Origin of the sequence: Stenotrophomonas sp. GD03877 (assembly GCF_029840555.1) — a bacterium.
Classification (GTDB): Bacteria; Pseudomonadota; Gammaproteobacteria; order Xanthomonadales; family Xanthomonadaceae; genus Stenotrophomonas; species Stenotrophomonas geniculata.
This window is the reverse complement of sequence record NZ_JAOCCT010000029.1, coordinates 1-56782: the sequence shown is the minus strand read 5'-3', so window position 1 is coordinate 56782 and position 56782 is coordinate 1. Positions and strand designations below refer to the sequence as shown.

The following is a 56782-nucleotide window of genomic DNA, read 5'->3' as shown; positions in this document are numbered from 1 at the left end:
ATCAGCCCCTTCCTGATGCTGCTGGTCTACACCCTGGCCTTCGGCTTCGTGATGAAAGGCCGCTGGCCGGGATCGACCGGATCGACCACCGACTTTGCACTGATCCTGTTCGCGGGCCTGACCGTGCACGGGTTCTTTGCTGAGTGCTTCACCCGCGCTCCGCAGTTGATCGTAGCCAACACCGGCTACGTGAAGCGTGTGGTGTTCCCGCTGGACATCCTGGTGTGGAGCATGACCTTCTCGGCGCTGTTCCACCTGTTGATGAACATGGTGGTGCTGCTGCTGCTGCAGCTGGCGATCAAGGGCAGTATCCCGGCTACGGCCATCCTGCTGCCGGTGGTAGTCATCCCGCTTGTGATCCTCACCGCTGGCGTGGGCTGGATCGTCTCGTCGCTGGGCGTATACCTGCGTGACATCGGCCAGTTCGCCGGGGTGATGGCGGCGGCGATGCTGTTCCTGTCTTCGGCCATCGTGCCGGTCGAATCGGTGCCGGAAAGCTATCGCATCGTGTTCGAGCTGAACCCGCTGACCTTCATCATCGACCAGGTACGCGAAGTGGTGATCTGGGGCCGCCTGCCCGACTGGGCCGGCCTCGGTGTCTACACCCTGATCGCCTGCGCGGTGGCTCTGCTGGGCCATCGCATGTTCAACAAGCTGCGCGTGGGGTTTGCCGATGTCCTCTGAGCTGACCGACGGCGACATCGTCATCGATGTGCAGGGCGTGGGCAAGGCGTACCACATGTACGAACGCCCCTCGCACCGCCTGTTGCAGGCCCTGGCCGGCAAGCGCAAATCCTTCTACAAGGATTTCTGGGCGCTGCGTGGCGTCAGTTTCTCGATCCGCCGCGGGCAGACGGTGGGTATTGTCGGCCGCAACGGCTCGGGCAAGTCCACCCTGCTGCAGATGATCGCCGGCACCCTCAACCCGACCGAAGGCCGCATCACAGTCAAAGGGCGGGTCGCGGCCCTGCTTGAGCTGGGTAGCGGCTTCAATCCCGAATTCACCGGGCGTGAGAATGTCTATCTCAACGCCACGATTCTCGGCCTGACCCGGCCGCAGATTGAAGCGCGCATGGACAGCATCCTGGCCTTCGCCGACATCGGTGAATTCATCGACCAGCCAGTGCGCAGCTATTCCAGCGGCATGTCGGTACGCCTGGCCTTTGCCGTGATTGCTCATGTCGATGCCGACATCCTGATCATCGACGAGGCGCTGGCCGTAGGTGACGCCTTCTTCTCGCAGAAATGCATGCGCTTCCTGCGCGAGTTCCAGAAGAACGGAACGCTGCTGTTCGTCAGCCATGACGCGGCCGCGGTAACCAACCTGTGCGAAAGCGCGGTGTGGCTGCAGCACGGCCAGATGCGCCTTTCGGGCACGTCGCAGGAAGTGATCGAAGCGTACATGACCGAGCAGCACGTGGTAGGCCGTCGCGAGGCGGGCGTGGACGACGTGGTGGTCGAAAAGAAACAAAAACGCCTGGCCACAGATGCGCCGGACTTCCGCCTGGAGGCGCTGCAGGCCGCTGGCGCCAGCAACCGCATCGCGTTGTTCCAGTTCGATCCGGACAATGTAGGGCAGGAATTTGGTGCCCAGGGTGCGCGCATCGTTGATGTGGCGCTGAACGATGAGGCGGGGGCGCCGCTGGGCATGGCCGAGGGCGGCGAGCTGGTCCGCCTGCGCATCCGTGTCGAGCTGATGCAGGCGCTGGACAGCGTGATCGTCGGCTTCTACGTCAAGGATCGCTTGGGGCAGCGCCTGTTCGGCGACAACAGCTACTTCGCCTGCAAGGACAGCCCCGTGGGCGGCCAGGCGGGTGAAAGCATCGTCGCCTCGTTCCTGTTCCGCATGCCGGTGATGCCATCCGGCTCCTACATGATCGATGCTGCGGTGGCCTCCGGCGACCAGCACGATCACACCCAGCAGCACTGGATCCACGACGCGCTGGAGTTCCGCGCGATCGACGAGACGATGCGCTTCGGCCTGGTGGGCCTGCCCATGCTGGCCATCGATATCACCAAGGAATCCTGATGATCGAGTTCACCGGCGAACGTTTCGTCCCCACCGAACAGGGTGTCATCCGCCAGGAGCACCTGCACCGATATGCGTGGTGCCTACCCCTGGTGGAAGGCAAGGACGTGCTGGATGTGGCCAGCGGTGAAGGCTATGGCAGCGCGATGCTGGCCAGCCGCGCGCGTTCGGTCAGGGGCGTGGACATTTCCCATGATGCCGTTGCACACGCTGCGGAGCGCTACGCCGACCGCACCAATCTGCAGTACCTGCAGGGGTCGGCTGCAGCGATTCCGCTGCCCGACGACAGTGTTGACGTCGTGATCTCGTTCGAGACGATCGAACACCTGTACGAGCAAGAAGAGATGATGTCCGAGATCCGCCGCGTGCTGCGGCCGGATGGCGTGATGATCATGTCCTCCCCGAACAAGGAGGTCTACTCCGACCGCGCTGGCTACCACAACGAGTACCACGTGAAAGAGCTGTACCTGGGCGAGTTCCAGGCATTGGTCTCGCGGCATTTCCCTGCTTCGCGCCTGTGCGGGCACCGCATGTCGGTCTGTTCGACCATCACCCTGCTCGATGATGGCCCGGCACAGCCGGTGTACCAGGCGTTGACCGATACCGGGGAAGGCGTGCAGGAGCGTGCTGCCGTCATTCCCGATGCGGTCTACTTCGTGGTTGTGGCGGCGGCCGATGCCTCGCTGTTGCCGCAGTTGCCCGCGTCCATCCTGTATACCGAAGCCGAAGACCTCTACGCCCATCATCATGAAGTCGCGCGCTGGGCGCAGGCACAGGATGCTGAAATCGGTGAGCTGCGCGGCCATGTGGTACGCGAGCAGGGCGTGGTGGCTCAACTGCATGGCCAGCTCGATGCGGCGCGCGAGCAGCAACAAGCGCAGCAGGATGCACTGGCTGCCGAGAAGGCCAGGGCCGACCGCCTGGAAAATGCGATGGTCAAAATCTGGGATGCACGCGCGCACCTGCAGCAGCAGATCAACGCCGTGTCCGGTCTGACCGATGCCGCCCGCGGCGCCCTGCAGCAGCATGCGCAGATCGAGCAGCTGATGCAGCGTTCCGGGGTCACCCAGCCGGCAGCGGCAGCGGCAGCGGTAGGGGGGCTGGCTGCGGGGGGAGAGCCGCAGGACGTCTCAGCGGTACTGGAGTCGTATCGAGCCGAGCTCGAGTCGCTGCAGGCCTTGACTGCCTCGCTGATCGCTTCCCGCTCCTGGCGCATCACCAAGCCGATCCGCTTCGCGGGCCGTGTGCTGCGAGGGGAGTGGCATGCAGTATTGCAGTCATTGCGCAACTCCGGGTTGGCTCGCCATCCCTTGATGAAGCCCTTCGTTCCAATGGCCAAACGCATGCTGCTGAGCCAGGGCGCAGCGCTTCCTGCGCCGCTGGATGGGCTGCTGCTGGAAGAAGTACGCCGCGACCCGCAGTCGGTGCAACAGAGCCTGCGTTTTGCCGATGTCGTTGATCCGGTCGTCAGCATCGTCATACCCACCTACGGCAACTACGAGCAGAGCCTGGCCTGCGTGGCCTCGATCGCACGCGTGGGTGCACGCGTATCGTTCGAGGTACTGGTACTGGAGGATGCTTCCGGTGATGCGCGGATCGATGCACTGGGCAGCATTCCGGGCCTGCGCTATCACGTCAATCCGGAGAACCTCGGTTTCCTGCGCTCCTGCAACCAGGCGTTGACGCTGGCCAAGGGCCGTTACGTCTACCTGCTCAACAACGACACCGAAGTGCGGCCGGGCTGGCTGGATGCTTTGGTGGATGTGTTCCAGTCGCATCCGGATGCCGGCCTGGTAGGCTCCAAACTGGTCTACCCGGATGGCCGCCTGCAGGAAGCCGGTGGCATCGTCTGGTCAGATGGCAGCGCGTGGAATTTCGGGCGCCTGCAGGATCCAACCCTGCCGGCTTATAGCTATCTGAAGGAAGCCGACTACATCTCCGGTGCCTCGATCATGCTGCCGCTGCAGCTGTTCCAGGAGCTCGGTGGCTTCGACGAGCATTTTGCGCCGGCCTACTACGAAGACACCGACATCGCCTTCCGTGTGCGCGAGCGTGGGTTGAAGGTCTACATGCAGCCGGCATCGGTCGTGGTGCATTACGAGGGCGTGTCCAGCGGCACCGATGAGAGCAGTGGAGTCAAGGCGTGGCAGGCGGTCAACCGCGACAAGTTCCTCGCGCGCTGGATGCCGATCCTGGAGCAGGGCCAGTTCGCCAATGGCGAACATGTGTTCCTGGCACGGGACCGTTCGCGCAACAAGCGCCACGTGCTGGTGGTGGACCACTATATTCCGCAGCCTGACCGTGATGCCGGCTCGCGCGCGACCTGCCAGGTGATGCATACCCTGCTGGAAGAGGGATGCCAGGTAACCTTCTGGCCCGCCAATGCCTACTACGATGACCAGTACGCGCCGCCATTGCAGCGCAAGGGCATCGAAGTGATGCATGGGGGCGGCTGTGTTGGCGCGGCTGGGTTCGAGGCCTGGATGGCCGCCAATGGCCAGTATCTGGACGTGGTGATTCTCAACCGGCCACATGTGTCGGCTGAGCTGGTAGCCGTCGTGCGCCGCCATAGCCGGGCCACTGTCATCTATTACGGGCACGACATCCATCACCTGCGCATGCAGCAGCAGTTGCAGCTGCAGCCGGACGACGATCTGGCACGTGAGGCCGCGCGCTTCCGTGATTTCGAGTACACCCTCTGGCAGCAGGCGGACGTGGTGCTGTATCCGTCCACGGACGAAACCACCCATGTACGTGCGTGGCTGGCCAGCCATGCGCCATCGGCCGGGACCCGCGCCGAGACCATTCCGCTGTACGCCTATGAGCCTGTTGCCGATGCTGATGTGCCGGGCCCTGAGCAGCGCCGCGACATCCTGTTCGTGGCCGGCTTCGCGCATGCGCCCAATGTGGACGCCGCTCAGTGGTTTGTCAGCGACGTGTTGCCCCGGGTACAGGCACAGGTACCGTCGGTCCGGTTGAGCCTGGTTGGCTCCAGCCCGCGTCCGGAAATCCAGGCGATGGCGTCTGAACGCATCGATGTGACCGGATACGTCAGTGACGAAGTCCTGGCCGGTTGGTACCGGCGCGCGCGCGTGGCGGTTGCACCGTTGCGTTTCGGCGGAGGGGTCAAGGGCAAGGTGCTGGAAAGCCTGCGCAATGGCCTGCCGTGCGTGACCACGCCGATTGGCATGCAGGGCCTGGGAGATGCAACGGCATTCATGCCCACCGCTGAGGACGCTGAAGGCATGGCCGCGCAGATTGTGTCGTTGCTCGGCGATGATGCGCGGTGGCAGCAGGTGTCTGATGGCGGCCGGGCATTTATTGCACAGCATTACTCCGATGACGCACTGCGGCGGATTCTGACCGCCGCTATTGCGGCACGCTGAGGCACCGTTCTGTCCCCGCCCGCATTGACGCTGGCGGGGACGTGGCCAATCGTCGGTCCTGCGGGGGGACGTGAACGCGGGCTTTACGCTGTGGTGCGCATGGGTAAGAATGCCTCGTTTCCGCCGCCCTCCGGTGGCGATCGGTAGGGAGCACTGCATGGGGATTCAATCGCGCGCGTTGCTGGCATGCGTGCTGGCGTTGGCCCTGACGGCCTGTTGTGACGAGGCTGGCCGCCGCCGCGCGGGAGCCGTCGGAACCACGTCCGAGGCGCCGGGCATGCAGGCTGCTGTCACCGACGCGTCCGTTGCCGGCATGAACCTGGTCCATGCCAGTGTTGCTGGCATGGTGGTCGAACCCAGGGTGCTCAAGCTGGATTGCAGCGGCGCGGCCGGAGCGTCCGCCGAAGTGCAGGTGGCGTGGAAGTCCGAGGTTCCGAATGCCGCCTTCGTGCAGATCACGGTTGGCAGCCTCACGCAGACACCCAAGGTCTGGGTGGAAGGTACGGCTGCGGGCACGGAGGCCACCGGACCATGGATCAATGACGGTTCGGTATTGACCTTCAGTGACGGCAACGGCAATACCCTTGCCACTGTTCGCGCGGTAGCCACCGCTTGCCCGTCCCGTTGATGGCATGCGGACCCTGCGTCCTCGTTTCCTGCCCATTGGAGCAGTTCCTTGAAAATGCCTGTGTTTGGATTCGGCGCAAGCCGGTTCGTGCTCGCGTCATTGGTCGCGGCGTCCCACTTGTGGTCGAACATGCCGCATGGATATGCAGCCTACGCGGTATGGGCATTCTTCGTGCTCAGCGGCTTCCTGATGACGCTGGTGTTGACCACCAAGTACGGCTTTGATCGCACCGGCCTGAAGGCGTATGCGTTCAACCGCTTCATGCGGATCTTCCCGCTGTATTGGCTGGCCGCGATCATGGGCCTGCTGACGCTCTGGTACTACGGCAGTGTCGGCATTGACCTGCGCCCGATCAATGGCGAGTTCCACATGCCTCGTGGCCTGCAGGACTGGGCCTACGTAGTCACGCTGTTCCCGGGCATTACCCGCGGAGGCCTGCCGGTTCCGGTGGCGAATGCGCTGGCCATTGAAGTGGGCTTCTATCTGTTGATGCCGATGATGGCAACCTCGCGTGGTGCAGCCGCACTTGGTGTGGTCATCGGCGCCCTTATCAATCTCAAGCTTGGCATCCATCAGGACAGCTTCGGTGAGCGTTACGCGACCTTCCTGCCTTGCCTGCTGCCGTTCGCGACCGGCGCCCTGGTCTGCCATTACCGTGAATCCCTGGCGCGAGTCCGCATGCCGGCCATCAGCTGCGCGGCCTGGTTGCTGCATGGAGCAGTCTGGTTCTTCGTGCCGAGCTGGCCGTGGGACTGGGGCCTGTATGCGTCCTTGTTGCTTTCGGCGTGGATGGTGGTGTCACTGCATCAGCAACGTGGCGGCAAGCTGGACAAGATGCTGGGCGATCTGAGCTATCCGATCTATCTGATCCACACCACGGTGGCAGCCTGGTTCGTCTGTGCCTGTGGATTTACCCGCCCGTTCACGACCTTCTTCCTGCCAGCGTTCGCGGCCACGGTCGCGCTGTCCTGGCTGATCGTCGTGTTGATCGATCGCCCCTTGTCGCGCCTGAAGCGCAAGCCGCCTGCGCACGTGGTTGAGGCGCGCTGAGAAAGGGCAGCGCCAGGAAGACTGAAGAAAGCCGGTGCGGTGAAGTCCGCACCGGCTTTTTTTCGGCCGGGGTTGTTGTGGCTCAGCGTCAGTGTGCCGTGGAGCTGCTTGTGCAAGAAGGCAGATCGAGCTGCTGCTGGGCCAGGACCCCTTGGCTGTCCGAGCGGACCAATGACAGTACCGAGTGATCGGGGAGCGCATGCTCCACGGTCAGCGCTGGCTCCGCCGGAGCGGTGCTGGCCAGCAGCGTGCGTTGTGCACCGATCGAATCGACCCACAACTGGGCGCCGAACGGTGCCAGGTCATGGGTTTCAAAATGGATGCGAACCGGTTGCGCTGCGGAGGTGCCACCGGCGCAGCTTCCGGAAAGCGGCTCTGCCAGCAGCGAGGCATTGACCGGCGCACCAGCGATTCGATGATCGAAGCGCTGCTCCTGTACTGCCCCAGGGCCAAAACCCGGCACCGTTGCCAGTGACGGATACAGGCGGTTCCGGATCTGGAAGCGGTTGGAGAAGATGTTCAGCTGCTTGTCCACCAGCAGCGAAATCAACTTGACCCGCTCTTCCTCGGGGTAACCGCACACCGTCATGATGTCGGGGCAGGCGGTTGGCGGCGTGCGCGGATCGGTGGCCAGGCGCTGCATGGCCAGGGCGGTGTTCTGCCAGTAGGGGATCAGGTAATGCGGCAGTTTCCAGTTGTAGCGCGATGCCTGCCACTGCACGGCCAGCAGGCCGGCGATCAGCAGCAGGATGGCGCCCTGCTCGACGAACCGGGCCTTGGGTGATGTGTGCGCCGAAGCCGGCGCGGACGCGGATGTACCGGAACGGGTCAGCCGGTAGTGGAACATCACCGCGATGGCGACCAGATTGATCTGGTAGGACATCACATAACGGGGCTGATGCAGGTAGTTCCAATCGAATGCCGGCACGCGGCTGAGGATGATGCCGGCGGTCAGTGCATACGCGACCAGCATCAGGAATGTGGCCATCGCCAGTGTCCGGTTGTAGGTACGTCTCCGCCAGGCGCCGAATACGGTCACCCAGAAGAACACCTGCAGGGCCAGAACGGCTCCGGCGCAGACCAGGACCGCTGTCTGCGTGGCCTTGGGGAATCGAGCCGACAACAGTTCCAGATGGATCAGGCCGTCCGAGAACGGAATCAGCAATCCTTTCAGCGCATCGGCGGTCAACAGTGATTCGGCAAGGCCACGGCTGGGCAGCATGGTGGCGCCCGTGCCTGCCCGCATGGCAACCCACCACAGGAAACCCCGGACCAGGATCAGGGCGACCACCGCAGCAACGAGGGCGATTGCCTTGTCACGCCGTGAGGCGATCAGCAGGGGCACGCAGGCGAGCGCGGTTGCGATCACCAGGACCAGCGCGATCTCGTCGGTACACAGCCCCAGCAGCAGTGTGGCAGCAAACACGAGCCACGGGCGGGCCTGCTGCAGCTGGGTCATCACCAGCGAGAAATACAACGCGCCCAGCAGCAGTGGGATGTATCCAAGCGTTGCCAGCGGCCAGGTGAAGATATTGGAGCTGTTGAGCGACAGGCCCAGCGCGAAGACCAGGCCGATGCACAACCAGGCGTAGGCATTGCGCATCGGGCTGGCCAGTGCGTGGCGTGGCATTTCACGTGCCACGGCACAGCACCAGGCGATACCGATGAGGATGCCGATCAGGCCTTCAACACGGAAGTCCATGTCGAAGTACTTGGTGTGAAACAGCAGTACCAGTTTCTGCAGCGGTTGTGCATGGTCGCCCACGCCGCGCTGCATGAACAGGTCCAGGAAAGTCAGCGAGCCGTCGAAGTAGCGCGGCAGGAAACTTTCCAGGAAATACCAGGCATCGGACTGCACCAGCGGTGTAGCAACAGCATCACTGAACAACAGCGCGTTGCAGGAGGCGGCGATTGCAAGCAGCACGCCGAACGCGCGCAGCATGAACGCGAGCGACCCGATGCCAGGCCGGGTCAGCGGCCTGGCGGGTGCCTTGTGGGCCTCACTCATGCGTACTGCCTCAGTGCCGCGTCGGCTGCCTCCATGACCGCGTCCAGTTGCGGTTCCACGCCAATCCATAGCGGCATGCGCACCAGCCGCTGGCTGATGTCATCGGTCACGGTCATCGGCGAGCCGGTGCGACCGTAGGTCGTGCCCGCCGGCGAGGAGTGCAGGGGGATGTAGTGGAATACGGTCTGCACGCCCCGCGCCTTCATCTCCTGGATGAACTGGCTGCGAGCTTCCAATGACGGCAGCAGCATGTAGTACATGTGCGCATTGTGGCTGCAGTGCGCCGGAATCGTCGGACGGGTCAGGCGCCCTTCTGCTTCGTGCGCGGCCGCCCACTGGTGGTAGCGCTCCCAGATAGCAAGGCGGCGCTGGGTGATGTCCTCGGCCGAGTCCATCTGCGCAGCCAGGAATGCAGCGGTGATCTCACCGGGCAGGAAGGAAGAACCCACATCCACCCAGGTGTACTTGTCGACCTGCCCACGGAAGAAGCGGCTGCGGTTGGTGCCCTTCTCGCGGATGATCTCGGCGCGCTCGGCATGCTGGCGGTCGCGGCACAGCAGCGCGCCACCTTCGCCGGAAATGATGTTCTTGGTCTCGTGGAAGCTCAGTGCGCCGAGATCGCCGATGGTGCCCAGCGGGCGCCCCTTGTAGGTGGACATGATGCCTTGCGCGGCGTCTTCCACCACTGCCAGGCCGTGCCGTGCCGCAATGTCCAGGATTGCATCCATTTCGCATGAGACGCCGGCGTAGTGCACTACGCAGATGGCCTTGGTGCGAGGCGTGATTGCCGCTTCGATCAGGGTCTTGTCGATGTTCAGCGTGTCGGCGCGGATGTCCACGAACACCGGCACCGCGCCACGAAGCACGAATGCGTTGGAGGTGGAAACGAACGTGTAGGACGGCATGATCACTTCGTCGCCCGGAACCAGGTCCAGCAGCAGGGCCGCCATTTCCAGCGCAGCAGTGCACGAGTGCGTCAGCAGCGAAGCCTGAGCGCCGGTACGCTCGTTCAACCAGGCGTGGCACTGCTTGGTGAACGGGCCGTCGCCACTGAGATGACCATTGGCATGGGCGTGGGTGATGTTGACCAGCTCCTGGCCGGTCATGTACGGCTTGTTGAACGGAATCACTGCTGCTCCTGAACGTGACTGGGCCGCAGCTCAGCGCACGCATTCCATGATGTAGTGGGTGTAGGGTACGTAAAGCATATCGCCCCTGACCCGGCCCGATACCGCCGAGAATTCGGCTTCGGCCAAGGCCCGATAGGCGTCGGGGGTGCGGATGCTCTGCCCGCGGTCACGGGCGATCAACGCGTGCGCGATGGCTGATTGGCCTTCGACATAGGCACCGTCAAGGGAGATGAAGCGGCCGCCTGGCTTGAGCGCCGCGCGCGCGGTACGCATCAGCGCACGGGCGCGGTCGTCGTCGAGGTGGTGGAGGATGCCGATGGCCAGTACCAGATCGGCCTGCTGCTGCTCGCCCCCGGCCAGCTGGTAGTCAGCCACGTCCATGCACTCAAAGCGTGCACGTCCATCAAAGCGCCGGCGGGCTGCCTGGATGTAGGCTTCGGAGAGATCGAAGCCGACGTAGTGCAGGCCATCGGGCATCTGGCTGAAAAGCTCACCCGTGCCGCAGCCGATGTCCAGGATCCGGTCACCGGCACGGGGCCGTATGTGATCGCGGATCAGCCGGGCGCGGGAGCGGCGGGCCCCCAGCAGGTTCTGCAGCAGGTCGTAGACCGCTGGGTGTGATAGCACTGCGTGCAACCCATCGGTCTTCTGCGACATGGTTCAGGCTCCGGAGCGAGACAGGACGATGACGCCCAGGATGATCAAGGCGGTGCCGGCGATCTTATGCGAGTCGAAGGACTCGCGGAAGAGCCATACCGCAAGGGTTGCCACCAGTGGGAAACTCAATGCGGTGAAGGGATAGGCCTTGCTCAGCGGCATCCGGCCGATGGCCGCCATCCAGCACAGTGAAGCGCCGAAAGCCGCCGCGAACGCACTGATCACCCAGGGATTGAGCAGCAGGGTGATGACCGCGCGCGGGTTCAGGCCGTCGATGGTCGCCCCGGGATTGAGGCTGACCTGCCACTTCAGCATGAGCTGGCCGTAGACGGTCAGCAGGATGGTCAGGGCAATGAAAACGTAGCTCATCGGATCAGGTCGCAGGCAGGGTGATCTTGCGGGTAAGGACATCGAGCAGGTCGGTGCCGTCCCAGACCGGATGGAAGTCCAGGGCGCGGCCGAAGGGTACGACGCGGTCGATGGCACGATTGCGGAGGCCGCACAGGAAGCCGCGCAGGTCCGACGCCGTGAAGCCATGCTGGACAAGCGTCTGGTCGCGGTCGTCGAGCTGTGGCGCCAACGCATCCAGCGTAGGCAGCTCGATCTCCACCACCAGGCCGTGGCCAGACTGGATCTCGCGGATCCCGCCATCGGCACGCGAGGCCTCCAGGCGCAGCGGATACAGGCCGATGGCATCGGCGGAGTGCACGCCATGCCCGGTGGCCGCCAGCAGGTTGGCATCGGTCACCCGGGCCATCAGCGCTGCGGGTTCGTCGTCCAGGCTGGCGGCCTGGGTGCGTACCGCCGGCCAGAAACGTGCCTTGGCCGCTGCGGTCTCTGCCTCGTCACCAACCCAGTACAGGGTGCGCGGCGAAGAGCAGGCCTGCTGGCCGAACCAGAGCACGTCGTTGCAGAAGCGATGGGCGAGTTCCTGCAGATCGGCATCGTTGGCTTCGACCAGCGTGCCTGCGCGCATGACCGCCACGCCGAACCGGTCCGGGAAGGCCAGCTCGAGAGCCAGTGGCGCGATCGGCAATGAACGGATCTTGGCGACCGTGGCGTCGCCGCCCCAGATGATGCGCGCATGGCAGTGACGGGAGATCGCCGTGGTGATCGCATCGTCATGCGGATACGTCAACAGTACCGCACGTTCCAGCACCTGCGGATGCAGGCCTTCATGCTGCATGTCATGCAGGATCGAGACCAGCGCATCGCGCTGGGTGCTCTGCTTCTGCGACAGGCGGGCCACATTGGTGTTGCCTGACAGCACCGACATCAGCCAGGCGTACGCGAACAGGACGTCCACGTTGGCCGGAGCAAGATGGAAGACCAGTCCGCGGGCCAGATCCAGCTCGGTCGGGCGCGTTCCGATGCGCTGCGAAAGCTGGTTGACCGCGGCGCCGCGGAACCAGTGGGCAAGGGTGGCCAGCTCGGGATGCTGGCGCAGCTGCGGCAGCGTGAATACGCGGCGGGAGAAATCTGCAACGAACTCGCGCAGTGGCGCGCTGAACGGCAGCAGCGGTGGCAGTGCCGACAGGCGCGCCAGTTCCGCATCCAGCGTGGCGTCCGGGTGGATCGAGAAGAGCAGTCTGGTCATGCGTTGGGTACCGTGCGGGTATCGCTGCAGCCGCGGATTTCCACGTTCTTGATGCGGCCCAGCACGGCGAAGTGCTTGCCGGGGCGGCCGCAGGCGCAGTCGTCCTCGCCATGAATCACGCCAAGATCTTCGGTCAGCAGGCTGTGGCCGGGGTAGCTTTCGGGCAGCAGGCTCAGTACCTGGATCGCACCGGTGGTGCCATGTGGCACCGGATGCAGGTCCTGCAGGTCGCGAACGATCACGTCGGCGTAGGCCGGCGCGTGCAGGTGTCCATGTTCACATTCGAAGAAGATCGAGCCGACCTGCTCGACCATGCCGTAGTAGTTGTGAACGCGTTCGATGCCAAAGGTCTGCGACAGTGCGGCCTTGTAGGCAATATTGTCGACCTTCTGCTCGTCCATTTTCTTCCAGCCGCCGCCGTGCACCAGCATGCTGCCGGCCGGGAAGCGGATCTGTCGGCCATCACGGCGCGCTGCCTGCACGAACGACTGCCAGACGATGAAAGTGAAGCCGAACAGCAGCACCGGCTCATCTGGATGTGCCTGCAGCCATTGCTCCAGTGCAGTCCAGTCCGGTTGCAGGTCTTCGTCCAGCAGATACAGATGGTCACGGCCGAAATTGGAGAAGCCGAGGATGCCTGCGGCGCGCGCGTTGAAGCGGCTGCGATCACGCAGGAAGCTGGAGTCGTCGACCACCAGCATGCGCAGGCGCCTGCTGCCCGCGAAATGGGAGAAGATGCGGGTCAGTGCGCGGGTCTGCGCGCGCGCGGTGTCGGCATCGAGGAAGATGCGGGAAACCGCAGCGCCGGTGGTGCCACTGGACACCAGTGTGCGCGACACCTTGTCGTCGTCGATGCTCTTGAGGTCCAGCAGCTTGAACATGCGGACCGGTAACCACGGCACCTGCTCCAGACTGGCCGCATCGTCGGCCGGCCACAGGCCGTCGAGGATGCGTGCATACGGCGCGCACTGCGCTTGATGGTGGCGGGTCAGGCGATTGAGGCCTTCCAGCAGCCAGGAACGCTTCTGGCTGCGGTCCAGGCCGAAGACATCGACTTCCAGGGCAGCGGCCGCGTTGGCAGCCGGCGTGGCAGGCAGGGTCACCTTGCAGCTCCTTGTCCGGCCATCTGCCGGAGACTCTGGTAATCCACCTTGCCGCTGGCCATCAGGGGCAGCGCATCCAGATGGAGGGTACGGACGTGGCCACCGAACAGCTTGTAGCGTTCCTGCACCAGCTGGCGTACCTGCGCCTGCTCGGCGACCTGGGCACCGTGGCTGAAGGCCACCAGATCGTCATCGCTGCCCGAGCAGACGATCTGCTGGCTCAGCACTGCCGACAGCATGGCCTCGACTTCGTCGAGGTTGACCCGGTTGCCGGAGATCTTCAGGAAGCGCTTGGCGCGTCCGGTGATGTAATGGAAACCGTCCTCGTCGACGCGGGCCAGGTCACCGGTGTGCAGCACTCCCTTCAGCTCGTCACCCTTGGCCAGGTCGGCACGCGTGGTGGCATAGCCCATCATCACGTTGGGGCCGGAATAGACCAGTTCGCCGCTCGCTGCATCCACTTCCATGCGGCCTCCAGGAACCGGTACACCGATGCTGCCGACCTTGTCGATGATGCGTGCAGCCGGAACATAGCTGATGCGCGGAGAGGCCTCTGTCTGTCCGTACATCACGAAGAACTCCAGGCCATGGGCCTGGCTGGATTCGGCGAAATGGGCGACCAGTTCATCGCGCAGGCGGCCGCCGGCCTGGGTCAGCATGCGCAGGCTGGGCAGCTGCAGGCGAGCCAGACCCATGCGCCGCAGGATCTCGAAGGTGGCCGGAACGCCGGACAACGAAGTGATGCCGTGGCGACGGGCGCTGTCCCAGAACTCCCGGGTCATCAGGCTGTCCTCGCTCAGCACCACCGAGCCGCCAGCGGCGAGGTGGCTGTTGAGGATGGACATGCCGAAAGAATAAGCCAGCGGTAGCGTAGTGATCGCACGATCATCGGCACGCAGGCCCAGGTACTGGACAATGGCGTTGGCATTGGTGTCCAGACCCGCCGCAGACAATCGCACCAGCTTTGACGAGCCGGTACTGCCGGACGTACTCAGCAGTAGCGCCAGATCGGCGTGTGGTACTTCGTTGACCGGGCCCGCGCCGCGCAGATGCAAGGCCAGCGCCTGGCCCTGATGCACGGTCTGGTAGCCATCCGGCGCAGGACCCGTGGCGGCGACCCAGTCAGGCTGGTAATGCACAACCAGCGCTGCCAGCAGTTCCGGATCGGTGTCGGGTTGCAGCAGTAATGGAACCTGGCGCCCGCTGCGCAGAGCGCCCAGGTAAAGCGCCACGGCCTCGGTATGGCTGGGCATGCACAGCAGGCCCATGCCGCGTCCTTCGGGCAGCCGCGCGGCGTACTGGTCGGAAAGGTGGGCCAGCGACGCGAAGTCCAGCGTCTGCCCGCCATCGATCAGCGCGATCTGCGACCCGTGTTGTTCAAGGTTCCAGAACGGCATTCAGACCACCATTTGTCCGTCGATGCCAATTACCTGCCCGGTGACATAGGCGGAGGCATCACTGAGCAGGAAGCCGACCAGTTCGGCCACCTCTGCAGGGGTGCCGGCGCGTCCCATCGCAATCGACGCGACACGCTTGGCGTGCGCGGCCTCCGGCATGCCGCGCGTCATGTCGGTATCGATGAAGCCCGGCGAGACCGCGTTGACGCGGATGCCACGTGGGGCCAGTTCCTTGGAGGCCGAGCGGGTGGCGCCGACCAGTGCGGCCTTGCTGGCGGCGTACAGGCTGAGCCCGGCGGCACCGTTGACGCCCATGATCGAGACCAGATTGACGATGCTGCCCTTGCCGGCACGCGCCATCAGCCGCGAGGCGTACTGCATTGCCATCAGCGGTGCTTTGACGTTGACAGCCAGGACCTGGTCGATGTCCTCGGCACGGATCATGCCGAGCAGGCCTTCGTGCAGCACACCTGCATTGTTGACCAGCCCATCCAGCCGGCCGAAGCGGGCGAAGATCTGCTTGAACAGCCCCGCGATGGCATCGGCATCGGTCAGGTCGAGCGCGGCACAGAGCGCAGCCGGCGCACCCAGCGCCTGGATCTGTGCATCCAGCCCGGCCAGTGCCTCTCCATCGCGGGCCACCAGTACCAGCTGCGCCTGCCGCGAGGCCTGCTGCAAGGCGATCTCGCGACCGATGCCGCGCGATGATCCGGTGACCAGGATGACGGGTGCGGCGCCGGCCATGCTCAAACGGCTGCGCCGTGCTTGCGCAGGATTTCGCGCGCTTTGCCCACCGAGCTCATGTCGATCACTTCATCCATGTCGATCATCACGCCAAAGGCTTCTTCCAGTGCGGCAACCACCGACATATGGGCGATCGAATCCCACTGCGGGATGGTGTTGTAACGCAGATCGTCGCTCACGCTGTCGGCGGCGATGCCCAGCACGCGGGCGAATACGGCAACGACCTGATCTTCGGTAACGGTATCGTTCATAGGAATTTCCTGAACCCAAACAGGGTGCTGTTGAAGTGGAAGCCAAGCCGGGCATACAGATTGATGATGCCCGTATTCGCGGCGGAAACGAGGGTCGTGCAGTGCGGGATGCCACGCGCGCCCAACGACTCGAGCGCGGTGATCCACAACGGGAGGGCCAGCATGGCGTAAGGGCCTGAAGCGCCGGTCAACAGCAGTTCGCAATTGCTGCGGTCTGCAGCAACCCGTTCGGCATGGAAGCCGATGACGCGGCCGCGCGATTCGGCCACGTAGGCCAGGCCCCCGGTAACCATGTCTTCGATCCAGTTGGCGGTGCGTAACGCGGCCCGCTGAGGATCGATGGCGGGATCTTCCAGGAAGCGGCCGTGCGCGAAGTCGCTGGCGGCAATCTGCCGCAGCTCGGTCACATCGCCAGCGGTCGCGGGACGCAGCGTCGGCAGCATGCCGCGCGGAACCTGGGGCAGGTTGGCGAAGCCGCTGCGCGAAACGGTCAATGAGGTCTCAACGAAGGCGAATCCGTGCTGGAGCAGGACCGCCTTGGCCACCGGTTGTGTGGCATCGATGCGGCCGAACAGGTAGTGCACCGAGTGGGTGGCGCACCAACGCTCGAGTTCGACCAGCAATGGCGCTGCATGTGCCGAGGTGACGACGTCCAGTGCGGTCACCTCTGCGGTGACGAAGCCCAGGGCGCGCTCGTCCCAGGGGGTCAGGCGCGCGGTGATCCGTCCTTCGCCGTTGTCGATGTGCAGGTTCATCGGGCTTCCTGTGCATCGTTCACCGCGTCGGCGACGATGTAGTACGGGCGCTTCTGCACATTGCGGAACACCTGGCCGACATACAGGCCGACGACGCCCAGGCAGAACATCACCAGGCCGCCGATCAGCCACACCGAGCCGATGATGGATGTGTAACCGGCCACTTCGATATCACCGTCCCACCAGCGCAGCAGGCTCAGCGCCACCAGCACGAAGGCGACCAGCGAACAGGCAATCCCGGTGCCGGCCACCATGCGCAGCGGCTTTTCCGAGTAGCCCAGCGCAATGTTGGTCGACAGGGTGAGCAGCTTGCGCAGGGTGTACGAGGTTTCGCCCACGGTACGGGCCTGGTGCTGGACCGGCAGCTTGCCGGTACGGAAGCCGGCCCACTTGACCATCAACGGGAACGAACGGTCGCGTTCGGGCATCCTGCATACCGCATTGATGACCTTGCGATGGTAGATGCCGAAGTTGGCCGTGCTGGGATCCTGCGGTACGCCGGTGAGCCAACCCAGCAGACCGAAAAAGGCCCACGAAGACAGCCGCTTGAGCGCTTTGTCCTGACGTTCCAGGCGTTGTGCGAACACAACATCGAGTTGTTCTTCGTTGGCCTTGCGGTACAACGCGGGAATTTCGCGGGGAACGTCCTGCAGGTCGCAGTCCATCACTACCGTCCAACGACCACGTGCGTGTTCTATGCCGGCCGAAATGGCCGAATGCTGGCCAAAGTTGCGCGACAGGCGCAGGCCGCGCAGCCAGGGCCGGGTAGCGGCCAGTTCGGCGATCCGGGCCCAGGCGCCGTCGGGGCTGGCGTCGTCGACCAGGATCATTTCAAAGCTGACGCCCAGTGTTGCGATCGCGGCCTCGACCTGGTCCACGAGGTCTTCCAGGCATCCCTGGCAGCCATAGACAGGCGCCACGACCGAGATTTCCAGTGGGAGTTCTCCACCACACGGCGGAGAGGGCGTCGCTTCTGTCATGGCGTAGAGGGATCCTTGGGCGCCCTGCCTCGGCACGTGAATGTCCCCATCTCGGCCGCTGACGCGATGCACGGGCATTGGCGTGCCCCGGCATCCGCCCGCGCGACGATCAGTGGCGGCAGTCGCCGATTATAGCTTTACCGGCTGTCCCACACCGTTGACGCCTCATCTTTGCCCGAAAGGCGCCGGGGCCGCGCGTTCAGGTACCGCACAGCTGTGTCAGTGGTTGGCCTCAAGCTGGATGGTGCCCAGTTTCACGGCGGTCTGCCCCGGGCAGGCGATCGATACCTGCAATGCGGCTGGCTTGGCGAACAGCGCGGGATCGCTGAAGGCCGCAGTGACCAGCAGATTCCCATACGCGCTGGCACCGGTGGCGGTGCCGATACGCACCTGCGGCTGACCCTGCAGCTGCTTCATGGTGATCCACACACCGCTGCTGCCGTCGGGCTGCAGATTGAAGCCCTGTGCTGCGGTGCCCGTACGCGGGCCCCATTGGTCGACGCTGAAGCTGCACGCGTCGGCGGCCGTAGGCGGAGCCGGTTGCGGGCCGGGGGAAACGTCGAACATGCCCACCTGCACCGGCGGCTGGCCGGGGCAGGTCAGGGTGACCGGCGTCGGGCCGGCAAGGCCGGCGATGGCGGCGGGGGCGAAGGCGGCTGTCAGCAGCTGTTCGCCCGCGTTGGCCTCACCGACGACAGTGCCCAGTTTCACCTGGGGCGTGCCGCGCAGATGCTTCATCGCAAACCACATGGCGCTGGAGCCGTCGGGCTGCAGGTTGAATCCCTGTCCCGGCATGGCCTGCTGCGGGCCCCACTGTTCGACCTCGAACTCACAGTCGGCATGCCGTGCTTCCAGCGCCATCGGAACCAGGCGGGGTACGCTCAACGCCTTGGCATGCTGCGCGCGCAGGTAGTGGCCATTACCGAGGACGATGTCCTGGCGCAGGGCGCGCAACTGGTCGAACTGCTTCCAGGCGGCATTGCAGGTGGGGGTGCGAGGTGCACTGTCGCGGCCGGCGCAGTCGGTCCAGCTGCCGTCGTTGCCGGCAAGCAGGTGCCCACGGAACGGGCGCAGTGTCATCGGGCCACGCTGGGCCGACTGTGGCAGCAGGGCCGCGTTGCCCAGCAGCTGGCCGATCAGGCCGGGCAGTTCGTACATCGGTATGTCAGTGCCCGTGCGCAGGGCACCGCGGCTGCCGTCGAGGATCAACAGCGGTGTGCGGCTGATGCCGACCCGGCGCCGGGTTGCCGGGTTGTCGAAGGCTGACTTGTCAGCACTGTTCACGGCGGTGTAGGGGTCCGGATCCACGTCGAGCGATGGCGAGTGATCGCCGAAGGCAATGATCAGCGCGTCCGGATCGCGGACCAGGATGGCTTCGGCCCAGTCCATGAACGCCTTGGTGGTGTAGGCCACTGCATTGGCGTAGGCCTGCAGCACCGGCGCATCGGCCGGGCTGATCGTCACCAGATCGGGGCGGCGTTCGGTATTGCGCACAAACCCCCAGTGCGAGGACAGAGACACCAGGTAATTGAACAGCGGGCCCTCGGCCCGATTCTCATCCAGATACTGCAGGTTCTGCCGGAAGAACGAACCATCGGCCAGCAGCCCGCCTTCCAGATCATCCAGTTCGAAAGCGCTGATCGGTCGATACAGATCGAAGCCGGCATTGTCGTAGGCGCGTACCCGGTTCCAGTTGCTGGCGAGGTTGGCGTGGCTGGCCACCGTGCGGTAACCCAAGCGCGCCAGCATTGCAGGCAGGCACGGCGAGGGATTGCGCATCAGATTGACGAACGCGACCGAGTTGCGCGGGGCGGGCAGGCCACACAGCGCTTCGAATTCGGCGTTGGCGGTCGCGCCGCCCATTTCCGGGGACAGCACGTACGGCCGCCCGGCGCTTTCCCACAATGCCAGGAAGCGTGGGTCGAGCGGGCTGCGGGAGCTGCGGTAGCGGTCCAGGAGGGTGATGTCCCAGACGCTTTCGAGCAGCACGACATGTACGTTGCGATGCACGTCGATACTGCCCGGGCGCCATGCCTGCAGCGCCAGCGCATCGATCTCGGCGGCGCTGGGAACCTTGCGGATGTCCTCGCGCATCACCCGCCAGTCTTCAAGCAGGTACAGCAGCGGCCCGCGCATCTGCAGCAGACTGATCTGATCTTCGCGGCCCGGCAGTTCCACGATCTCGCCATTGGGCATCTTCAGTTCTTCGATTCCCACCGGCAGCAGGGTCTGGGAAATCGGGCGCAGCAGGTCGGCCGTGGTGGCCAGCAGGGCGACAAAGGCGGTTGTCGCGGCCAGCGTCAGCAGGCTGCGCCAGCGCGGACGGAGGCTGGCCAGCGGCAGCAGGACAGCCACGGCAATGAGGACCGTCGCCAGCAGCAGGGGGCGACCAGACAGGGTGGCAAGCAGGGTTGGTAGCGCCTGGGCATCTGCAATGGACAGCGGGACGTGCAGCATTGCCACCTTGGCGGCGTTGCCGACCAGCAGCAGGCTGGCCAGCCCGGCCGCCAGCGCCGCACCCCACCAGCGGTTGCGCAGGCCAGGGCCCAGCAACCACAGCGCACACCCCAGCAGCAGCCCGGTGGCAGTGATCGCTCTGGCGCCGTAGGTGAATCCGAAGCCGATCCACGCCACCGCGGCCATTATCCCACAGGCCAACAGCGCAATCGGCAGGTACGTCCACGAGGCCGCCAGGTCCTTGGCAAACAAACGGGCAGCCGCCCCTGCTCCTGATTTCATCAAATATGACAAGCGCGTGAAAACGCACACATTCTGGTCAGCAACGCAGCGCTGGGTAACCCCACGCACGTACCGCTATGTACCAAACCTTGTCGCGCGCGGCGCGGCGCAGGCACAACAACGCCGCCGGCGCGAGTGCGACGCCGGCCAGGGAATGCATGGAATACCTGCAGGCCTTGCAACCTGCAGGTATCAGGCGCGGATCAGCCCAGCGCGGCTTCCAGTTCCGGCAGGATCGCAAACAGATCCCCCACCAGGCCGATATCCGCAATTTCGAAGATCGGCGCATCGCCGTCCTTGTTGATCGCGACAATCGTGCCGGCATCCTTGATGCCGGTCAGATGCTGGATGGCACCGCTGATGCCGACGGCCACGTACAGTTCCGGCGCGATGATCTTGCCGGTCTGGCCGACCTGCAGGTCGCTGGGCACGTAACCGGCATCGACCGCCGCACGCGAGGCACCGACGGCAGCACCGAGCTTGTCGGCCAGCTGGAAGATGACCTTGAAGTTCTCTTCCGAACCGACGCCACGGCCACCGGAGACCACGCGCTTGGCGGCCTGCAGGTCCGGGCGGTCGCTGGCACCGGCGGCGAGGCCGATGAAGCGGGTGTGGGTCGGCAGGGCAGCGTCGACGCTGGCTGCTTCAATGGTGGCATTGCCACCCTGGGCGGCTTCCGGCCATGAGGCGGCACGCACGGTGGCGACCACGATCTGGTCAGCAGGGGCTTCCACGGTGATGATCGCGTTGCCGGCGTAGATCGGGCGCTTGAAGGTGTGGCTGCCTTCCACGCTCATCAGGTCGGACACCTGGTTGACGCCGAGCAGGGCCGCCACGCACGGCATCAGGTCCTTGCCGAAGGTGGTCGACGGGCCGAACACATGGGTATAGCCCTTGGCCAGCTGCGCGATCTGCGGTGCCAGTACCTGGGCGATGGCCTGCGTGTTGGCGGCATTGGCCACGGTCAGGACCTTGGCGACGCCGGCGATCTTCGCGGCTTCGGCGGCGACGGCGGCCGGATCGGCGGCCAGCACCACCACGTCGATGCTGGCACCGCTGATGGCGGCAGCGGCACTGACGGTCTTGGCGGTGGCGGCGTTGAGCTTGCCGTCGTGGTGCTCGGCGATGACGAGAATCTTGCTCATTACAGCAGCCCCTTCTGCTTGAGTGCGGCAACCAGTTCGGCCGCGTCCTTGACCATCACACCCTTGCTGCGCTTGGACGGCGCGGCGTACTGGGTGGTCTTGAAGGTATCGGCGGCTTCAACGCCGAGGTCGGCCAGCTGCAGGGTCTCCAGCGGCTTGGCCTTGGCCTTCATGATGTCCGGCAGCTTGATGAAGCGCGGCTCGTTCAGGCGCAGGTCGGTGGTGACCACCGCCGGCAGGTCCACTTCCAGCGTTTCCAGGCCGGCGTCGACCTCGCGGGTCACTGTGGCCTTGCCATCGGCAATCTCGAGCTTGCTGGCGAAGGTGGCCTGCGGGCGGCCCCAGATCGTGGCCAGCATCTGGCCGGTCTGGTTGGCGTCGTCGTCAATGGCCTGCTTGCCGAGGATCACCAGGTCCGGCTGTTCCTTCTCGATCAGCTTGAGCAGGGTGCGCGACGCGGTCAGCGGCTGGATGGCCTGGTCGGTTACGACATGGATGGCGCGGTTGGCGCCCATGGCCAGGCCGTTACGCAGGTGCGCCTGGGCGTCGGCCGGGGCGATGGTGGCAACCACGACTTCGCTGGCGATGCCCTTGTCGCGCAGGCGCAGGGCTTCTTCCAGGGCGATTTCATCGAAGGGGTTAGGGGACAGCTTGACGCCGTCGGTGACCACGCCGGAACCGTCCGGCTTGACCTGAATGCGGACGTTGTAGTCCACCACGCGCTTGTACGCGACGAGGATTTTCATCTGGTACGGGGTCCTTCAGTAACAGGGAGAACGTCCGGTCCTGGAACAGCAACCGGTTCGGGGGTGGGACCCCGATTCTAGCTGGCTTGAGGTGACCATGCGAATGCGTATGGTTATGTTGCGGCGCGGCAAAAATGCACCTCCGCGAGCTCGTGTTCACGTCACGCAGGCGGTCGTGAAGGCCATCGGGATGTATCCTGTCACGCTGCGCTGGGGCGCCCGTGGGCGCTCCTTGGATGAATTTCGATCAGGAGAACAGGTAGTGCCCACATGGCTTGTCACCGGCGGCGCCGGATTCATTGGCGGTAACTTCGTTCTCGAGGCTGTCGCGCGCGGCGTCAAGGTCATCAACCTCGATGTGCTGACCTACGCCGGCAACCTGAAGACCCTGTCCAGCCTGGACGGCAACCCCAACCACCTGTTCGTGCAGGGCGACATCGGCGACCGTGATCTGGTCGCCCGCCTGCTGGCCGAGCATCAGCCGGACGCGGTCGTGAACTTCGCCGCTGAAAGCCACGTTGACCGCTCCATCGATGGTCCCGGCGCCTTTATCCAGACCAATGTGGTGGGCACCCTGGGCCTGCTGGAAGCGGTCCGTGACTACTGGAAGGCGCTGCCGGCCGAACAGGGCGCGGCCTTCCGCTTCCTGCACGTGTCCACCGACGAGGTGTACGGCACCCTGGGCGAGACCGGCAAGTTCAGCGAAACCACCCCGTACGCCCCGAATTCGCCATACTCGGCGTCGAAGGCCGCTTCGGACCACCTGGTCCGTGCCTTCCACCACACCTACGGGCTGCCGGTACTGACCACCAACTGCTCCAACAACTACGGCCCGTACCACTTCCCCGAGAAGCTGATCCCGCTGGTGATCGCCAAGGCGCTGGCTGGCGAGCCGCTGCCGGTGTACGGCGATGGCAAGCAGGTGCGCGACTGGCTGTTCGTGTCCGACCACTGCGAAGCGATCCGCACCGTGCTGGCCAAGGGCCAGGTCGGCGAGACCTACAACGTCGGCGGCAACTCGGAAAAGCAGAACATCGAAGTGGTGCAGGCGATCTGCGCACTGCTGGACCAGCGCCGCCCGCGCGCGGATGGCCAGCCGCGCAGCAGCCAGATCACCTATGTCACCGATCGCCCCGGCCATGACCGCCGCTATGCGATCGATGCCTCCAAGCTGAAGAACGACCTGGGCTGGGAACCGGCCTACACCTTCGAGCAGGGCATCACGTTCACCGTCGACTGGTACCTGGACAACCAGGAATGGGTCAACGGCGTGCTGGATGGCAGCTACCGCCTGCAGCGCATCGGCACTGCCGCCTGAGGCCGGGAGATAACATGACGCAACGCAAGGGCATCATCCTGGCCGGCGGTTCCGGCACCCGGCTGTATCCGATCACCAAGGGCGTCAGCAAGCAGCTGCTGCCGGTGTACGACAAGCCGATGATCTACTACCCGCTCAGCGTGCTGATGCTGGCGGGCATCCGCGAAGTGTTGATCATCAATACTCCGCACGAACAGGCGCTGTTCCAGCAGCTGCTGGGCGACGGTTCGCAATGGGGCATGGACATCCAGTACGCGGTGCAGCCGAGTCCGGATGGCCTGGCCCAGGCCTACCTGATCGGCCGCGACTTCGTCGCCGGCAAGCCGAGCTGCCTGGTGCTGGGCGACAACATCTTCCACGGCCACGGCCTGCGCGAGGTGCTCAAGCGTGCAGACGAACGCGTGCACGGCTCGACCGTGTTCGGCTACTGGGTGAATGATCCGGAGCGCTACGGCGTGGCCGAGTTCGACCAGAGCGGCAAGGTGATCGATCTGGTGGAGAAGCCGGAGAAACCGCGCTCCAACTATGCGGTGACCGGCCTGTACTTCTATGACGGCAAGGCCAGCGATTACGCGGCCGAACTGAAGCCGTCGCCGCGTGGTGAGCTGGAGATTACCGATCTCAACAAGCGCTACCTGGAAGAAGGGAATCTTCACCTGGAAGCGCTCGGCCGTGGCTATGCGTGGCTGGATACGGGCACCCACCAGTCGTTGCTGGAAGCCTCCAACTTCATCGAGACCATCCAGACCCGCCAGGGCCTGCAGGTCTGCTGCCCGGAAGAAATCGCGTTCGGCCAAGGCTGGATCAATGCCGAGCAGCTGGAGGCGCTGGCTGCGCCGCTGATCAAGAATGGCTACGGCCAGTACCTGCACACGCTCGCCCAGCGTGGAGTCGTTCCGTGAAAGTAATTGAAACCAAGTTGCCCGGCTGCGTGGTGATCGAGCCGGCCGTGTTCGGCGATGCCCGCGGTTACTTCTTCGAAACCTGGAATGCCGAGCGTTTCGCCGCGCTGGGCCTGCCGGATCGTTTCGTGCAGAGCAATGTGTCCACCTCGGCGCAGGGCGTGCTGCGTGGCCTGCATTACCAGTGGCCGCGCCCGCAGGGCAAGCTGGTCAGCGTGCTGGAAGGCGAGGTCTATGACGTGGCCGTGGACATCCGCCGCGGCTCGCCGACCTTCGGCCAGTGGGAAGCGGTGGTGCTGAGCGCTGAAAACAGGAAGCAGTTCTGGATTCCGGAAGGCTTCGCGCACGGGTTTGCCGTGCTCTCCGAACGTGCACTGTTCAGCTATCTGTGCACGGACGTCTACGTCAAGGAAGCGGATGCAGGTATCCGCTGGAATGACGCCGATATCGCGGTGGACTGGCCGGTGAGTGCACCGACCCTGTCGGCCAAGGACGAGACCGCGCCCTTCCTGAAGGACATTGCCGAAGACCGCCTGCCGGTCTACGTGCCATGACCGTTCTGGTGTTCGGCGGCAATGGCCAGGTCGGCCAGGAACTGCTGCGCGCGCTGGCGCCACTGGGCAAAGTAATCGCGACCACCCGCAGCGGGCAACTGCCCGACGGAAGTGCCTGCGAGATGGCTGATTTCGGCCAGCCCGACAGCCTGCCGACGCTGCTGGATCGCCTGCAGCCATCGGTGGTGGTCAACGCGGCCGCCTACACGGCGGTGGACCGTGCCGAGCAGGAGGTCGATGCGGCCTTCGCCGCCAACGCGCAGGCGCCGGGCGTGATCGCGCGCTGGTGCGCGGCCCATGGCGTGCCCTTGGTGCATTACTCCACCGACTACGTGTTCGACGGCCAGGGCCGTGCGCCCTACCGCGAAGACGAGCCGACCGCGCCGCTGGGCGTCTATGGCACCAGCAAGCGCGATGGTGAGGATGCAGTGCGTTTGGCCGGTGGCCGCCACCTGATCTTCCGCACGGCGTGGGTCTATGCCTCACATGGCGCCAATTTCCTGCGCACCATGCTGCGGGTGGGATCAGAACGCGAACAGTTGCGGGTAGTGGCTGACCAGATCGGTACGCCCACTTCGGCTGCGCTGATCGCCGATGTCACCGCGCAGGCGCTGCAGCATCCGGGCCACTTGTCCGGAACCTGGCATCTGACGGCCAGTGGCCAGACCAGCTGGCATGGGTTTGCCGAGGCGATCTTCGCCGAAGCGCTGGCTAACGGTGTGCTGGCGAAGGTGCCGGCCGTCGAGGCGATTCCCAGTTCCGAGTATCCGACGCCGGCCAAGCGCCCGGCCTGGTCGGTGCTGGACAACCGCAAGCTGCAGCAGGATTTCGGCATCGTGCTGCCGGCATGGCAGGACGGGTTGAAGCGGGTGATGGCGGAGATTGCCTGACCGGGTAGGCGACCACCGTTGGTGGTCGCGTGCATCCACAGTGTGCCGACCAACGGTCGGCACCCACCCCGACCAACGGTCGGCACTCGCTGCAGGGCGTCGGCTCAACTGCGCCCGTACGTGTCCTCGAACCGCACGATGTCATCCTCGCCCAGGTAGCTGCCCGACTGTACTTCGATCAGTTCTAGCGGCAGTTTTCCGGGGTTGCGCAGGCGATGCGTCACGCCCAGCGGGATGTAGGTGCTCTGGTTCTCGCTGAGCAGGATCACTTCGTCGCCGCGGGTCACTTCAGCGGTGCCGCTGACCACGATCCAGTGCTCGGCGCGATGGTGATGCATCTGCAGGCTGAGCGTGCCGCCGGGCTTGACCGTGATGCGCTTGACCTGGAAACGCTCGCCGTTGTCGATTGAATCGTAGGCGCCCCACGGGCGGTAGACCTTGCGATGCCAGGCGGCCTCGCTGCGGCCTTCGGCCTTCAGTTGGGCGACAACGGTCTTGACCTCCTGCATGCGATCGGCCTTGCCGACCAGCACTGCATCGTCCGTCTCGACCACGATCACATCGTCCAGGCCGACCAGTGCTACCAGACGCTGTGCATAGGCATAGGTGTTGCGGCAGTCGATGGCAATCACATCACCCTGATGCGCATTGCCATCACCGTCCTGCTGCGAGACATCGCGCAGGGCGGTCCACGAACCGACATCGTTCCAGCCGGCGTCCAGCGGAATCACCACGGCGTCTGCGGTTTTTTCCATCACCGCGTAGTCGATGGAGTCGGAAGGAACCGCAGCGAAGGCGTCCTTGTCCAGACGGGTGAAATCCGAATCGCGACGGGCCTGCTGCCAGGCCTGGCGGCTGCCGGCCAGCATGTCGGGCTGGAAGTGCTCAAGTTCCTGCAGGTAGCGCGAGGCCTTGAACAGGAACATGCCGCTGTTCCAGTAATACTGGCCGCTGCTGACGTAACCGGTGGCGGTCTCAAGGTCGGGCTTTTCGACAAAGCGCTCGACCGCACGCAGGCCCTGCCCATCGGCGGCCTTGATATAGCCGTAGCCGGTTTCCGGACCGGTCGGCACGATGCCGAAGGTCACCAGCTTGCCGGCCTCGGCAGCGCCGGCTGCAGCCTGCACGACTGCGCGGAACGCGGCCTCATCGGTGATCACATGGTCCGAGGGCAGCACCAGCAGCAGCGCATCGGCGCCGTCGCGGGTGGCCTCCAGGGCTGCGACCGCGATCGCCGGTGCCGTATTGCGGCCCACCGGCTCCAGGATGATGGCAGCCGGCTCGGCGCCGACCTGCTGCAGCTGCTCGGCAGCAACGAAGCGATGCTCCTCGTTGGCGATCACCAGCGGGCCGTGCGTGGCGATGGCGGCGACGCGCTGCCAGGTGGCCTGCAGCATCGTCTGTTCGCCTGCCAGCGGCAGGAACTGCTTGGGGTAGGACTCGCGCGACAGCGGCCACAGGCGGGTGCCGGAGCCACCGGACAGAATGACGGGCTGGATGATGCTCATGGTCGTCCTTGGTTACTGCTGAAGGAGGTGGGAAATTTCATCAGTGCGGGCCTGCATCAGCCCTGCGTCGCCGCGGGCTTCAACGTTCAGGCGCAGCAGCGGCTCGGTGTTGGAGCTGCGCAGGTTGAAGCGCCAGTCGCCGAAGTCGGCACTGATGCCGTCGGTGTGGTCCAGTACCGGCGCTTGCGCCGCGAAGTGCGCCATGACGCGGGCCACAGCGGCCTTGGCATCGGCCACCTTGAAGTTGATCTCGCCACTGCACGGATAGGCCGCCATGCGGTCTTCGACCCAGTCGGCCAGCGAGCGGCCGCTTTCGGAAATCAGCTGGGCGATCAGCAGCCACGGGATCATGCCGGAGTCGGCATAGGCGAATTCGCGGAAGTAGTGGTGGGCGCTCATCTCACCGCCATACACCGCATCCTCGGCGCGCATCTTTTCCTTGATGAAGGCATGGCCGCTCTTGCACAGCACCGGTACGCCGCCCGCCTGCTCCACCATCTCCACGGTGTTCCAGACCAGGCGAGGGTCATGCACGACCTTGCCGCCGGGATTGCGCGCGAGGATAGCCTTGGCCAGCAGGCCGACCAGGTAATAGCCCTCGATGAAGCGGCCGGTGTGATCGAAGAAGAAGCAGCGATCAAAGTCGCCGTCCCAGGCGATGCCGAAGTCAGCACCATGCTCGCGCACGGCGTCGGCAGTGGCGGCACGGTTTTCCGGCAGCAGCGGGTTGGGAATGCCGTTGGGGAAGCTGCCGTCGGGTTCGTGGCAGATGCGGATGAACTCGAACGGCAGGTGCGGGGCCAGCAGGTCGACGATGGCGCCCGCGCCGCCATTGCCGGCATTCACCACCAGCTTCAGCGGCGTGAGCTTGCTGGCATCGACATAGCTGAGCAGGTGCTGGATGTAGGCGCTCTTGTCATGCTGGGCGGTCTGCCCGGCACGCGGCGGCTGGGCCTCGGACATATCGACGGCGACCGCGTCGGAAATCGCGAACAGGCCGGTATCGGAGCTGATCGGACGGGCATTCTCCTTGACCAGCTTCATGCCGTTGTAATCCATCGGGTTGTGGCTGGCGGTCACCATCACGCCGCCGGCCGCGCCGAGGTGATCGGTCTGGAAGTAGACCTCTTCGGTACCGCACAGGCCGATGTCGATCACCTCGCGGCCGGTACCACGCAGGCCTGCGGCCAGCGCATCCTGCAGCGCCGGGCTGGTCAGGCGCACATCGTGGCCGAGGACCACCGGACCGGGAGCGAGCTGTGCGGCCAGGGCGACGCCGATGCGGCGGGCCAGGTCTTCGTTCAGTTCTTCCGGCACACGGCCGCGGATATCGTAGGCCTTGAAGGCGGGCAGGGGCATCGATCAGATCCTTTGTGAGCTCAGCCCCCAATTGTAGTCCCAGTCCCGTATGGGAATCGTTTCCATCGGGGAACGCCACCTGACTGGCGTTCGGGGGTCAGGCTCGCGTCGACCGTTTGCCCGCTTTACGGGAACGTTTGCCGGGCAGGCCCGGCAACGGCGCCAGCAGCGCCTGCACGTCTTCCTCGCTGAAGCGTGGCCACGTAGCACCGCCGCCTTCGAGAATCGAGTCGGCCAGCGTGGCCTTGCGTTCCTGCAGCTCGGCGATCCGTTCTTCAATGCTGCCTGCGGCGATCAGCCGGTAAACGAACACCGGCTGCTGCTGGCCGATGCGATGGGCGCGGTCACTGGCCTGGTTTTCGGCCGCCGGGTTCCACCAGGGGTCGAAGTGGATGACGGTGTCGGCGGCGGTCAGGTTCAACCCGACGCCACCTGCCTTCAGGCTGATCAGGAACACCGGCACCTCGCCCTGCATGAAGCGCTGCACCGGCGTAGCCCGGTCCTGGGTGTCGCCGGTCAGGGTCACATAGGCCAGCCCGAGCTCCTCCAGCGCCTGCGCGATCAGTGCCAGCATGCCGGTGAACTGCGAGAACACCAGGACCCGCCGGCCTTCCTCGACCATCGACGGCAGCATGTCGCGCAGCAGCTCCAGCTTGGCCGAGCCGGCATTGCGTGCCGGGGCGTCGCCCGGCAGCAGGCGCGGATCGCAGCAGACCTGGCGCAGCTTCAGCAGGGCATCCAGCACCACGATATGGCTGCGCGCCAGCCCGCTGCCGCTGATGGCCTCGCGCACCTGCTTTTCCATCGCTGCACGCACGGTTTCATAGAGATCACGCTGGCCGCCCTCCATGTCCACCGCGCGGGTAATGAGGGTCTTGGGCGGAAGCTCTGACGCGACCTGGTCCTTGCGCCGGCGCAGGATGAAGGGACGCAGGCGCTGCGCCAGCAACGTGGCGCGACGGTGGTCGCTGCCACGTTCGATCGGATGGCGCCAATGCTGGTTGAACTGCTTCTCGCTGCCGAGCAGGCCGGGCAGCAGGAAGTCGAACTGCGTCCACAGCTCGCCCAGATGGTTCTCCAGTGGCGTGCCGGTCAGGCACAGGCGATGGCGGGCCTGCAGCGTGCGCAGGGTGATGGCCGCGCGTGACTTCGGATTCTTCACCTGCTGGGCTTCATCCAGAATCAGCAGATGGTAGGCATGTGCCTGCAGCGCCTGCTCGTCGCGCCACAGCAGGGGATACGTGGTCAGCACAAGATCATGCTCGGGAATCGCCTCGAACAGTGCTTCGCGCGTCGGTCCGTGCAGGGTCAGCACCCGCAGGCCAGGGGTGAAGCGTGCGGCTTCGCTCTGCCAGTTGTGCAGCAGCGAGGTCGGCACCACCAGCAGCGCCGGCTGGTCCAGGCGGCCACTTTCCTTTTCGACCAGCAGATGCGCCAGCGTCTGCAGGGTCTTGCCCAGCCCCATGTCATCGGCCAGCACGCCGCCCAGACCCTGCTGGCGCAGGTACTGCAGCCACGACAGGCCTTCACGCTGATAGGGACGCAGCGTCGCCACCAGTCCCGCCGGTGGCGGCACTTCACCCAGTGCGGGTGCCTGCATCAGGCGCTGCACCAGCGCCTGGGTGTCCTTGCGCCCCCGGAACTGCAGGCGCGCCGTATCCCGCAGCGCCTGCAGGCGGCCACGGTCAAGCGCTGACAAGCGCAGCGGCGCGCCACGCTGGGCGAACAGGTCCGCCAACAGCGCCATGATCGGTTTCAATCGAGCGGCCCGCAGTGCCAGGCGGGTGCTGTCGCCTGCCATCAACAGGATGTTCTCGTCATCGCCGATGGCGTCCAGCTGGCCACGCATCCAGCGGGGATCGGACTGCAGCACCTGCTGCAGCAGCGGAACCATCGACACGTTGCGGCCTTCCACCTGGATGTCCAGGCCCAGGTTGAACCAGCCCGCATCCGCCGGGTCGGCTTGGATGTCCAGACCGATCTCATCCACCCGGGTGATGCGATGGCGGAAATCGTCGTCCGTCTCCACCTTCCAGCCCAGGGCTTCCAGGCGCGGCACGTCGTCCAGCAGGAACCGTGTCCAGTCATGGGTGCGCAGCTGGAACTGCGGGCCTGCGCCGTCCAATGGCGCCCGTGGTTCCACGTCGCGATGCAGTCCCACCGTGCGCAGCTCGGCCTCGCGCCGTGACTCCTCAACCAGGTCGCGGGGCAGCAGGGCGAGCTGGCCCCCCGGATCGTGTGCGAACAGGCTCGGATCATCCAGGAACCGCACGTGTTCGTCGTATTCGAAGGCCACGGTCGCGATATCGGCCCATTGCGACGGGTCGCGGGGGCCGAGCCACGGCGGACGGAACTCGACCGTGTGCAGGCGCAGGACGGGCGTCATCGAACGGATCAGCAGCGTTGGCAGCGTGCTGCTGTCGTCGGGCATGGGGGGCGTATGGTCGATCTGCTGCAGCATCTGCGCCAGCACAGCCGCCACGTGCATGCAGTCGTGGCCGAGCAGGCAGGAACACCGGTTGCGCAGCAGGCTGCGCGGATGGCGAAGGCTGGCGGCCAGGTCGATCTCCACCCGGTAGGAGTACTTGGCCGGGATCTTTACCTCAGCGACCAGAATGTCACCGAACAGACGCATGTTGTGGACTTCCGACAGGCCATGGTCGCTCATTTCCAGCGTCCGGCCTTTCATCCAGCGGAGCAGGTCTTCTTCGGTGTAGGTATGGGCCATCAACGAGGGTGGGGCGGGCACGGGGCCGGCCATTGGCAGGGGAACCCGGCATTCTACGGAACCCTGTGCGATGCCCGTGCAATGCTGCGGCGCATCCAGGCCCTTCGCCGCCCTCCAGCTAGAATGCGGTCATCCTCAACGTGCAGGGTAGTACAGCAATGCAGCAATCGACTTCCACCGGCAAGCGCAGCAAGCGCTTCGCCAGTGCGGCGGAGGCCCTGCAAGGGGTGGTCGCCGATGGCCAGACGCTGGCCGTGGGCGGCTTCGGCCTGTGTGGCATTCCCGAGGCACTGATCGCCGCGCTGCGCGACAGCGGCGCCAAGGGCCTGACCGTGATCTCCAACAATGCCGGCGTTGATGGTTTCGGCCTGGGCCAGCTGCTGGAAACCCGGCAGATCAGGAAGATGATTTCGTCCTATGTGGGCGAGAACAAGGAATTCGAGCGCCAGTTCTTGGCCGGCGAGCTCGAGCTGGAATTCAACCCGCAGGGCACCCTGGCCGAGCGCCTGCGTGCCGGCGGTGCAGGCATTCCGGCGTTCTTCACCGCCACCGGCTATGGCACCGTGGTGGCTGAAGGAAAGGAAACCCGCGAGTTCGACGGCAAGCACTACGTGATGGAAACCGCTCTGCGCGCCGACGTGGCGCTGGTCAAGGCGTGGAAGGCCGACGAAGCGGGCAACCTGGTGTTCCGCAAGACCGCGCGCAACTTCAATCCGGCTTGCGCGATGGCCGGCAAGGTCTGCATCGTGGAAGTGGAGGAGGTGGTGCCGGTCGGCGCGATTGATCCGGACCAGGTGCACCTGCCGGGCATCTACGTACACCGCATCGTGCACAACCCGCATCCTGAAAAGCGTATCGAACAGCGCACCATCCGCGCGGAGGGCAACTGACATGGCGTGGACCCGCGATGAGATGGCGGCACGTGCCGCCCGCGAACTGACCGATGGTGCGTACGTGAACCTGGGCATCGGCCTGCCGACCCTGGTTGCCAACCACATCCCCGAAGGGGTGGACGTGTGGCTGCAGTCGGAAAACGGCCTGCTCGGCATCGGTCCGTTCCCGACCGATGCCGAAGTGGACGCCGACCTGATCAATGCCGGCAAGCAGACCGTCACCGCGCGTGCCGGTGCCAGCTATTTCGGCAGCCACGACAGCTTCGCGATGATCCGCGGTGGCCATGTGAACCTGGCTATCCTCGGCGCTATGCAGGTCACCGACAAGGGTGACCTGGCCAACTGGATGGTGCCCGGCAAGATGGTCAAGGGCATGGGCGGTGCGATGGACCTGGTGGCCGGCGTGCAGCGCGTGGTGGTGCTGATGGAGCACACCGCCAAGAACGGCGAGCACAAGATCCTGACCGAATGCACGCTGCCGTTGACCGGTGTCGGCGTGGTCGACCGCATCATCACCGACCTGGCCGTGTTCGATGTCACCGACAAGGGGTTGCTGCTGGTGGAAGCCGCACCCGGTGTCAGCGATGACGAGTTGAAGGAAAAGACCGGCGTTGCGTTCCAGCGCGCTTGATGTCCCGGGGCGGCTGCAGGCCGCCCCTTTCCGGAAGGCACGCGATGCTGTTCCCCGACGATCTTCCTGATGCTGACGTCCAGCACCTGCGGGGTTGGCTGGCCCCGGCCGACGCGGACGCGCTGATGTCCGTGCTGCAGGCTGATGTGCCTTGGGAGGTCCATCGCATCCGCATGTTCGGCAACTGGGTGGATTCGCCGCGGCTGAGCTGCTGGATCGGCGATCCGCAGGCGCGCTACCGCTATTCCGGGGCTGAATTCGTGCCGCACCCCTGGCCACCCGCGTTGCAGGCCATGCGCGGGCGCCTGCAGGCGGAGGGCATCGGCCGCTTCAACAGCGTGCTGCTGAACCGCTATCGCGGCGGTGGCGACTACATGGGCTGGCACAGCGATGACGAGCCAGAGCTGGGGCCGACCCCGGTGATTGCTTCGCTGAGCCTGGGCGCGGCGCGCCGCTTCCTGCTGCGCCGGCGCGATGACCCGGCGCGGAAGGCCGAGTACCTGCTCGGCCATGGCGATCTGCTGGTGATGGCGGGGCAGACACAGCGGTTCTACCAGCACGCGCTGCCGAAGATGGCACGGGTGCAGGGCGAACGGATCAACCTGACGTTCCGCTGGATTACGCCACGCTGACGGTCAGCGCGCGACGGTCGGCTGGTCGGCCTGTCCGCTTGTCAGCGTCCAGCCCACCATCTCCTGTGCCAGCTGCTGCAGGCCGCGCTCGAACGCAGCGGCAACCGCCGGCACGTCGGTACTGCCGACCGGCTGCGCCTGGCGGAAGGTACGGTCGGCGACCACGCGCTGGTCGGCCACATGGATCAGCTTGGCGTTGACCTCGATCACCACGGTCGGCGTGGCCTGGCCCAGGTAGTCCGATTCAAAGCGGCGCACGTCGGTGGACAGCTTGTAGTCGGCACGGATGCCGGCACTGCTGCGCGCCACGCCACGGATGCGGCCGGAGTCCTCAAAGCCACGCAGCAGGGTGTCCTCGATCATGTCGGTGGCCGGCTGTGCCCAGCTGGCCCCCTTGTAGATCTCCATCTGCGACGGCGTCGGCCGCACGTTGATACGCGGGCTGTCGACCATGCGCGCGGCGCTGGGCTTGGCCAGCACCAGCTGCCAGCCCACCTGTGGCCACGCCGGGTCGGCCTTCACCTGCACGGACGGCGAGTACAGCGTCACTGCGGTTTTCTCGCTGCTGCCAAGGATGGAGCAGCCGCCCAGCAGGGTGACCATCGAAGCGGCCAGCAGCAGGCGCGGAAGGGCGGTCGGGCTCATTTGGGTTCGAACTCCTTCGGTGCGTCGCGGCCCAGCAGGTAGCGCGCGGGGTTGTTCTCGAGGCGGTCGCTGACCCGGCGCAGATCGCGGATCAGGCCGCGCAGTTCGGTCAGCGTCGGGCCGAGCTGGCCGAGGCCATCGTTGGCGAAGCTGTTGATCGCGGCACGGTTCTCGCCAAGGATCGAGTCGGCGTTGCCAGCGGCCGAATCAAGCTTGGCCAGGGTGGCGTCGAGCTTGTCGATGATGCCCGGCAGCTGCTGCACCAGGTTCTTGTCCAGGCGCTCGATGGTGCCATTGGTGGTCTTCAGCGTGGTGTCCAGGCTGCGGGCGGCATCGCGCGCGCTGAGCAGCAGCGCCTGCGTGCCCTGGTCGCGGTCGGCCAGGCCGCCGCTGATCGTTTCCAGGTTGGCCAGCGTCGCGTTGATCGAGGCCACGTTGCGGTCGCTGAGGATCTGGTCCATGCGCTCGACGATGCGGTTGGCAACGTCAGTGATGTTCTGCAGCGCCGACGGCGTGGTTGGAATGATCGGCGCCGGATCCTTGTTGACCGTGGTCAGTGCCGGCGACTGCGGCGTACCACCGCTGAGCTGGATGATCGACGGGCCGGTCAGGCTGGTGATCGCCAGCTTTGCACGGGTATCGGTCTTGACCGGGGTGGTCGAGTTCAGGCGGATGCGTGCGACCACCTGGCGCGGGTCGTCCGGAACCAGGTTCAGTTCGATGATCGAACCCACCGCGATGCCGTTGTACTGCACCGGGCTGCCCACCGACAGGCCGGTTACTGCCTCGCGGAACACCACGCGGTATTCCTGCCAGGTACGGTCGGAGGAGTACTTGGCCGCCCACAGGCCGAAGGCCAGCAGGGCCAGGCCGGTGATCAGGGTGAACGCGCCGATCAGCACGTAGTTGGCTTTGGTTTCCATGGCTCAGGCACTCTCGATCTGTTCGCCGCGCGCGGCACGCGCACGCGGTCCGTGGAAGTATTCCTGGATCCACGGATGATCCAGTTTCTCGATGTCCGGCAGTGGCGCGTTGGCCACCACTTTGCGGTCGGCGATCACCGCCACCCGGTCGCAGATCGCATACAGCGTGTCCAGGTCGTGGGTGATCAGGAACACGGTCAACCCCAGTGCTTCCTGCAGGGTCTTGATCAGTCGGTCGAAGGCGGCCGCGCCGATCGGGTCGAGTCCGGCGGTCGGTTCATCCAGGAACAGCAGCGGCGGGTCCAGTGCCAACGCGCGGGCCAGGCCGGCGCGCTTGCGCATGCCGCCGGACAGCTGCGAGGGCAGTTTGTTGATCGCATCGGCGGGCAGGCCGGCCAGCTTCACCTTCAGCAGCGCCAGTTCGTAGTGCCAGCGCTCGGGCAGTTCGCGGTGGTGCTCCTTCAACGGTACCTGCACGTTCTCGCCTACGGTCAGCGACGAGAACAACGCACCGTCCTGGAACAGCACGCCGGTGTTGCGCTCGATGTGCAGGCGGCTCTCGGCATCGTCGGCACGCGCGTCGCGGCCCAGCACCTCGATCCGGCCTTCGTCGGGCGTGCGCAGGCCGAGGATCGAGCGCATCAGTACCGACTTGCCGGTACCCGAACCACCCACCACGCCGAGAATTTCGCCGCGGCGCACGTCCAGGTCCAGGTCCTCGTGCACGGTCTGGCTGCCGAAGCGGTTGACCAGCCCGCGCACGCGGATGGCCAGGTCGTGGCCATCGTCGTCCTGCATGGGAATGTCGTCGGGCGTCGGATGCGTGCTCATGTCACCAGTCCATGTGCATGAACCACAACGCCGCGAAGGCGTCGATGATGATCACCAGCGAGATGGTCTGCACCACGCTGGAGGTGGTGCGTTCGCCCACCGACTGCGCCGTGCCTTCCACCTTCAGGCCTTCCAGGCAGCCGATCAGGCCGATCACCAGCGCGAACACCGGCGCCTTCGACAGGCCGACCAGCATGTGCCGCACTTCCATCGTCTCGTGCATGCGCGCGATGTACATCTGCGGCGGGATGTCGAGGTCGAACGCACCGACGGTGATGCCGCCGGCCAGGCCGGCGACCATCGCAATGAAGGTCAGCAGCGGCAGGGTGACCAGCAGCGCCAGCAGCCGTGGCAGCACCAGCAGGTCGATCGGATCCAGGCCCAGGGTGCGCATCGCATCGATTTCCTCGCGCGCTTTCATCGCACCGATCTGTGCGGTGAAGGCGCTGGCGGTGCGGCCGGCCAGCACGATGGCGGTCAGCAGCACCGCGAACTCGCGCAGGAAGGCGATGTTGACCAGCTCGACCACGTAGATCTCGGCGCCGAAGTCGCGAAGGATGGTCGAGCCGAGGAAGGCGATCACCGCGCCCACCAGGTAGGACAGCAGCGCCACCAGCGGTACCGCGTCCAGCCCGACCTGCTCCATCTGGTGCACGGTGGCGGTCAGGCGGAAGCGACGGGGTTCCTTGACCAGGCGAGCTCCCTTGACCAGGTTCTCGCCGAGGAAACTGCACAGCGCCTTGATGTTGTGGCCGGTGGCATGGACGCTGACACCCAGCCGTTCCAGCGCCGCCAGCACGCCGAAGTCGCGCTTGGGCTTGGGCCGGTCGTCGGCCACTTCCTCGATGGTGCACACCAGCGCCTGGTGATCCGGGCGGAACTTCAGTGCGTCCTCGCCGAGGTCGGCGCGATGGGCTACGCGCAGCACCTGCAGCACGCCGGCCGAATCCATTTTCTCGATGGCGGTGGCATCGATGCCGGTCAGCGTGTCGGGAACGCCGCGCAGGACTTCGGCCGCAGCCAGCGCGGTCTTCAAGGTCCAGGTGCCGGACAGGCGGATCACGCCCGGGTCATGGGCATCCTGTTCGAGCTGGGGGGCGTGGTTCGGGGTCACTTGGGCCATTCGGGTCGCAGCATAACCGTTCTGTATTGGGCTTCGCGTCGAACTCGGATGAATTTCTCCGGTAAGGCCCAGCCTAGGTAATACTACGGCGCATGTCCGCAGACGCTCACACGATCCCCACGCCCCAGGCCAGCTACGCACAGCGCGTGGCCTTCGTTTCCGAGATCGCCGGACGCCTGCACAGCTATGGCACAACGGCCCAGCGCCTGGAAACAGCGGTGGTGGCACTGGCCCGCCAGCTCGATCTGGATTGTGAACCGTGGTCGAATCCCACCGGTATCATCCTCAGCTTCAGCGACCCGGCGCAGGCGATCGGCTCCAGTGACATCACCCGCGTGATCCGCTTGGCGCCCGGCGAGAACGACCTGCACAAGCTCAGCGTCGCCGACCATATCGCCGAGGAAGTGGCCAATGGGCGGATGAGCATCGCCCAGGGCCACACCGCATTGCGCCAGCTGGACAAGGATCCGGGCCGGCGCGGCAAGCTGCGCACCATCCTTTCGTTCACCCTCGGCGCGGCCGGCGTGGCCGGCATGTGGAAGCTGCCGTGGCTGGACATCGCCACCGCCGGTGTCATCGGCCTGATGATCGGCCTGCTCGGCATGGTCACCGACCGTCGCCCGGCCACCCGCGAAGCCGCCGAGGCACTGGCCGCGCTGCTGGCCGGCCTGGTCGCCACGCTGGTCGCGTCCTTCATCGGCGCGCTCAACCTCAACACCGTGATCATCGCCTCGCTGGTGGTGCTGCTGCCGGGCATGTCGCTGACCAATGCGGTCAATGAACTGGCCAGCCAGCACTGGGTGTCGGGGACCGCGCGCTTCGCCGGTGCGCTGACCACCATCATGAAACTCAGTGTGGGCGCGATGATCGCGGTGACCTTGGCCGACGTGCTCGGCCTCGACCCGGTGATCCGCGCGGCGCGGCCGCAGGGGCCCTGGGTGGAGTGGGGCTCGCTGCTGACCGCGGCGTTCGCCTTCGCGATGCTGTTCAAGGCCAACCGCCGCGATTACCCGTGGGTGATCGCCGCCTCGGTGGCCGGCTATGCGATCTCCAAGTTCGGTGGCCACGCCTGGGGCGCGCCGGCCGGCATCTTCCTGTCGGCGATGCTGCTGACCGCCGGTGGCAATCTGTTCGGCCGTCTCGTTGGCCGCCCGGGTGCGATCATCCGCCTGCCTGGCATCATCATGATGGTGCCAGGCAGCACCAGCCTGCGCGGCGTGCTGACCCTGGTCCAGCAGCAGGACGTGGGTGCCGGCCAGAGCGTGTTCCTCACCGTGCTCAACGTGGTGATGGCCCTGGTCGCCGGCCTGCTGTTCGGCAACCTGCTGATGCCCGCTCGCAAAACCCTGTAATGATGTCGGTGAGTGTGGACCGTTGGTCCACACGCCGGGAGGGCTGCTTGCTGTGGGTGTGGACCTCGGTCCACCGAAGAATGAAAAACGCCGGCTTTCGCCGGCGTTTTTCATCGCATTCCAATCCGGCCTCAGGCCTTCTTGATCAGGAAATCTTCCGGCTTCTTGTTGCCCTTGGCGGTCAGCTCGGCCATCCAGCGCGGCTGCTTGCCACGGCCGGTCCAGGTTTCCTTGGGGTTGGCCGGGTTGCGGTACTTCGGGGCAACCTTGCCCAGCTTGCGGCCGGCGGTCTTCGACGGGGCCTTGGCGGCCGGAGCGGCCTTGCGGGCACGCGTGGCCGGGGCGCTGCCGAACAGTTCTTCGATGGTGTAACCCTCGGTCTTGGCCAGCTTGGTCAGCTGGGCCCGGACCTTGGTGATCGGCCGGCGCTTGGCGACGATGGTCTGCTGCTTCTTGGCGGTACGGATCAGGGCGCCCAGCTCGCGTGCCGACAGGCCGGTCAGGTCAATGCTCATTTACGGTTACTCCGGAAACTAATAAGTGGACGGGACGAGCCAGTCCATGGCGTCGCGGGACAGAATAAAGATGAATTAATCCCAGCACAAATGCAGGCGGGTCATGGCCTGGCAGCATCCCGGCTGCATTGCGTCTATTTTGACCGGATTATGTCCGCTGCAATATTGCTCAAATGGGCGTCAGCTAGAAAAAGACCGGGGCATGCCCCGGTCTTTTCCTGATCAGTCCTGCAGACGCTGCAGCAGGGTGGCCTTGTCCAGGTTCTCGGCTTCGCTGGCGCGGCGCGAGCGGTACTCGTAGGTACCGGCGGCCAGGCCACGTTCGCTGACCACCACGCGGTGCGGGATGCCGATCAGTTCCATGTCGGCGAACATCGCGCCCGGGCGCAGGCCACGGTCGTCCAGCGCGGCATCGAGGCCGGCGTCGCGAAGTTCCTGCAGCAGGTTGGACGCTGCATCGGCGACGGCAGCGTCGCCCTTCGGGTTGATCACGCACACCACCACCTGCCACGGCGCCATCGCGTCCGGCCAGATGATGCCGGCATCGTCATGGTTCTGTTCGATCGCGGCAGCCACCACGCGCGAGATGCCGATGCCATAGCAGCCCATCGCCATCACCGCCGCCTTGCCGTTTTCATCCAGCACGGTGGCATCCAGCGCTTCGGCGTACTTGCGACCGAGCTGGAACACGTGGCCGACTTCGATGCCACGGGCGATCTTCAGTTCGCCACCGTCCAGTGCGCGGTCACCGGCACGCACGTTGCGGATGTCCGCCACTTCCGGTTCCGGCAGGTCGCGGCCCCAGTTGACGCCGGCCAGGTGGAAGCCGGTTTCGTTGGCGCCGACGACGAAGTCCGACATCGCCGCCACTTCGCGATCGGCGACCACGCGGATGGGCTTGGCCGGGGCGACCGGGCCAAGGAAGCCCGGCACGCTGCCCAGGTGCTCGGCGATCTCCGCCTCGCTGGCGAAGCGCTGCTCGTCCAGGCCGGCAACCTTGGCCAGCTTGATCTCGTTGACTTCATGGTCACCGCGCACCAGTACCAGCACGAACTGCTGTGCCTTGCCTTCGCCAGCGATCAGCGCCACCGACTTCACCGTGCGCTGCAGGGCGATGCCGAGCAGGGCCGCGACGTCCTCGCAGGTCTTCTGGGTGGGGGTGTCGACCTTGCGCATGGCTTCGCTGGCGGCGGCACGCGGTGCCGGATCGGCGGCAATCGCCGCTTCCATGTTGGCCGCGTAGTCCGAACCGGTGGAGAACACCAGCGCGTCCTCGCCGGAATCGGCGATCACGTGGAATTCCTGCGACGCATCACCGCCGATCGCACCGGAGTCGGCCTGCACCATGCGGAAATCCAGGCCGAGGCGGGTGAAGATGCGGCTGTAGGCGGACTTCATGTTCTCGTACTCGCGCACCAGGCACTCATCGTGCAGGTGGAACGAATAGGCGTCCTTCATCAGGAACTCGCGCGAACGCATCACGCCGAAGCGCGGACGGATCTCGTCGCGGAACTTGGTCTGCACCTGGTAGAAGTTCACCGGCAGCTGCTTGTAGCTGGATAGCTCAGCGCGAGCGAAGTCGCAGGCGGCTTCTTCGGCGGTCGGGCTGTAGCAGAACACCTGGTCCTTGCGGTCCTTGATCTTCAGCAGCTGCGGGCCGAACTTCTGCCAGCGCCCGGTCTGCTCCCACAGTTCCTTCGGCTGGATGGTCGGGATCTGGAATTCCACGGCACCGGCGCGGTCCATTTCCTCGCGCACGATGCGCTCGACCTTGCGCAGCACGCGCAGGCCCAGCGGCGACCAGGTGTACAGGCCCGATGCCAGCTTGCGGATCATGCCCGCGCGCAGCATCAGCCGGTGGCTGGTGAGCTCGGCGTCGCTGGGGGTTTCCTTGGTGGTGTGCAGGTGGAACTGGGAGAGGCGCATCGTCGGCTTCGGATAACGGCAGAGACGCCTATTCTGCCAGCCCGGCCGGGGGGAGGGGTATCGGCAGGGCTGCGCCCTGCACCCGCCTCAAGCAACGTCAACTGCAACTTCCGAAGCGACGGCAAAGGCGAGTTTACTGGGGGATGGCGGGGTGGGCCCGGTTGCGGGAGACGCCGTAAACCCACAGTGCCCCGCCATCCCTCAGGAAGCCGCTTTGGCGTTTGACGTTGCCGTTGCTTGAAGCAGGTGCAGGGCTGCAAGCCCTGCCGATACCCTCACTCCGCCGGGCAGTAAGCCTTGATGGCGGCTTCAGCCAATCCCTTCTGCGCACTGCGCTGCTCCGGAGCCAACGGGGTATCGGCCTTGCCATCGCCATCGGTGTCCTGCATCACCTGGCCGCCACCGTCCAGCAGGGCCAGGTTGGCCCGGGCCGTGCTGCACTGCTCAGGCACCGGTGCGGCGGGGGTCTCGGCGCTGGCCGCAGCCTGTGGGCTGCGCGCCTGCGCACGGGTCTCGAATTTCCTGCCCGCCGGAGGGGTCTCCGAATACTGGGTCACGCCATTGGCGTCCTTCCATTTATAGACCGGGCCGGCCACGACGTTGGCACTGGCCAACAGCAGCAGGCATCCAAGGCAGGACAGGGCACGCATGGCAAACTCCACGGAATGGGCGTAGAACGCCGATTGCAGCATTGGCGCCGAGCACTGGCAAGTCGATTAAACTGGATTCCATGGACCCGATCACACCGCCGCCGCGTTCGCGCACGATTTACCTGCTGCCCAACCTGTTCACCACCGCCGGCCTGTTTGCCGGCTTCTACGCGATCATCGCCGCGGCCAACGGGGACTTCGTCAACGCCAGCATCGCCGTGTTCGTGGCAGCGGTGATGGATGGCCTGGATGGGCGCGTGGCGCGCCTGACCGGTACCAGCAGCGAATTCGGCGTGCAGTACGACTCGCTGGCCGATCTGGTCAGCTTCGGCATGGCCCCGGCACTGGTGATGTACCACTGGTCGCTGTCGTGGCTGAAGTTCGATGACCCGCTGCTCGGCCGCGTCGGCTGGGCCGTGGCCTTCCTGTATGCCGCCTGCGCGGCGCTGCGCCTGGCCCGCTTCAACACCCAGGTGGCGGTGGTCGACAAGCGCTGGTTCGTCGGCCTGGCCAGCCCGGCCGCGGCCGGCCTGATGATGTCCTTCGTCTGGGCGTTCGCCGATGGCAACCTGGGCTGGGACGGCAACCAGCTGCGCTACGTGGCGCTGGCGGTGACGATCATCGCGGCGCTGCTGATGGTCAGCCGCATCCGCTTCTGGAGCTTCAAGGGCGGCGCTGCCAAGGGCACCCGTTCGGACCGCGTGCCGTTCCTGGTGCTGGCACTGGTACCGGTGGCCATCGCCATCGCGGTCATCGATCTGCCGCGCGTGCTGTTCGCGGTGGGCATCCTGTACGCCTTGTCCGGCCCGGTGATGTGGGCCGTGCAGCGCCTGCGCAAGAAGCCCGAGGCCGCGTGAGCCAGGATCTGCCCGTGCTGTGGTCACCGGCCCAGCAGGCCTGGCTGCAGGCCATGGGCTACACCGTCTACCACGACGGCCAGTTGGCCGCGGAACTGGATGCCGCGCTGCAGCTGAGCGTGGCCGAAGCCGAGACGGCTGCCGCGCCAGCGGCGGAGCAGGCGCGGGCATCCACCGCACCCGCGAGTGAGCCTCTGGCTGCGGCCACACCGGTTTCCCGCCAGGAGCGTCCGGCACCCCCGCGTCGCGAGACCCCGGTCAGCGCACCGGACACCGCGCCCGCCGCTGCCCGCCCGCTGCCCGGCGGCAATGCCCGGCAGCCGGTGGTGCGGCTGCCGGATCGCCTGCAGATCGCCTTGCTGCGCGCGTCCGGCTGCAACCCCAACGATCCGGCCACGCAGGCGCTGATGGACAGCTGGCCGCTGGACCAGTTGCGCCAGGACCCGGCCGCCAAGCGCGCGCTGTGGCCGCAGCTGCGCACCCTGCGCAAGCGGGGCACGCCATGAGTGCGGTCAGCCAGCCCGGTCCGGTCAGCCTGCGTGCGCTGCGCGAGAGCGACCTCAACGCGGTGATGGCGATTGAAGTACGCGGCTATCCGTTTCCCTGGACCCGCGGCATCTTCGTTGACTGCCTGCGTGCCGGTTATCCCGGCCTGGCGATGGAGCGCGATGGCCAGCTGATCGGCTACGGCGTGCTCAGCATCGCCGCCGACGAGGCCCATGTGCTGAACATCTGCATCGATCCGTTCACGCAGTCGCGTGGCCTCGGGCGGCAACTGCTGCGGGCGCTGGTGCAGCTGGCCGGCGACCGTGGCGCGCAGCGGGTGTTCCTGGAAGTGCGTCCGTCCAACGCGCCGGCGCTGGCGCTGTACCACAGCGAAGGCTTCAACGAGATCGGCCGCCGCCCGCGTTACTACCCGGCCGCACAGGGCCGCGAGGACGCGGTGGTGATGGCGATCGAACTGGTCGACGGCGACCTGCAGGCGATGCCGCCGCTGTAACCGGGAAGGGTTGGCGGCCAGCGGCCGGCACTACCGATGGATCTCCGCTGTCATCGACACATCACCTGCCGTGGTAGGTGCCAACCTTGGTTGGCACGCATTGCTCACGCCAACCGCAGTGCCAATACACCGCCTACGATGAGCGCCGCCGCCAGCCAGCGCGCACGCGGAATGCGCTCGCGCAGCAGGAACACCGAGATCAGCAGCGCGAACAGGATCGAAGACTCACGCAGCGCGGAGACCATCGCCACCGGCGCCTGGGTCATCGCCCACAACGCCATCGCATAGGACGCCGTGGTGCCGACACCACCGGCCAGACCGAGAGGCCAATGCTGCCGCGCATAGGCCAGCACCGCGCCGCGCCGGGTGTACAGCGCCCACAACGGCAGGGGAATGCCCGACAGCAGGAACAGCCACAGCGTGTAGCTGAGCGCACTGCCGGACTGGCGTGCACCCTGTGCATCGACCAGGGTGTAGGTGGCGATCATCGCCGCGGTCAGCAGTGGCAGGCGCAGTTGGCCGCCACGTGCACCCAGTGCCATGCACAGGATGCCGGTGCTCACCAGCACCACGCCCAGCCACGCGGCAGGTGCCAATGGTTCGCCCAGCAGGGTGCCGGCCAGCGCAACCAAGATCGGCGCGCTGCCACGCATCAGCGGGTAGGCCAGGCTCATGTCGACCTGCTGGTAACAGCGTGCGACCAGCCCGTAATAGGTCACCTGCAGCAGCACCGAAGCGGCCAGCCACGGCCAGCTGTGCGCGCCGGGGAAGGGCAGGAAGGGCAGGGCGGCGGCGGACAGCAGCGCCGCGCTGCCGGTGACCAGCACGGTACCGAGGAATTTGTCTGGTCCGCGCTTGACGATCGCATTCCAGCTGGCGTGCAGGGCCGCAGCCGCGAGGACCAGCAGGAAAATGGAAAGAGGCATCGGGCGATGATGCCATGTCGGGAAAATGGAAACGCCAGGCATTGCCCGGCGTTTCCGATTCCGCATCGGTAGATGCCAACCTCTCCCGCCGTGGTAGGTGCCAACCTTGGCTGGCACGCACCAGAGCGCGGCGCTTACAGCTTCGCGCGCTGCTCGCGCAGGCCGGCCAGCTGGGTGTTCCAGTCGACCAGGCGCACGCGTTCCTGCTCGACCACCGCCGGTGGCACCTTGTCGGTGAACCTGGCCAGCTTGGTCTCGCTCTTTTCCTTTTCGGCTTCGACGCGGGCGATTTCCTTGTCCAGGCGCACGCGCTCGGCGTCGAGATCGACCAGGCCTTCCAGCGGCACCAGCAGCTTCAGCTCGCCCACGATCGCAGCGGCAGCCGGCGGTGCGCTTTCGCCTTCGGCCAGCCACTGGATGCTGTCCAGCTTCAGCAGGAACGACAGCGAAGCGCTGAAGCGTTCGATGCGCACGCGGTCCTGTTCCAGGCCGGCCTGCAGGCGCAGCGGCACCAGCTTGGACGGGGCGACGTTCAATTCGCTGCGCACGCGGCGCACGGCACTGATCACCGCCTTCAGCCATTCCACGTCGGCCTCGGCCTGGGCGAAATCGCCCTCGAACTCGGCCGCGGTCGGATACGGGCGCAGCGACAGCGTGGTTTCGGCCAGGCCCAGGCGCGGGGCCAGCTGCTGCCACAGCTGTTCGGTGATGAACGGCGTGAGCGGGTGCAGCAGGCGCAGCAGCGCTTCCAGCACGTACAGCAGGGTGTGGCGGGTGCTTTCGGCATCGGCGCCGTCGGCACCGTTCAGGGCCGGCTTGCTCAGTTCCAGGAACCAGTCGCAGAACGCGTTCCAGGCGAACTCGTACAGGCACTGTGCCAGCAGATCGAAGCGGTAGGCGGCGAAATGGCCCTGCGCTTCGGCAGTAGTGGCGGCTAGGCGCGCGAGGATCCAGCGCTCGGCATCGGTGCGCGGCTTGGGCACGCCGGTGAACGCGGCACCTTCAGTGTTCATCAGCGCGAAGCGGCTGGCATTCCACAGCTTGTTGCAGAAGTTCTTGTAGCCCTCGGCGCGGTTCATGTCGAACTTGATGTCGCGGCCGTGGGTGGCCAGCGCGGCGATGGTGAAGCGCAGCGCATCGGCACCGTGGGCAGCAATGCCGTCCGGGAATTCCTTGCGGGTGGCCTTTTCGATCTTCTCCACCATCTTCGGCTGCATCAGGCCGCCGGTACGCTTGGCGACCAGGTCGTCGATGGTGATGCCGTCGATGATGTCCAGCGGGTCGAGCACGTTGCCCTTGCTCTTGGACATCTTCTGGCCCTGGCCGTCGCGGATCAGGCCGGTGAAGTAGACGTCCTTGAACGGGATCTTCCCGACCAGGTTGTCGGTGGCCATGATCATGCGCGCCACCCAGAAGAAGATGATGTCGAAGCCGGTGATCAGCACCGACGACGGCAGGTAGCGGTCGAAGCCGCGCTCGGCCATCGCCTGTTCGTTCGGCCAGCCCAGGGTGGAGAATGGCCACAGCTGCGAGGAGAACCAGGTCTCCAGCACGTCGCTTTCCTGGTTCAGCACCACGTCGCTGCCGAGGTTGTTCTTCGCGCGCACTTCGTCTTCGCTGCGACCGACGTAGCAGTTGCCGGTGGCGGCGTCGAACCACGCCGGAATGCGGTGGCCCCACCACAGCTGGCGGCTGATGCACCAGTCCTGGATGTTGTTCATCCAGTGGCGGTAAGTGTTGATCCAGTTCGGCGGAACGAAGGCGATGCTTCCGTCCTCGACCAGTTCCAGGCCACGCTTGGCCAGGTCGTCCATCTTCACGAACCACTGGTCGGTCAGGTACGGCTCGATCACCTGGCCGGTGCGATCACCGCGCGGCACCTGCAGCTTGTGCGCCTTGGTCTCGACCAGGATGCCCAGGTCTTCCAGCTCGGCCAGCACGGCCTTGCGCGCGGCGTAGCGGTCCAGGCCCTGGAAGCGTTCGGGTGCGTTTTCATTCAGCGCCGCCACCGGGGTGAACAGGTTGATCATCGGCAGGCTGTGGCGCACGCCCACTTCATAGTCGTTGAAATCGTGCGCCGGGGTGACCTTGACCACGCCGGTGCCGAACGCACGGTCCACGTAATCGTCGGCGATCACCGGCACGCGGCGGCCGGTCAACGGCAGCACCACCTGCTTGCCGATCAGGTGCGCATAGCGCTCGTCTTCCGGATGCACCATCACCGCCGTATCACCCAGCAGGGTTTCCGGGCGCGTGGTGGCGACCACCAGGTAGTCGCGGGTTTCGCGCAGGGTTTCCACGCCGTCGGCATCGCGCTCGACGTGCTCGTAGCTCAGGCCTTCATCCAGCGTGTAGGCGATCGACCACAGGAAGCCGTCTTCCTCGGCGCTCTCCACTTCCAGGTCGGAAATGGCGGTCTTCAGCACCGGGTCCCAGTTGACCAGGCGCTGGCCACGGTAGATCAGGCCCTGCTCGTACCAGCGCACGAAGGCTTCGTTGACGGCGGCCGACGGCTGCGGGTCCATGGTGAAGGTGCTGCGCGACCAGTCGGCGGAGGTGCCGAGGCGGCGCATCTGGCGCTCGATGGTGTCGCCGGACTGCTGCTTCCACTCCCAGACCTTGCCGATGAAGCCCTCGCGGCCCAGCGAATCGCGGGTCTCGCCCTTGCCTTCCAGCGCCAGGTTGCGGCTGACCACCATTTCGGTGGCAATGCCGGCATGGTCGGTACCGACCTGCCACAGCGTGTCGTAGCCACGCATGCGGTGGTAGCGCACCAGCGCATCCATCAGGGTCTGCTGGAACGCGTGGCCCATGTGCAGGGTGCCGGTTACGTTCGGCGGCGGCAGCAGGATGGTGTACGGCTCGCCCGTGCCGGACGGCTTGAAGTGGCCGGCCTTCTCCCAGGCCTCGTAGAGGTCGGTCTCGAAGGACTTCGGGTCGTAGCTGGAGGCGAGTTGGGTCATGCGGGGGAACCAGGAGGTAATCGTTGAAGGATCAGGGCGCGGCGGCGGCCCATCAAGGGGGCCGGGGCGCGCTTACATGTCGTGCTTGTTCAGGTCGTAACCGGCGGCCTTGTACTGGCGCCAGCGTTCGCGCAGCGGTTCGCGTGCTTCCGGGTCGGCCGGAACCACTTCCAGCACGCGCTCGCACTCGCCCAGCCAGGGCTCATCACGCAGGTTGATCACCAGCGGACGCGCCGGTGCCCCGGTGCCGGGTACGGCGATCAGCACCAGCGCCTCTTCCTCGTCCATGTCCTCGCCGGCGATCTGGTGCGGGATGTAGGCATCGTTGTCGAACGCCCACAGCAGCTCGTCCAGCTCCTCGGCCTGGGCCTGGTCGCGGGCCAGTACCAGGGTGAACAACCCGGCGTCGTTGGCCTTGCGCGCCAGTTCGCAGACCAGGCGCAACGGCTCGGTCAGGAAACGGGGCTTGGCGATCAGGTAGAAGTCGGCGCGGGGCATGGCAGGGTCCGGGTCAGGCAGGGTTCCGGCGGTGCCGGGCGAGGCCCCGGCCGGCGGGCGCCAGCCAGGGTCGGGTACGGCATCAGGCGCGGGCGGCCTGGTCCAGCAGCCACTGGCTCAGCAGGCCGACCGGGCGGCCGGTGGCCATGCCACGCTTGCCTTCATCGCTGGCCACGCCGGCGATGTCCAGGTGGGCCCAGCGCTGGCCTTCGGTGAAGCGCGACAGGAAGCAGCCAGCGGTGATCGCGCCGGCCCAGCGGCCGCCGATGTTGTAGACGTCGGCGAAGGTCGAATCCAGCATCGGCTGGTACTCGTCCCACAGCGGCAGGCGCCAGGCGCGGTCGAACACGTGCTCGCCGGCGGCCAGCAGCTCGTTGGCCAGGTCGTCGTGCTTGCTCATCAGGCCGGCGGTCTGGTGGCCCAGGGCGACCATGCAGGCACCGGTCAGGGTGGCCACGTCGACCAGCGCGGCCGGCTCGAAGCGCTGCGCGTAAGTCAGCGCGTCGCACAGGATCAGGCGGCCTTCGGCGTCGGTGTTGCCCACTTCGATGGTCTTGCCCGACATCGAGGTGATCACGTCGGACGGACGGTAGGCGTTGCCGTCGATGGCGTTTTCCACCGCCGGCACCACCACCACCAGGTTCAGCGGCAGCTTGGCCTTGACCGCAGCGACGAAGGTGCCGATGACGTTGGCGCCACCGCACATGTCGTACTTCATTTCTTCGATGCCGCCCTGGGTCTTCAGGTTGACGCCACCGGTATCGAAGGTGATGCCCTTGCCGACCAGTACATAGGGCTTGGCGTCGCCAGCACCGGTCCACTTCAGCACCACCAGGCGCGGGCGGTTGGCCGAACCACGGGCCACGGCCAGCAGCGAACCCATGCCCAGCGCTTCCATCTGGTGCTCGTCGAGGATCTCGGCTTCGGCACCGTCATGCTCGCCGGCGAACTTCACGCCCACCTCGGCCAGGTAGGCCGGGGTGCAGTAGTTCGGCGGCAGGTTGCCCAGCTCGCGGGCGAACTCGACACCGGCGGCGATGGCCTGGCCCTGGGCCAGGGCCTGCGCGTCGTCACCGGCGATGGCCAGCTGGGCCAGGCCGGCGTCGTCGGCCTTCTTCTTGCCCAGGGTGGCGGTGTAGCGGTAGGCGGCGTGATCGGCGGCGATCACCGCCTGGCGGATCGCCCAGGCCGCGTCGCGGTCCTTGATGGCCACTTCGGACAGGGTGAACAGTGCGCTGCGGGCAGCACCGGCCTTCAGCGCGCGCACGGCGTCGCCGACGGCCTTCAGGTACTGCGGCACGCCGAAACGGGCGACTTCGCCCAGGCCGACCACCAGCACGCGCGGGGCGGTCACGCCCGGCAGGTCATGCAGCAGGGTGGTGGCGCCGGTCTTGCCGGACAGGTCGCCGCGCTGGGCCAGGGCGGCCAGGCGGCCACCGCTGGCGGCGTCCAGGGCCTGTGCGGCCGGGGTCAGGGTATGGTCGGCATAGGCGCCGACCACCAGGCAATCAACGGCGGCGGCGGCCGGAGCAACGTGGTTCAGGGTGAATTCGAGGGCCATTGAGCAGATTCCATTGGCGAGTCCGTACAATCGCAGGCCGTTTACGCCCAGACAGTAGACTGGGCGGCACCGCGAACGAACCCCAGAGTTTAAACCACCGCCCCATGCTGAAGCTCGACCGATACCTGCTGGGCGATTTCGTCCAGAGTTTCCTGGCTACCCTGATCGTCCTGCTGGTGGTCAGCGTGGGCGGCGTGCTGGTGGACATCCTCGGCAACATCGCCGACGGGCGGCTGCCGGCCAAGCTGCTGTTCTCGCAGCTGGGCCTGCAGTTCATCGCCTACCTGCCGCTGATCCTGCCGCTGGCACTGATGCTGGGCCTGCTGCTGGCCATCGCCCGCCTGTACCGCGATTCGGAAATGGCGGTCATCACCGCCATTGGCGTGGGCCCCAAGCGCCTGCTGCGGCCGCTGTTGATGCTGGTGGTGCCGGTGGTGGTGCTGGTCGGCACCTGCTCGCTGTGGCTGGGCCCCTGGGCCGGCCGGGTGGCCGAGCAGATGATCATCGAGGCCAACCGCAGCGTGCTGATGGCCGGCTTGGAGCCGGGCCGCTTCACCCCGCTGCCCAATGGCGGCGTGGTCTACCTGTCCTCGATCTCGCCCGATGGCACCCAGCTGGGCAACGTGTTTCTGCAGCGCCAGAAGGATGACCGCCTGGAGGTGGTGTCGGCCAATGGCGGTCGCATGTTCTTCGAGGGTACCCGCCAGCGCTTCCTGGAGCTGGATGACGGCCACCAGGTGGAAGGGCCGGTGGCCGGTGCGCTGGACTACCGCCTGGCGACCTTCGCCCGCAATGACGTGGCCCTGCCCGATGGCGCGCAGACCCGCACCGAGGATGACCCGGAACTGATGCCGACCCTGCAGCTGATCGGCGATGAGCGTCCGCAGGCGCAGGCGCAGCTGCACCGCCGCCTGGCCCCGCCGCTGATCGCGCTGGCGTTCGCCCTGCTGACCGTGCCGCTGGGCCGCAGCTCGCCGCGCCAGCAGCGCTACGGCCGCATGATGCTGGCGCTGATGGCCTACATGGTCGGCACCAACCTGATGTTCATCGGCAGCGGCTGGATCGCCAACGGCAAGATCCCCCCTGCGCTCGGCCTGTGGTGGTTGACCCTGCCGCTGCTGGCGTTGGCCATCTGGATGTATGCACGTGATGGCCGCCTGGGCCGCCCGAAGGGAGCCCGCGCATGAGGCTGCGCCCGATGCGTTTCGACCTGTACCTGGGCCGGTCGGTGTTCACCACCGTGTTGCTGACCTGGGCCGTACTGGTCGGTCTGGACGTGGTGATGGCGTTCTCCGGCGAGTTCAAGGACATCGGCAAGAACGGCTACACCCTGGGCCATGCCGCCGCCTGGGTGCTGTATACGGTGCCACGCCGCGCTTACACCATGTTCCCCACCGCCGCGGTGATCGGCGCACTGATGGGCCTGGGCCAGCTGGCGGCGACCTCGGAGCTGACCGCGCTGCGTGCACTGGGGCTGTCGCGCAAGCGCCTGAGCGTTTCAGTGGCGATCGCGCTGTCGCTGCTGACCGCGGTGATGGTGCTCAGCGCCGAGACCCTGGGCCCCTGGGGCCAGGACCGTGCCGATGCGTTGAAGTCCAGTGCCAAGTGGGGGCGGGATATCGCCACCAGCCGTTATTCGGGCCTGTGGGCACGCGAGGGCGATACCTTCCTCAATGCGCAGAGTGGCGAGGAGCAGCTGGTTGGCGACAAGGGCACGCGCCTGATCCTGCGCGACGTGCGCCTGTATCACATCGCTGAAGACGGCCGGATCGCCTCGCTGACCCATGCTGCCACCGTCGAGCATGACAAGGATGGCTGGGTATTGACGGGCGTGCGCCGGGACACCTTTGGTGAACGCTCGGCCACGCGTGAGGAAGTGGCGCGCGAAGCGTGGAATTCTTCGCTGGATCCGGCCGCGCTGGCCACCGGCATCGCCAAGCCGCGCAACCTCAGCGTGGCCGAACTGAGCACCAGCATCGCCTATCGCCAGCGCAACGGGCTGGATGCGCGCGACTTCGAGGATGTGTACTGGAGCCGCTGGTTCTACCCGGTGAACGTGCTGGCGCTGTGCCTGGCGGCGGTGCCGTTCGCGTTCGGTTCGCTGCGCAGCGGCGGCATGGGCAAGCGCCTGTTCCTGGGCATCCTGTTCGCGCTGGGCTTCTGGCTGCTGCAGCTGTTCTTCGGGCGCATGGCCGGCGCGTTGAAGTTCGATTACCGCATTGCCTATGCGCTGCCACCGATCGTGATGCTGGCGGTGTCCGGACTGCTGTTCCGGCGCAAGTCGGGCTGATTCTGATTGTTGTAGAGCCGAGCCTGTGCTCGGCTGTCGCGTACAGTGCGGAAAGCAGCCGAGCACGGGCTCGGCTCTACAGACAGCGCCTTACCGTTTCGGCATCCGCACCAGGCGGGTGCCGCTGGCGCGGTCATGCCAGGTCAGGCGTTCGCGATCGACCCACGCCCACCAGAAGCCCAGTCCACCCAGCAGCAGGGATAGCGTGCCCACGGCGAAACGCAGCCACAGCTGGCTGCGCCGCAGCGGCGCGCCATCGCTGGCGTGCAGTTTCAGCCGCCACGGCCGCATGCCCAGCGTCTGCCCGCCGCGGCGCCAGCTTGCCGTCGCATACCACCCCGTGATCGCCCAGCACACCGCCCACAGCAGCCACTGCCAGGCACTGAACGGCGCGATGTTCTCGCGCTGGGCATGGCCGCTGAAGGTGTAGGCAAGGGTGAACAGGGTGCCGGCCAGCATCCACAGCGCCAGCACCGGCAGCGCGTCGTAGACCATCGCCAGCGCGCGCCACAGCAGCAATGCGCGCGGGCGGGGCAGTTCGGTAGCGGCCGCAGGGGCCGTATCAATGGCGGGGCGGGACATGCGCCGAGCATACGCAATGCTGGCCGCATCCGCAGTGGCCCTCGTATCCTCTACGCATGGCCTCTGTTTCCACCCCCGCCGAACGCCGCCAGCTGGTGCAGCAACTGCCGGAACTGCGCGCCGATGACAGCGTGCGGATCCAGCGTTTCCTCGATGCGATCTGGGCCGAGAACGGCCTCGCGCGCGCCACGCTCGACAGCTACCGGCGCGACCTGGAAGGGTTGGCGCGGTGGATGGATGGACGCGAGGGCGGGCTGGCCGGCATCGAGCGCCCCGGCCTGTTCGACTACCTGGCCTGGCGTACCCGTCATGGCTGGTCGCCGCGCAGCAACGCGCGCCTGCTGTCGGCACTGCGCGCGTTCTTCGCCGACGGCGTGCGTCGTGGTGAGCGCAGCGAAGACCCCAGCGCGCTGCTCGATCCGCCCAAGCTGCCACGTTTGTTGCCCAAGGCGCTGGCCGAGAGCCAGATCGACGCGCTGTTGGCAGCACCGGATGTCGACAGCCCGCTGGGCCTGCGCGATCGGGCCATGCTGGAGCTGATGTATGCCGCCGGCCTGCGCGTGAGCGAGCTGGTGCTGCTGCCCGCCACCGCGGTCAACCTGCGCCAGGGCGTGCTGCGGGTGACCGGCAAGGGCAGCAAGGAACGGCTGGTGCCGCTGGGTGAGGAGTCGCAGCACTGGCTGGAGCGTTACCTGCAGCAGTCGCGCCCGCTGCTGGTCGGCAAGGGCAAGGTGCACGCGTTGGCAGACGGGCAGACACCGTTGTTCGTCGAGCCGACGCTGCATGCGCTGACCCGCCAGGCGTTCTGGCATCTGGTCAAGCGCCACGCCCAGGTGGCCGGCATCGATCCGGCGCGGATCAGCCCGCATGGCCTGCGGCACAGCTTTGCCACGCATCTGCTCAACCGCGGTGCCGACCTGCGCGCGCTGCAGATGCTGCTCGGCCACAGCTCGCTGTCGACCACCCAGATCTACACCTTGGTGGCCCGCGAACACCTGCAGAAGCTGCATGCACGCCACCATCCGCGCGGCTGAGCGCAGGCCTGAACCCCGGCCTCAAGCGTCGGGCGGTGTCGCGGCCCGGTCGCGGCAGCTGTGTCAGAATCCGGGGTCTTCTTCTGCCGCGGACCGCTCCATGCTCCGATTTGCCATCGCCGCCGTGTTCGGTGCGCTCAGCCTGACCGCCTGCGCCCAGCCGGCCCCGCCAGCTGCCAAGGCACCCGCCACCGCTGCGGCCAAGGCCAGCCCGGCCGCCAACGCGTCGGCCGATCAGGCCGTGCGCGCCGCGCTGACCGCGCTGAACCCCGGTTTCCAGGTGGACTACATCGGTGCTGCACCGTTCCCCGGCTTCCGTGAGGTCGTCGTGTCCGGCCAGCTGCTGTACGTGTCCGATGATGGCCGCTACCTGTTCCAGTCGCAGCCCTACGACACCCGCGCCAAGGGCCCGGCCAACAGCGAAGGCCTGCTCGGCTACCGCCGCGATCTGCTGGCCAAGGCCAACCATGGCGACCGCATCGTGTTCGCCGCGCCGAATGCCAAGTACACCATCAGCGTGTTTACCGACATCGAGTGCGGTTACTGCCGCAAGCTGCACCAGGACATCGCCGAGCTCAACCGCAACGGCATCAGCGTCGAGTACCTGGCGTTCCCGCGCATGGGGCTGGGCAGCAAGGACTACACCGACATGATTTCGGTCTGGTGTGCGGCGGATCGCCGCCAGGCGCTGACCAATGCCAAGCGCGGTGGCAATGTGCCGGCCAAGAACTGCACCAACCCGGTGGCGATGCAGTACGCACTGGGCCAGCAGCTGGGCGTGAACGGCACGCCGGCGATCTTCGCGCCGGACGGTACCCAGCTGGGCGGCTACCTGCCGCCGGCGCAGCTGCGCGCGGCGCTGGAAAAGCTGTCGGCCAAGCGCTGATCGCCGCCGACCTTGTTTCTGTAGAGCCGGGCCCATGCTCGGCTGATGTTTCCGCAGCCGAGCATGGGCTCGGCTCTACAGGTAGGAAGCCGGGGGCGCGCAGCACCCCCGGCTTTTTTCTTACTTCAGGCCATCACTGACCGCCTTGGTCAGCGTGCCCTGTGCATCGTCACCACTGAACTCCCAGACGAACGCGCCGCCCAGGCCCTGGGTCTTCACGTAGCCCATCTTGCGGGTGATGTTGGCCGGGGTATCGAAGCTCCACAGCGTGCTGCCGTTGTAGATCCAGGTGGCACCGGCGGTGTTGTCGGTGTAGCCCGGCCACGCCAGGTTCTTCAGCACCTTCCAGTCTTCGATGCCGGCCTCGTAGGTACCCGGCGCGGCGCCGGTGGCGGTCTGGTACAGGCCGTTGTTGGCGTTGGCCACACCGGTCCAGCCGCGCCCGTAGTAGCCGATGCCCAGGTTGAGCTTGGCGGCGGGCACGCCTCGGCTGATGAAGGCCTCGATGGCGTCGTTGCTGTTGTACAGCTTCTGGTCGCCGGTGGACGGATCATTCGGCGAATCGAACAGCGCCGACTGGTGATTGGTCTTCGCATCCCACGCACCGTGGAAGTCGTAGGTCATCACGTTGATGTAGTCCAGGTACGGGTGGTACGCGGCCGGATCGGTGACGCGGATCTTGTCGATGCCGGCGCCCACCGCCACCGTCAGCAACAGGCCCGGACGCACCGCATCGAGCTGGCGGCGGAACTCGGCCATCAGTGCGGTGAAGTTGGCGTTGTCTTCCGGCTTGCCGCATTCGATGCCGCAGGCCACCGGGTATTCCCAGTCGATGTCGATGCCGTCGAACACGCCCAGCGCGGCACCGGCGCCACCGGCACCGTCGGTCACCGGCAGGTTGCCCTTGATGTAGGCGTCGATGCACGAGGCGACAAAGGCCTGGCGGTTTTCCGGGCGCGCCGCGCTGGAGAAGCCGCGCGACCAGGTCCAGCCACCCAGCGAGATCAGCACCTTCATGCCCGGGTACTTGGCCTTGAGCTGCTTGAGCTGGTTCCAGTTGCCGCGCAGCGGCTGGTCCCAGGTATCGGCGCTGCCGCTGACACTCTCGGCGGCACTGAAGGCCTTGGTGTAGTCGGCGAAGGCGTCGCCACCGGCACCGCTGTTCGGATCCGACGGCTGGGTGATGCCCACTTCGCAGCGGTTGTTGCGCACGTTGCCGAACGCGTAGTTGATGTGGGTCAGGCGTGCGGCCGAGCCGCTGCTGTCGATGTTCTTGACCCGGTAGTTGCGGCCGTAGATGCCCCACTGGGTGAAGTAGCCGATGACCCGCTTGCCGGTGGTGCCACCGTCACCGGCCAGCGTGGTGGCGCTGATCTCGGTGCCCTGTGCCGACGCGTTGCCGGCGTTGTCGCGGGCGCGCACGCGGTAGCGGTAGGTGGTGGAGGCAGTCAGCCCGCCGTCGACATAGCTGGCACTGGACGGTGAACCGACCAGGCTGCCGTTGCGGTACACGTCGTAGCCGGCCACGCCGCTGCCACCGGTGTTGTCGGTGGCCGGGTTCCAGCTGAGTGCGATGCTGTTGGCGGTGCGCGTACCGACCGCCAGCCCGCCCGGCACGCTGGGCGCGGTGGTATCGCCACCGGCGGCGTTGACGGTGATGGTGATGGTCGCGGTGCTGCTGGTGGCGTTGTTGTTGTCGGTGGCCACCGCGCGCAGGGTGTGGCTGCCGGCGCTGGCATTGGCCCAGCTGGCCGCATACGGCGCACTGGTGGCCACGCCGAGCGTGCTGCCATCGCGGAAGAACTCGACCTTGGCGACACTGCCGTCCGGATCACTGGCGGTGGCAGTCACGTTGACCGTGCTGCCGGCACTGAAGGTGGCGCCGTTGGCCGGCGAGGTCAGGCTGACCACCGGCGGCTGGTTGGCGCCGCTGCCATCGCAGGCGCCGAGGTTGGTGTAGTAGGGCGCACCGGCCGGATGGTCCGGCGGCGCGTTCCAGATGTCCTGGTTCGCCCGATAGAGGACGCCTCCTTTCTGCAGGGTATCGCCGGCCCGGTAGATCCTGGCCTGGTCCCATTGGGCCACCCCGGCACAACTGGCGGCCTGCGCCAGGCCGGGCAGGGCGGCGGCACCGGCGGCCAGGGCAAGCAGCCAGGCCAGGCGGTGGGGACGACAGCTTCGGGTCGCACGTTCGGCACTGCGCACAATCGGGTCGTACATGGGTAAGTCTCCGATCAAAGGGCGCGCGGGCCCCGATGGCGCCGCGCGTGACGCAGGTCCGGGCGTCGCCCGGGAAGGCGACGGAGGGGCCGGACGGAGGTACCTGGGAGGCCGGGGAGAGAGTCCGGCGCCAGGTAGGGACAACGTTGTCATCAATCGTGTGGTCAATCCGTGAGCAAGCGCATGGTTCCGGGAATCGGGCGGAGAGCGGCGCTGCGCGCGGCCGGCGGCCATCGGCGG

At 66.2% G+C, this 56782-nt stretch carries 50 protein-coding genes (1 of these 50 cut by a window edge); 20 read left to right on the top strand and 30 right to left on the bottom strand.

Annotated elements, in window-relative coordinates:
* The 5 genes from N5D20_RS18805 to N5D20_RS18785 all read left to right on the top strand — a co-directional run.
* On the top strand, window positions 1-684 hold the 3' portion of the coding sequence (locus N5D20_RS18805) for an ABC transporter permease (RefSeq protein WP_010480643.1). Its footprint begins 111 nt before the window's first position; the window shows 684 of its 795 coding nt (coding positions 112-795); its start codon lies off the left edge, out of view; it ends in the stop codon at window positions 682-684.
* Complete coding sequence (locus N5D20_RS18800; protein ID WP_279914828.1) at window positions 674-2029, top strand: ABC transporter ATP-binding protein; 1356 nt, start codon at window positions 674-676, stop codon at window positions 2027-2029. The genes N5D20_RS18805 and N5D20_RS18800 overlap by 11 nt, the downstream gene beginning before the upstream one ends.
* Window positions 2029-5415: a glycosyltransferase gene (locus tag N5D20_RS18795; RefSeq protein WP_279914826.1), complete on the top strand. Its 3387-nt coding sequence runs from the start codon at window positions 2029-2031 to the stop codon at window positions 5413-5415. Before N5D20_RS18800 ends, N5D20_RS18795 begins: the two co-directional genes overlap by 1 nt.
* 157 nt (window positions 5416-5572) lie before the next feature.
* Complete coding sequence (locus N5D20_RS18790) at window positions 5573-6043, top strand: hypothetical protein (RefSeq protein ID WP_279914825.1); 471 nt, start codon at window positions 5573-5575, stop codon at window positions 6041-6043.
* Between the two features lie 54 nt (window positions 6044-6097).
* Window positions 6098-7093, top strand: coding sequence for an acyltransferase (locus tag N5D20_RS18785; protein ID WP_343236706.1), 996 nt, complete (start codon window positions 6098-6100; stop codon window positions 7091-7093).
* 88 nt (window positions 7094-7181) lie between these two features.
* On the opposite strand, the gene N5D20_RS18780 is transcribed toward N5D20_RS18785, so the two are convergent.
* From N5D20_RS18780 to N5D20_RS18715, 14 genes are all read right to left on the bottom strand, one after another.
* On the bottom strand, window positions 7182-9101 hold the full coding sequence (locus tag N5D20_RS18780; RefSeq protein ID WP_171953799.1) for a hypothetical protein: 1920 nt from the start codon (window positions 9099-9101) through the stop codon (window positions 7182-7184).
* On the bottom strand, window positions 9098-10231 hold the full coding sequence (rffA, locus tag N5D20_RS18775) for a dTDP-4-amino-4,6-dideoxygalactose transaminase (protein ID WP_171953800.1): 1134 nt from the start codon (window positions 10229-10231) through the stop codon (window positions 9098-9100). Before rffA ends, N5D20_RS18780 begins: the two co-directional genes overlap by 4 nt.
* 30 nt (window positions 10232-10261) lie before the next feature.
* Window positions 10262-10888 (bottom strand): class I SAM-dependent methyltransferase, encoded by a 627-nt coding sequence (locus N5D20_RS18770; protein WP_171953801.1) that lies wholly within the window; start codon window positions 10886-10888, stop codon window positions 10262-10264.
* A gap of 3 nt (window positions 10889-10891) precedes the next feature.
* Window positions 10892-11257, bottom strand: coding sequence for an EamA family transporter (locus N5D20_RS18765; RefSeq protein ID WP_010480655.1), 366 nt, complete (start codon window positions 11255-11257; stop codon window positions 10892-10894).
* Between the two features lie 4 nt (window positions 11258-11261).
* A complete protein-coding gene (locus N5D20_RS18760; protein ID WP_171953802.1) occupies window positions 11262-12485 on the bottom strand; it encodes an acyl-CoA reductase in 1224 nt (407 codons plus the stop codon).
* Entirely contained in the window at window positions 12482-13588 is a 1107-nt protein-coding gene (locus tag N5D20_RS18755) for an acyl-protein synthetase (protein ID WP_171953803.1), read from the bottom strand. The genes N5D20_RS18760 and N5D20_RS18755 overlap by 4 nt, the downstream gene beginning before the upstream one ends.
* Window positions 13585-14985: an AMP-binding protein gene (locus tag N5D20_RS18750; protein ID WP_171953804.1), complete on the bottom strand. Its 1401-nt coding sequence runs from the start codon at window positions 14983-14985 to the stop codon at window positions 13585-13587. Before N5D20_RS18750 ends, N5D20_RS18755 begins: the two co-directional genes overlap by 4 nt.
* Window positions 14986-15729, bottom strand: a complete 744-nt coding sequence (locus N5D20_RS18745) for an SDR family NAD(P)-dependent oxidoreductase (protein ID WP_171953805.1) — start codon at window positions 15727-15729, stop codon at window positions 14986-14988.
* Between the two features lie 2 nt (window positions 15730-15731).
* Complete coding sequence (locus N5D20_RS18740) at window positions 15732-15980, bottom strand: acyl carrier protein (protein ID WP_010480664.1); 249 nt, start codon at window positions 15978-15980, stop codon at window positions 15732-15734.
* Window positions 15977-16735: a hypothetical protein gene (locus N5D20_RS18735; protein ID WP_171953806.1), complete on the bottom strand. Its 759-nt coding sequence runs from the start codon at window positions 16733-16735 to the stop codon at window positions 15977-15979. Before N5D20_RS18735 ends, N5D20_RS18740 begins: the two co-directional genes overlap by 4 nt.
* Window positions 16732-17655 carry a glycosyltransferase family 2 protein gene (locus N5D20_RS18730; protein ID WP_010480666.1) on the bottom strand — a complete coding sequence of 308 codons (924 nt, stop codon included), beginning with the start codon at window positions 17653-17655 and terminating at the stop codon, window positions 16732-16734. Before N5D20_RS18730 ends, N5D20_RS18735 begins: the two co-directional genes overlap by 4 nt.
* Before the next feature lie 279 nt (window positions 17656-17934).
* On the bottom strand, window positions 17935-20454 hold the full coding sequence (locus N5D20_RS18725; protein WP_171953808.1) for an LTA synthase family protein: 2520 nt from the start codon (window positions 20452-20454) through the stop codon (window positions 17935-17937).
* Between the two features lie 203 nt (window positions 20455-20657).
* A complete protein-coding gene (locus tag N5D20_RS18720) occupies window positions 20658-21599 on the bottom strand; it encodes an electron transfer flavoprotein subunit alpha/FixB family protein (RefSeq protein ID WP_171953809.1) in 942 nt (313 codons plus the stop codon).
* Window positions 21599-22345 (bottom strand): electron transfer flavoprotein subunit beta/FixA family protein, encoded by a 747-nt coding sequence (locus N5D20_RS18715; protein WP_171953810.1) that lies wholly within the window; start codon window positions 22343-22345, stop codon window positions 21599-21601. The genes N5D20_RS18720 and N5D20_RS18715 overlap by 1 nt, the downstream gene beginning before the upstream one ends.
* A 262-nt stretch (window positions 22346-22607) precedes the next feature.
* Between N5D20_RS18715 and rfbB the strand changes: the two genes are divergently transcribed.
* Genes rfbB through rfbD form a run of 4 tightly spaced genes read left to right on the top strand, consistent with a single transcriptional unit; the run spans window position 22608 to window position 26009 of the window.
* Complete coding sequence (rfbB, locus tag N5D20_RS18710) at window positions 22608-23663, top strand: dTDP-glucose 4,6-dehydratase (RefSeq protein ID WP_171953811.1); 1056 nt, start codon at window positions 22608-22610, stop codon at window positions 23661-23663.
* A 14-nt stretch (window positions 23664-23677) separates the two neighbouring features.
* Window positions 23678-24565, top strand: a complete 888-nt coding sequence (gene rfbA / locus N5D20_RS18705; protein ID WP_057502860.1) for a glucose-1-phosphate thymidylyltransferase RfbA — start codon at window positions 23678-23680, stop codon at window positions 24563-24565.
* Window positions 24562-25119, top strand: a complete 558-nt coding sequence (gene rfbC / locus N5D20_RS18700) for a dTDP-4-dehydrorhamnose 3,5-epimerase (RefSeq protein WP_010480673.1) — start codon at window positions 24562-24564, stop codon at window positions 25117-25119. The genes rfbA and rfbC overlap by 4 nt, the downstream gene beginning before the upstream one ends.
* Window positions 25116-26009: a dTDP-4-dehydrorhamnose reductase gene (gene rfbD / locus N5D20_RS18695; RefSeq protein ID WP_279914824.1), complete on the top strand. Its 894-nt coding sequence runs from the start codon at window positions 25116-25118 to the stop codon at window positions 26007-26009. The genes rfbC and rfbD overlap by 4 nt, the downstream gene beginning before the upstream one ends.
* Window positions 26010-26113: 104 nt before the next feature.
* On the opposite strand, the gene N5D20_RS18690 is transcribed toward rfbD, so the two are convergent.
* The 3 genes from N5D20_RS18690 to N5D20_RS18680 form a co-directional block, all read right to left on the bottom strand.
* The gene (locus N5D20_RS18690; protein WP_279914823.1) at window positions 26114-27517 is read right to left on the bottom strand and encodes a mannose-1-phosphate guanylyltransferase/mannose-6-phosphate isomerase; all 1404 of its coding nucleotides are present in this window, start codon (window positions 27515-27517) and stop codon (window positions 26114-26116) included.
* A gap of 12 nt (window positions 27518-27529) precedes the next feature.
* The gene (locus N5D20_RS18685) at window positions 27530-28876 is read right to left on the bottom strand and encodes a phosphomannomutase/phosphoglucomutase (protein WP_010480679.1); all 1347 of its coding nucleotides are present in this window, start codon (window positions 28874-28876) and stop codon (window positions 27530-27532) included.
* 97 nt (window positions 28877-28973) lie between these two features.
* Complete coding sequence (locus N5D20_RS18680) at window positions 28974-31604, bottom strand: DEAD/DEAH box helicase (RefSeq protein ID WP_312661883.1); 2631 nt, start codon at window positions 31602-31604, stop codon at window positions 28974-28976.
* A gap of 158 nt (window positions 31605-31762) precedes the next feature.
* Between N5D20_RS18680 and N5D20_RS18675 the strand changes: the two genes are divergently transcribed.
* Genes N5D20_RS18675 through N5D20_RS18665 form a run of 3 tightly spaced genes read left to right on the top strand, consistent with a single transcriptional unit; the run spans window position 31763 to window position 33760 of the window.
* Window positions 31763-32494, top strand: a complete 732-nt coding sequence (locus N5D20_RS18675; protein ID WP_043398748.1) for a CoA transferase subunit A — start codon at window positions 31763-31765, stop codon at window positions 32492-32494.
* A gap of 1 nt (window position 32495) precedes the next feature.
* Complete coding sequence (locus tag N5D20_RS18670; protein ID WP_109814907.1) at window positions 32496-33128, top strand: CoA transferase subunit B; 633 nt, start codon at window positions 32496-32498, stop codon at window positions 33126-33128.
* Between the two features lie 44 nt (window positions 33129-33172).
* On the top strand, window positions 33173-33760 hold the full coding sequence (locus N5D20_RS18665; protein WP_010480687.1) for an alpha-ketoglutarate-dependent dioxygenase AlkB: 588 nt from the start codon (window positions 33173-33175) through the stop codon (window positions 33758-33760).
* Window positions 33761-33763: 3 nt separating this feature from the next.
* Here N5D20_RS18665 and N5D20_RS18660 read toward each other — a convergent pair whose 3' ends face one another.
* The 4 genes from N5D20_RS18660 to N5D20_RS18645 are packed head-to-tail and all read right to left on the bottom strand — an operon-like array spanning window position 33764 to window position 37282.
* The gene (locus N5D20_RS18660) at window positions 33764-34405 is read right to left on the bottom strand and encodes an ABC-type transport auxiliary lipoprotein family protein (protein WP_049455356.1); all 642 of its coding nucleotides are present in this window, start codon (window positions 34403-34405) and stop codon (window positions 33764-33766) included.
* The gene (locus N5D20_RS18655) at window positions 34402-35328 is read right to left on the bottom strand and encodes an MlaD family protein (protein WP_010480691.1); all 927 of its coding nucleotides are present in this window, start codon (window positions 35326-35328) and stop codon (window positions 34402-34404) included. The genes N5D20_RS18660 and N5D20_RS18655 overlap by 4 nt, the downstream gene beginning before the upstream one ends.
* Before the next feature lie 3 nt (window positions 35329-35331).
* A complete protein-coding gene (locus N5D20_RS18650; protein WP_010480693.1) occupies window positions 35332-36159 on the bottom strand; it encodes an ABC transporter ATP-binding protein in 828 nt (275 codons plus the stop codon).
* Window position 36160: 1 nt separating this feature from the next.
* Complete coding sequence (locus N5D20_RS18645) at window positions 36161-37282, bottom strand: ABC transporter permease (RefSeq protein ID WP_010480695.1); 1122 nt, start codon at window positions 37280-37282, stop codon at window positions 36161-36163.
* 92 nt (window positions 37283-37374) lie between these two features.
* Here N5D20_RS18645 and N5D20_RS18640 point away from each other — a divergent pair, with 92 nt between their 5' ends.
* Window positions 37375-38634, top strand: a complete 1260-nt coding sequence (locus N5D20_RS18640) for a threonine/serine exporter family protein (protein ID WP_010480697.1) — start codon at window positions 37375-37377, stop codon at window positions 38632-38634.
* Window positions 38635-38765: 131 nt separating this feature from the next.
* Here the strand turns inward: N5D20_RS18640 and N5D20_RS18635 are convergent, their stop codons facing one another.
* The 3 genes from N5D20_RS18635 to N5D20_RS18625 form a co-directional block, all read right to left on the bottom strand.
* Entirely contained in the window at window positions 38766-39149 is a 384-nt protein-coding gene (locus N5D20_RS18635; protein WP_010480700.1) for an H-NS histone family protein, read from the bottom strand.
* Between the two features lie 222 nt (window positions 39150-39371).
* On the bottom strand, window positions 39372-41075 hold the full coding sequence (locus tag N5D20_RS18630) for a proline--tRNA ligase (protein ID WP_279914821.1): 1704 nt from the start codon (window positions 41073-41075) through the stop codon (window positions 39372-39374).
* 275 nt (window positions 41076-41350) lie between these two features.
* Window positions 41351-41725 (bottom strand): DUF4124 domain-containing protein, encoded by a 375-nt coding sequence (locus tag N5D20_RS18625; protein WP_029379706.1) that lies wholly within the window; start codon window positions 41723-41725, stop codon window positions 41351-41353.
* Window positions 41726-41805: 80 nt separating this feature from the next.
* On the opposite strand from N5D20_RS18625, the gene pssA reads away from it, so the two are divergent.
* From pssA to rimI, 3 genes are read left to right on the top strand one after another with little or no spacing between them, the layout of a single operon-like run.
* Window positions 41806-42582 carry a CDP-diacylglycerol--serine O-phosphatidyltransferase gene (gene pssA / locus N5D20_RS18620; RefSeq protein WP_005415206.1) on the top strand — a complete coding sequence of 259 codons (777 nt, stop codon included), beginning with the start codon at window positions 41806-41808 and terminating at the stop codon, window positions 42580-42582.
* Window positions 42579-43088, top strand: a complete 510-nt coding sequence (locus tag N5D20_RS18615; protein WP_260364027.1) for a hypothetical protein — start codon at window positions 42579-42581, stop codon at window positions 43086-43088. The genes pssA and N5D20_RS18615 overlap by 4 nt, the downstream gene beginning before the upstream one ends.
* Window positions 43085-43582, top strand: coding sequence for a ribosomal protein S18-alanine N-acetyltransferase (gene rimI, locus N5D20_RS18610; RefSeq protein ID WP_049410561.1), 498 nt, complete (start codon window positions 43085-43087; stop codon window positions 43580-43582). Before N5D20_RS18615 ends, rimI begins: the two co-directional genes overlap by 4 nt.
* 104 nt (window positions 43583-43686) lie before the next feature.
* Here the strand turns inward: rimI and N5D20_RS18605 are convergent, their stop codons facing one another.
* From N5D20_RS18605 to N5D20_RS18590, 4 genes are all read right to left on the bottom strand, one after another.
* Window positions 43687-44508: an EamA family transporter gene (locus N5D20_RS18605; RefSeq protein ID WP_279914820.1), complete on the bottom strand. Its 822-nt coding sequence runs from the start codon at window positions 44506-44508 to the stop codon at window positions 43687-43689.
* A gap of 134 nt (window positions 44509-44642) precedes the next feature.
* Window positions 44643-47471, bottom strand: a complete 2829-nt coding sequence (locus N5D20_RS18600; RefSeq protein ID WP_010480718.1) for a valine--tRNA ligase — start codon at window positions 47469-47471, stop codon at window positions 44643-44645.
* A 72-nt stretch (window positions 47472-47543) separates the two neighbouring features.
* Window positions 47544-47969: a DNA polymerase III subunit chi gene (locus N5D20_RS18595; protein WP_010480719.1), complete on the bottom strand. Its 426-nt coding sequence runs from the start codon at window positions 47967-47969 to the stop codon at window positions 47544-47546.
* Window positions 47970-48051: 82 nt separating this feature from the next.
* Window positions 48052-49530 carry a leucyl aminopeptidase gene (locus N5D20_RS18590; protein WP_010480720.1) on the bottom strand — a complete coding sequence of 493 codons (1479 nt, stop codon included), beginning with the start codon at window positions 49528-49530 and terminating at the stop codon, window positions 48052-48054.
* A gap of 104 nt (window positions 49531-49634) precedes the next feature.
* On the opposite strand from N5D20_RS18590, the gene lptF reads away from it, so the two are divergent.
* Window positions 49635-50717, top strand: coding sequence for an LPS export ABC transporter permease LptF (gene lptF / locus N5D20_RS18585; protein WP_049410571.1), 1083 nt, complete (start codon window positions 49635-49637; stop codon window positions 50715-50717).
* Window positions 50714-51820: an LPS export ABC transporter permease LptG gene (gene lptG / locus N5D20_RS18580; protein WP_043403322.1), complete on the top strand. Its 1107-nt coding sequence runs from the start codon at window positions 50714-50716 to the stop codon at window positions 51818-51820. The genes lptF and lptG overlap by 4 nt, the downstream gene beginning before the upstream one ends.
* 90 nt (window positions 51821-51910) lie before the next feature.
* Here lptG and N5D20_RS18575 read toward each other — a convergent pair whose 3' ends face one another.
* Window positions 51911-52402: an RDD family protein gene (locus tag N5D20_RS18575; RefSeq protein ID WP_010480723.1), complete on the bottom strand. Its 492-nt coding sequence runs from the start codon at window positions 52400-52402 to the stop codon at window positions 51911-51913.
* Window positions 52403-52458: 56 nt separating this feature from the next.
* Here N5D20_RS18575 and xerD point away from each other — a divergent pair, with 56 nt between their 5' ends.
* The gene (gene xerD / locus N5D20_RS18570) at window positions 52459-53436 is read left to right on the top strand and encodes a site-specific tyrosine recombinase XerD (protein ID WP_279914818.1); all 978 of its coding nucleotides are present in this window, start codon (window positions 52459-52461) and stop codon (window positions 53434-53436) included.
* Window positions 53437-53536: 100 nt separating this feature from the next.
* Window positions 53537-54322: a DsbC family protein gene (locus N5D20_RS18565; protein ID WP_054170982.1), complete on the top strand. Its 786-nt coding sequence runs from the start codon at window positions 53537-53539 to the stop codon at window positions 54320-54322.
* 120 nt (window positions 54323-54442) lie between these two features.
* Here the strand turns inward: N5D20_RS18565 and N5D20_RS18560 are convergent, their stop codons facing one another.
* Window positions 54443-56542 carry a glycosyl hydrolase family 18 protein gene (locus tag N5D20_RS18560; protein ID WP_279914817.1) on the bottom strand — a complete coding sequence of 700 codons (2100 nt, stop codon included), beginning with the start codon at window positions 56540-56542 and terminating at the stop codon, window positions 54443-54445.
* Window positions 56543-56782 lie beyond the last annotated feature (240 nt).

Bases quoted from the DNA above. Each gene is read 5' to 3' on its own strand.
- N5D20_RS18800 (WP_279914828.1), top strand. From the start codon at position 674: ATGTCCTCTGAGCTGACCGACGGCGACATCGTCATCGATGTGCAGGGC.
- N5D20_RS18795 (WP_279914826.1), top strand. From the start codon at position 2,029: ATGATCGAGTTCACCGGCGAACGTTTCGTCCCCACCGAACAGGGTGTC.
- N5D20_RS18790 (WP_279914825.1), top strand. From the start codon at position 5,573: ATGGGGATTCAATCGCGCGCGTTGCTGGCATGCGTGCTGGCGTTGGCC.
- N5D20_RS18785 (WP_343236706.1), top strand. From the start codon at position 6,098: ATGCCTGTGTTTGGATTCGGCGCAAGCCGGTTCGTGCTCGCGTCATTG.
- N5D20_RS18780 (WP_171953799.1), bottom strand. From the start codon at position 9,101: ATGAGTGAGGCCCACAAGGCACCCGCCAGGCCGCTGACCCGGCCTGGC.
- N5D20_RS18770 (WP_171953801.1), bottom strand. From the start codon at position 10,888: ATGTCGCAGAAGACCGATGGGTTGCACGCAGTGCTATCACACCCAGCG.
- N5D20_RS18765 (WP_010480655.1), bottom strand. From the start codon at position 11,257: ATGAGCTACGTTTTCATTGCCCTGACCATCCTGCTGACCGTCTACGGC.
- N5D20_RS18760 (WP_171953802.1), bottom strand. From the start codon at position 12,485: ATGACCAGACTGCTCTTCTCGATCCACCCGGACGCCACGCTGGATGCG.
- N5D20_RS18750 (WP_171953804.1), bottom strand. From the start codon at position 14,985: ATGCCGTTCTGGAACCTTGAACAACACGGGTCGCAGATCGCGCTGATC.
- N5D20_RS18745 (WP_171953805.1), bottom strand. From the start codon at position 15,729: ATGGCCGGCGCCGCACCCGTCATCCTGGTCACCGGATCATCGCGCGGC.
- N5D20_RS18740 (WP_010480664.1), bottom strand. From the start codon at position 15,980: ATGAACGATACCGTTACCGAAGATCAGGTCGTTGCCGTATTCGCCCGC.
- N5D20_RS18735 (WP_171953806.1), bottom strand. From the start codon at position 16,735: ATGAACCTGCACATCGACAACGGCGAAGGACGGATCACCGCGCGCCTG.
- N5D20_RS18725 (WP_171953808.1), bottom strand. From the start codon at position 20,454: ATGAAATCAGGAGCAGGGGCGGCTGCCCGTTTGTTTGCCAAGGACCTG.
- N5D20_RS18720 (WP_171953809.1), bottom strand. From the start codon at position 21,599: ATGAGCAAGATTCTCGTCATCGCCGAGCACCACGACGGCAAGCTCAAC.
- N5D20_RS18715 (WP_171953810.1), bottom strand. From the start codon at position 22,345: ATGAAAATCCTCGTCGCGTACAAGCGCGTGGTGGACTACAACGTCCGC.
- rfbA (WP_057502860.1), top strand. From the start codon at position 23,678: ATGACGCAACGCAAGGGCATCATCCTGGCCGGCGGTTCCGGCACCCGG.
- rfbD (WP_279914824.1), top strand. From the start codon at position 25,116: ATGACCGTTCTGGTGTTCGGCGGCAATGGCCAGGTCGGCCAGGAACTG.
- N5D20_RS18690 (WP_279914823.1), bottom strand. From the start codon at position 27,517: ATGAGCATCATCCAGCCCGTCATTCTGTCCGGTGGCTCCGGCACCCGC.
- N5D20_RS18685 (WP_010480679.1), bottom strand. From the start codon at position 28,876: ATGCCCCTGCCCGCCTTCAAGGCCTACGATATCCGCGGCCGTGTGCCG.
- N5D20_RS18680 (WP_312661883.1), bottom strand. From the start codon at position 31,604: ATGGCCCATACCTACACCGAAGAAGACCTGCTCCGCTGGATGAAAGGC.
- N5D20_RS18675 (WP_043398748.1), top strand. From the start codon at position 31,763: ATGCAGCAATCGACTTCCACCGGCAAGCGCAGCAAGCGCTTCGCCAGT.
- N5D20_RS18670 (WP_109814907.1), top strand. From the start codon at position 32,496: ATGGCGTGGACCCGCGATGAGATGGCGGCACGTGCCGCCCGCGAACTG.
- N5D20_RS18665 (WP_010480687.1), top strand. From the start codon at position 33,173: ATGCTGTTCCCCGACGATCTTCCTGATGCTGACGTCCAGCACCTGCGG.
- N5D20_RS18660 (WP_049455356.1), bottom strand. From the start codon at position 34,405: ATGAGCCCGACCGCCCTTCCGCGCCTGCTGCTGGCCGCTTCGATGGTC.
- N5D20_RS18655 (WP_010480691.1), bottom strand. From the start codon at position 35,328: ATGGAAACCAAAGCCAACTACGTGCTGATCGGCGCGTTCACCCTGATC.
- N5D20_RS18650 (WP_010480693.1), bottom strand. From the start codon at position 36,159: ATGAGCACGCATCCGACGCCCGACGACATTCCCATGCAGGACGACGAT.
- N5D20_RS18645 (WP_010480695.1), bottom strand. From the start codon at position 37,282: ATGGCCCAAGTGACCCCGAACCACGCCCCCCAGCTCGAACAGGATGCC.
- N5D20_RS18640 (WP_010480697.1), top strand. From the start codon at position 37,375: ATGTCCGCAGACGCTCACACGATCCCCACGCCCCAGGCCAGCTACGCA.
- N5D20_RS18635 (WP_010480700.1), bottom strand. From the start codon at position 39,149: ATGAGCATTGACCTGACCGGCCTGTCGGCACGCGAGCTGGGCGCCCTG.
- N5D20_RS18630 (WP_279914821.1), bottom strand. From the start codon at position 41,075: ATGCGCCTCTCCCAGTTCCACCTGCACACCACCAAGGAAACCCCCAGC.
- N5D20_RS18625 (WP_029379706.1), bottom strand. From the start codon at position 41,725: ATGCGTGCCCTGTCCTGCCTTGGATGCCTGCTGCTGTTGGCCAGTGCC.
- pssA (WP_005415206.1), top strand. From the start codon at position 41,806: ATGGACCCGATCACACCGCCGCCGCGTTCGCGCACGATTTACCTGCTG.
- rimI (WP_049410561.1), top strand. From the start codon at position 43,085: ATGAGTGCGGTCAGCCAGCCCGGTCCGGTCAGCCTGCGTGCGCTGCGC.
- N5D20_RS18605 (WP_279914820.1), bottom strand. From the start codon at position 44,508: ATGCCTCTTTCCATTTTCCTGCTGGTCCTCGCGGCTGCGGCCCTGCAC.
- N5D20_RS18600 (WP_010480718.1), bottom strand. From the start codon at position 47,471: ATGACCCAACTCGCCTCCAGCTACGACCCGAAGTCCTTCGAGACCGAC.
- N5D20_RS18595 (WP_010480719.1), bottom strand. From the start codon at position 47,969: ATGCCCCGCGCCGACTTCTACCTGATCGCCAAGCCCCGTTTCCTGACC.
- N5D20_RS18590 (WP_010480720.1), bottom strand. From the start codon at position 49,530: ATGGCCCTCGAATTCACCCTGAACCACGTTGCTCCGGCCGCCGCCGCC.
- lptF (WP_049410571.1), top strand. From the start codon at position 49,635: ATGCTGAAGCTCGACCGATACCTGCTGGGCGATTTCGTCCAGAGTTTC.
- lptG (WP_043403322.1), top strand. From the start codon at position 50,714: ATGAGGCTGCGCCCGATGCGTTTCGACCTGTACCTGGGCCGGTCGGTG.
- N5D20_RS18575 (WP_010480723.1), bottom strand. From the start codon at position 52,402: ATGTCCCGCCCCGCCATTGATACGGCCCCTGCGGCCGCTACCGAACTG.
- xerD (WP_279914818.1), top strand. From the start codon at position 52,459: ATGGCCTCTGTTTCCACCCCCGCCGAACGCCGCCAGCTGGTGCAGCAA.
- N5D20_RS18565 (WP_054170982.1), top strand. From the start codon at position 53,537: ATGCTCCGATTTGCCATCGCCGCCGTGTTCGGTGCGCTCAGCCTGACC.
- N5D20_RS18560 (WP_279914817.1), bottom strand. From the start codon at position 56,542: ATGTACGACCCGATTGTGCGCAGTGCCGAACGTGCGACCCGAAGCTGT.